42 protein-coding genes (2 of these 42 only partly in view) are annotated in these 57,671 nt (G+C 42.7%); 21 read left to right on the forward strand and 21 right to left on the reverse strand.

Annotated features, from left to right (window positions below; all coding sequences use genetic code 11):
• From JMX82_RS00720 to JMX82_RS00750, 6 genes are all read left to right on the forward strand, one after another.
• A protein-coding gene (locus JMX82_RS00720; protein WP_201538947.1) for an ATP-dependent helicase crosses the window boundary here: on the forward strand, positions 1 to 1,641 show its 3' portion. 552 nt of this gene lie to the left of the window's left edge; 1,641 of the gene's 2,193 nt are visible here — the last part of the coding sequence; its start codon lies beyond the left edge, outside the window; its stop codon occupies positions 1,639 to 1,641.
• Between the two features lie 127 nt (positions 1,642 to 1,768).
• Positions 1,769 to 4,177, forward strand: coding sequence for a TerB N-terminal domain-containing protein (locus JMX82_RS00725; RefSeq protein ID WP_201538948.1), 2,409 nt, complete (start codon positions 1,769 to 1,771; stop codon positions 4,175 to 4,177).
• Between the two features lie 48 nt (positions 4,178 to 4,225).
• The gene (locus JMX82_RS00730) at positions 4,226 to 5,548 is read left to right on the forward strand and encodes an ATP-binding protein (RefSeq protein ID WP_201538949.1); all 1,323 of its coding nucleotides are present in this window, start codon (positions 4,226 to 4,228) and stop codon (positions 5,546 to 5,548) included.
• Positions 5,523 to 7,931, forward strand: coding sequence for a DEAD/DEAH box helicase (locus tag JMX82_RS00740; RefSeq protein ID WP_265089303.1), 2,409 nt, complete (start codon positions 5,523 to 5,525; stop codon positions 7,929 to 7,931). The genes JMX82_RS00730 and JMX82_RS00740 overlap by 26 nt, the downstream gene beginning before the upstream one ends.
• Before the next feature lie 316 nt (positions 7,932 to 8,247).
• Entirely contained in the window at positions 8,248 to 9,495 is a 1,248-nt protein-coding gene (locus tag JMX82_RS00745) for an NAD(P)/FAD-dependent oxidoreductase (protein WP_201538950.1), read from the forward strand.
• Between the two features lie 59 nt (positions 9,496 to 9,554).
• On the forward strand, positions 9,555 to 9,893 hold the full coding sequence (locus tag JMX82_RS00750) for a RidA family protein (RefSeq protein ID WP_201539049.1): 339 nt from the start codon (positions 9,555 to 9,557) through the stop codon (positions 9,891 to 9,893).
• A gap of 152 nt (positions 9,894 to 10,045) precedes the next feature.
• Here JMX82_RS00750 and JMX82_RS00755 read toward each other — a convergent pair whose 3' ends face one another.
• Together JMX82_RS00755 and JMX82_RS00760 are read right to left on the reverse strand one after the other, a co-directional pair.
• Positions 10,046 to 10,858, reverse strand: a complete 813-nt coding sequence (locus JMX82_RS00755; RefSeq protein WP_201538951.1) for an enoyl-CoA hydratase — start codon at positions 10,856 to 10,858, stop codon at positions 10,046 to 10,048.
• Positions 10,859 to 11,060: 202 nt separating this feature from the next.
• Positions 11,061 to 11,561 (reverse strand): lactoylglutathione lyase family protein, encoded by a 501-nt coding sequence (locus tag JMX82_RS00760; RefSeq protein ID WP_055124259.1) that lies wholly within the window; start codon positions 11,559 to 11,561, stop codon positions 11,061 to 11,063.
• Positions 11,562 to 11,668: 107 nt separating this feature from the next.
• On the opposite strand from JMX82_RS00760, the gene JMX82_RS00765 reads away from it, so the two are divergent.
• Entirely contained in the window at positions 11,669 to 12,538 is an 870-nt protein-coding gene (locus JMX82_RS00765) for a LysR family transcriptional regulator (protein ID WP_201538952.1), read from the forward strand.
• An 88-nt stretch (positions 12,539 to 12,626) separates the two neighbouring features.
• Here JMX82_RS00765 and JMX82_RS00770 read toward each other — a convergent pair whose 3' ends face one another.
• Both JMX82_RS00770 and JMX82_RS00775 read right to left on the reverse strand, forming a co-directional pair.
• Positions 12,627 to 13,763, reverse strand: a complete 1,137-nt coding sequence (locus JMX82_RS00770) for a glycerate kinase (protein WP_201538953.1) — start codon at positions 13,761 to 13,763, stop codon at positions 12,627 to 12,629.
• Positions 13,764 to 13,783: 20 nt separating this feature from the next.
• Positions 13,784 to 15,142 (reverse strand): GntP family permease, encoded by a 1,359-nt coding sequence (locus JMX82_RS00775; protein WP_201538954.1) that lies wholly within the window; start codon positions 15,140 to 15,142, stop codon positions 13,784 to 13,786.
• A 226-nt stretch (positions 15,143 to 15,368) separates the two neighbouring features.
• Between JMX82_RS00775 and cobT the strand changes: the two genes are divergently transcribed.
• The 3 genes from cobT to JMX82_RS00790 are packed head-to-tail and all read left to right on the forward strand — an operon-like array spanning position 15,369 to position 17,864.
• Entirely contained in the window at positions 15,369 to 16,421 is a 1,053-nt protein-coding gene (gene cobT / locus JMX82_RS00780; RefSeq protein ID WP_227676240.1) for a nicotinate-nucleotide--dimethylbenzimidazole phosphoribosyltransferase, read from the forward strand.
• Entirely contained in the window at positions 16,421 to 17,281 is an 861-nt protein-coding gene (gene cobS / locus JMX82_RS00785) for an adenosylcobinamide-GDP ribazoletransferase (protein WP_201538956.1), read from the forward strand. The genes cobT and cobS overlap by 1 nt, the downstream gene beginning before the upstream one ends.
• Positions 17,282 to 17,312: 31 nt before the next feature.
• Positions 17,313 to 17,864, forward strand: a complete 552-nt coding sequence (locus JMX82_RS00790) for a histidine phosphatase family protein (protein ID WP_201538957.1) — start codon at positions 17,313 to 17,315, stop codon at positions 17,862 to 17,864.
• A gap of 77 nt (positions 17,865 to 17,941) precedes the next feature.
• Here the strand turns inward: JMX82_RS00790 and JMX82_RS00795 are convergent, their stop codons facing one another.
• The 6 genes from JMX82_RS00795 to ppsA all read right to left on the reverse strand — a co-directional run bounded on the left by JMX82_RS00795 (position 17,942) and on the right by ppsA (position 23,438).
• Complete coding sequence (locus JMX82_RS00795; RefSeq protein WP_055124252.1) at positions 17,942 to 18,190, reverse strand: hypothetical protein; 249 nt, start codon at positions 18,188 to 18,190, stop codon at positions 17,942 to 17,944.
• Positions 18,191 to 18,460: 270 nt separating this feature from the next.
• Positions 18,461 to 18,970, reverse strand: coding sequence for a 50S ribosomal protein L9 (rplI, locus tag JMX82_RS00800; RefSeq protein WP_045446903.1), 510 nt, complete (start codon positions 18,968 to 18,970; stop codon positions 18,461 to 18,463).
• 26 nt (positions 18,971 to 18,996) lie between these two features.
• Complete coding sequence (gene rpsR / locus JMX82_RS00805; protein WP_010198808.1) at positions 18,997 to 19,227, reverse strand: 30S ribosomal protein S18; 231 nt, start codon at positions 19,225 to 19,227, stop codon at positions 18,997 to 18,999.
• 16 nt (positions 19,228 to 19,243) lie between these two features.
• Positions 19,244 to 19,648: a 30S ribosomal protein S6 gene (rpsF, locus tag JMX82_RS00810; RefSeq protein WP_045446907.1), complete on the reverse strand. Its 405-nt coding sequence runs from the start codon at positions 19,646 to 19,648 to the stop codon at positions 19,244 to 19,246.
• A gap of 280 nt (positions 19,649 to 19,928) precedes the next feature.
• Entirely contained in the window at positions 19,929 to 20,924 is a 996-nt protein-coding gene (locus JMX82_RS00815; protein WP_201538958.1) for an RDD family protein, read from the reverse strand.
• Between the two features lie 129 nt (positions 20,925 to 21,053).
• Positions 21,054 to 23,438 carry a phosphoenolpyruvate synthase gene (ppsA, locus tag JMX82_RS00820; RefSeq protein WP_045452104.1) on the reverse strand — a complete coding sequence of 795 codons (2,385 nt, stop codon included), beginning with the start codon at positions 23,436 to 23,438 and terminating at the stop codon, positions 21,054 to 21,056.
• Positions 23,439 to 24,032: 594 nt separating this feature from the next.
• Between ppsA and JMX82_RS00825 the strand changes: the two genes are divergently transcribed.
• The 3 genes from JMX82_RS00825 to sthA all read left to right on the forward strand — a co-directional run bounded on the left by JMX82_RS00825 (position 24,033) and on the right by sthA (position 27,201).
• A complete protein-coding gene (locus JMX82_RS00825; RefSeq protein WP_045446910.1) occupies positions 24,033 to 24,929 on the forward strand; it encodes a pyruvate, water dikinase regulatory protein in 897 nt (298 codons plus the stop codon).
• A 136-nt stretch (positions 24,930 to 25,065) separates the two neighbouring features.
• Positions 25,066 to 25,470, forward strand: a complete 405-nt coding sequence (locus tag JMX82_RS00830; protein ID WP_045446913.1) for a DUF4377 domain-containing protein — start codon at positions 25,066 to 25,068, stop codon at positions 25,468 to 25,470.
• 81 nt (positions 25,471 to 25,551) lie between these two features.
• Complete coding sequence (gene sthA, locus JMX82_RS00835) at positions 25,552 to 27,201, forward strand: Si-specific NAD(P)(+) transhydrogenase (protein ID WP_045452107.1); 1,650 nt, start codon at positions 25,552 to 25,554, stop codon at positions 27,199 to 27,201.
• 129 nt (positions 27,202 to 27,330) lie between these two features.
• Here the strand turns inward: sthA and JMX82_RS00840 are convergent, their stop codons facing one another.
• The 5 genes from JMX82_RS00840 to JMX82_RS00860 form a co-directional block, all read right to left on the reverse strand.
• Positions 27,331 to 28,533 (reverse strand): ABC transporter permease, encoded by a 1,203-nt coding sequence (locus JMX82_RS00840; protein WP_201538959.1) that lies wholly within the window; start codon positions 28,531 to 28,533, stop codon positions 27,331 to 27,333.
• Positions 28,533 to 29,870 (reverse strand): ABC transporter permease, encoded by a 1,338-nt coding sequence (locus JMX82_RS00845; RefSeq protein ID WP_201538960.1) that lies wholly within the window; start codon positions 29,868 to 29,870, stop codon positions 28,533 to 28,535. The genes JMX82_RS00840 and JMX82_RS00845 overlap by 1 nt, the downstream gene beginning before the upstream one ends.
• 3 nt (positions 29,871 to 29,873) lie before the next feature.
• Positions 29,874 to 31,058: an HlyD family secretion protein gene (locus tag JMX82_RS00850; RefSeq protein ID WP_201538961.1), complete on the reverse strand. Its 1,185-nt coding sequence runs from the start codon at positions 31,056 to 31,058 to the stop codon at positions 29,874 to 29,876.
• A gap of 48 nt (positions 31,059 to 31,106) precedes the next feature.
• Positions 31,107 to 31,973 (reverse strand): YihY/virulence factor BrkB family protein, encoded by an 867-nt coding sequence (locus tag JMX82_RS00855; RefSeq protein ID WP_201538962.1) that lies wholly within the window; start codon positions 31,971 to 31,973, stop codon positions 31,107 to 31,109.
• Positions 31,974 to 32,183: 210 nt separating this feature from the next.
• Positions 32,184 to 33,893, reverse strand: a complete 1,710-nt coding sequence (locus JMX82_RS00860) for a TolC family protein (protein ID WP_201538963.1) — start codon at positions 33,891 to 33,893, stop codon at positions 32,184 to 32,186.
• Positions 33,894 to 34,515: 622 nt separating this feature from the next.
• Here JMX82_RS00860 and glpK point away from each other — a divergent pair.
• From glpK to JMX82_RS00880, 4 genes are all read left to right on the forward strand, one after another.
• Positions 34,516 to 36,108 (forward strand): glycerol kinase GlpK, encoded by a 1,593-nt coding sequence (gene glpK, locus JMX82_RS00865; RefSeq protein ID WP_201538964.1) that lies wholly within the window; start codon positions 34,516 to 34,518, stop codon positions 36,106 to 36,108.
• Between the two features lie 267 nt (positions 36,109 to 36,375).
• Complete coding sequence (locus JMX82_RS00870; RefSeq protein WP_201538965.1) at positions 36,376 to 36,888, forward strand: hypothetical protein; 513 nt, start codon at positions 36,376 to 36,378, stop codon at positions 36,886 to 36,888.
• Between the two features lie 248 nt (positions 36,889 to 37,136).
• A complete protein-coding gene (locus JMX82_RS00875; protein WP_201538966.1) occupies positions 37,137 to 38,165 on the forward strand; it encodes an endonuclease/exonuclease/phosphatase family protein in 1,029 nt (342 codons plus the stop codon).
• 238 nt (positions 38,166 to 38,403) lie between these two features.
• Positions 38,404 to 39,096: a TetR/AcrR family transcriptional regulator gene (locus JMX82_RS00880; protein WP_055124242.1), complete on the forward strand. Its 693-nt coding sequence runs from the start codon at positions 38,404 to 38,406 to the stop codon at positions 39,094 to 39,096.
• 141 nt (positions 39,097 to 39,237) lie between these two features.
• On the opposite strand, the gene JMX82_RS00885 is transcribed toward JMX82_RS00880, so the two are convergent.
• From JMX82_RS00885 to JMX82_RS00905, 5 genes are all read right to left on the reverse strand, one after another.
• Positions 39,238 to 40,011, reverse strand: coding sequence for a hypothetical protein (locus tag JMX82_RS00885; RefSeq protein ID WP_201538967.1), 774 nt, complete (start codon positions 40,009 to 40,011; stop codon positions 39,238 to 39,240).
• A 166-nt stretch (positions 40,012 to 40,177) separates the two neighbouring features.
• Complete coding sequence (locus JMX82_RS00890) at positions 40,178 to 45,511, reverse strand: SdrD B-like domain-containing protein (protein ID WP_201538968.1); 5,334 nt, start codon at positions 45,509 to 45,511, stop codon at positions 40,178 to 40,180.
• Positions 45,512 to 45,609: 98 nt separating this feature from the next.
• Positions 45,610 to 47,655 (reverse strand): DUF11 domain-containing protein, encoded by a 2,046-nt coding sequence (locus JMX82_RS00895; protein WP_201538969.1) that lies wholly within the window; start codon positions 47,653 to 47,655, stop codon positions 45,610 to 45,612.
• Between the two features lie 51 nt (positions 47,656 to 47,706).
• On the reverse strand, positions 47,707 to 48,171 hold the full coding sequence (locus tag JMX82_RS00900) for a hypothetical protein (protein ID WP_201538970.1): 465 nt from the start codon (positions 48,169 to 48,171) through the stop codon (positions 47,707 to 47,709).
• 273 nt (positions 48,172 to 48,444) lie between these two features.
• Positions 48,445 to 50,247, reverse strand: a complete 1,803-nt coding sequence (locus tag JMX82_RS00905) for a hypothetical protein (RefSeq protein WP_201538971.1) — start codon at positions 50,245 to 50,247, stop codon at positions 48,445 to 48,447.
• A 630-nt stretch (positions 50,248 to 50,877) separates the two neighbouring features.
• Between JMX82_RS00905 and aceE the strand changes: the two genes are divergently transcribed.
• Positions 50,878 to 53,691: a pyruvate dehydrogenase (acetyl-transferring), homodimeric type gene (gene aceE, locus JMX82_RS00910; RefSeq protein ID WP_055124237.1), complete on the forward strand. Its 2,814-nt coding sequence runs from the start codon at positions 50,878 to 50,880 to the stop codon at positions 53,689 to 53,691.
• Between the two features lie 25 nt (positions 53,692 to 53,716).
• Positions 53,717 to 55,450: a 2-oxo acid dehydrogenase subunit E2 gene (locus JMX82_RS00915; protein ID WP_201538972.1), complete on the forward strand. Its 1,734-nt coding sequence runs from the start codon at positions 53,717 to 53,719 to the stop codon at positions 55,448 to 55,450.
• Between the two features lie 230 nt (positions 55,451 to 55,680).
• Here JMX82_RS00915 and JMX82_RS00920 read toward each other — a convergent pair whose 3' ends face one another.
• Positions 55,681 to 56,322, reverse strand: coding sequence for an OmpW/AlkL family protein (locus tag JMX82_RS00920; protein ID WP_201538973.1), 642 nt, complete (start codon positions 56,320 to 56,322; stop codon positions 55,681 to 55,683).
• Positions 56,323 to 56,806: 484 nt separating this feature from the next.
• Here JMX82_RS00920 and JMX82_RS00925 point away from each other — a divergent pair, with 484 nt between their 5' ends.
• Together JMX82_RS00925 and JMX82_RS00930 are read left to right on the forward strand one after the other, a co-directional pair.
• Positions 56,807 to 56,983, forward strand: coding sequence for a hypothetical protein (locus JMX82_RS00925; protein ID WP_201538974.1), 177 nt, complete (start codon positions 56,807 to 56,809; stop codon positions 56,981 to 56,983).
• Positions 56,984 to 57,164: 181 nt separating this feature from the next.
• A protein-coding gene (locus JMX82_RS00930) for an ion transporter (RefSeq protein ID WP_087814355.1) crosses the window boundary here: on the forward strand, positions 57,165 to 57,671 show its 5' portion. The gene runs 477 nt beyond the window's last position; the window shows 507 of its 984 coding nt (coding positions 1-507); it begins with the start codon at positions 57,165 to 57,167; the stop codon falls past the right edge of the window.

Below are 57,671 nucleotides of genomic sequence, written 5' to 3' on the forward strand. Positions count from 1 at the left end.
AATCCGCGATTTACGATTTTAGACACGGGCGATAGCGAAGATGCCATCGACTTAATCCATAAAGAAAAAAAGTATCCCGCGCAAACCAAAAGCCAAGCCTTTCCGCGCAAAAAGACACTGCAAAATATCATCTCTAGCTCTCGGAATAGACGTATTCATATCCGTGATTTAATCGAAAGTAATTATCCTGATATCGCCGTGCATATTCCTATTATTGAACAATTGGCAGTCGATTTTCATGAGTATAAGCGTGCCAATCATCTATACGACTTTGATGATATTATCAGTCAGGTCGTGCGTCATTTAAAGACGAATAATACCTTTCGCCAAATGCTACAAAACCAATATCGCTACATTATGGTTGACGAGTACCAAGACACCAATATTCCGCAAAAGCAGTTGATAGATTTGATTAGTAAACCTGAGTCGGTATCGCTGATGGTAGTCGGTGATGACAATCAAAGTATTTATGCTTTTCGCGGTGCCAATTACGAAAACATTCTGCTATTCGGTGAGACCTATCCCGATGCCAAGCTGATTAAGCTCGAACAAAACTATCGCAGTACGCCTGCTGTTTTGGATTATATCAATGCCTTGTCCGCGCAAATCACGTTAGGCTATCAAAAGCAGTTGTACTCTGGCGCATCGATAAGTGGGCATAAGCCAGTGTTTAGACGCCTAAGCAATGAGACAAAAGAAGCAAAATATATCGCCGATAAAATCATCGAGCTAAAATCGGATCATGATTACGATGATTTTGCGGTACTGTGTCGCACATCCTTTCAATCTAACTATGTCCAATTAGAGTTTATGGAGCGTCATATTCCATTCATTGTGGTGGGCGGTATCAAATTCATTGAAAGGCGACATATTAAAGACGTTTTGGCATTCATTAAAATATTGTATAACCCGAATGATACGATTGCTTGGCATCGTATTTTGACCTTATTTCAAGGCGTGGGGACAGTCACTGCGACTCGTTTGACTCAAGCGATTAATGCCGATAACAACTCCTTTGAGCCATTACTTACGGCGAAGTTTGCTAAAAAAAGTATACAACTTGAACCTTTATACAATACGCTCACTAAAGCAAATCAAGCTGAATCCGTCGAGACGGTCATTGAGCTGATTTTAGAGTTCTATATTCCTGTCCTAAAAACGATTGAAGAAAATTGGCGAGAGCGCAACGAAGATTTTCGTGTGCTCAAAAATTTGGCAATAGAACATAGTAGCCTTGATAACTTCTTAGAAAATTTGGCACTCGATCCACCCAATGATTCGGTAGCCATAACCAGTCAACCTGATGATAATAACAATGATAAAGTTACTATTTCGACCATTCATAGTGCCAAAGGGCTGGAGTGGCCAGTGGTGTTTGTCAATTCATTGGTCGATGGTATCACGCCACACTATCGCTCTTTGGATGACTTTGAGGAGCTAGAAGAAGAACGAAAATTATTCTACGTTGCTTGTAGTCGCGCCAAGAGCAGACTGTATCTAACGGCACCTGATTACTTTGCCAGTTATTCAGGGTATTTTGACAAGCCATCGCGGTTTATCGCTGAGCTGTCTACTGATGAAGTGACGGTAGAAAATTCTAAACAAGTGAGAGAAGAGAGTGATGATCCAGTGTGGTGGTGATATTTTTGTTTATCGATAAATAATGTAAAAATACAGGCATAAATAATGCACGTTTGTTGTTAGAATGGTATCGGCGACCGATTCTTTACACCAACCTTCGTACTACTCAGCATGGACTTTATCATTAATGAAGAATTTTATTGCCGACGTGAAGGCACTTTTTAGACAAAAATATGATGCCGACGCTCAAGGTAATAAAGCAAATAAGCCCGCCTTTATAGACTTGCCACCTGATATCAAGCCCGATAACCGGCATAGAGTAAGTCAGTCTAGTCAAAATGACGATACAGATGATTTCGCGTCATTTATCATCTCATCTGGTAAATCTAACAATGTTTCTGGTGTTTCAGCCAATAAGCAGTTAGGACGCTGGTTCAAAGAAAATGAATCCTTTGATATTAAAGGACGCTTTATTGACCGCGGTTTTTATTATGTTGGTGGTCAGCTTACAATGCTAACGGGGTTTGGTATTGAACCTTCGCTAGTCGATGACAGTTTACCTGCCAGCTCTCCAAACATCATCAACAGTATTTCGCAAATTTATTATGATGAGTCGCTTGGTTATTGGCCAAGTTATGAGCGTTTGTCCATTAAATGCCGAGGCGCTTATCTTGATTGGCTAGCTTCAAATCGCGCGCATCCAAGTACGCCTATTGGCTATGTATTCATTTATTTTGGTGGTTTTGAGCGCCGTATCATTGAACATATTAACGATGATGTTGTCTCCGATACTGAGTTTATGGCTATCTATGAAGAAGTGACACGACTCAATCGTATTTATGGCAGCCAGTCTGCTTCGTTCGACAGTTATTCAGCACATTTTTTAGCATTTATGACTCTTATTCGGTCCTTGTTATTTGAAGACAAAGCGCAAACAGGGCATTTACTACCACCGCCTGTCACTAGCCAAAACTTAAACTTTAAGATGCATTTGGCAAAGACGGTAGCGTTGCAATTGCCTATTCCTGCGTCATTAGCATGGGAGTGGTTGGTATATTCTAATGAATACAATTTTAAAACTCCTGCCAAGCGCTGTGAAGATACGTTCAAAGATTTATTTAAAATTCTTTACCATGACGCTTATCCAAACGGTTTTGTAGTTTCTGCCAATAAAACTAGGCTCAAGCTCAGCTATAACGCTGCCAGTCGTTCTATCGTTAGCGTAGAGCTTACGCTTGATGACTTGCCAGACCCAAGCATCCTGAGAGCGCCTGTCAAAAAACTTATAACTATCGCTGAACAATGCAATGATGCTTTAGATGCTTACAGTCGTTATCTGGGAAAAGAAGGCAGCTCGGCTGATGATATTGCTGCTGTTATGCTACTGCCGAAACCCTTACTTCATAATTATCACCATCCTGCAATTGAAAAATTTAAAACATGGGCACAGTCCATTATAGAAAACGATGAAGGGCTGACAACGACTAAAGAGTTATGGGCATATTTGGATGAAACTTTGCCGCCAACATCTAGCAAAGCGCTGAGTAAAAAACAAAATGAGCTGATTATTAATTTGGTAGAGCTTGCTGGTTTTGGTATTGCTCCAGACCAACGCTATCATCAGACGCGCTTGCAATCGGATGGTTATGCCGTGCTATTTGCTTACGGTCATGGTGCGCATTGTGAAGGTTTCGAACCGAGCTCGTCGTTCTATCAAGTCAGCCTAGCTATGAGATTAGGGGCAATGGTAGCGACTATTAATGGTTATGTTGATAAAAGGGAAGTGGATACACTATTGACGCTGCTCAATCAAGACAGTCAACTGACCACTATTGAAAAAGAATCGCTGACCGCATATTTGCTATGGCAGTTAAATACCCCAGCAAATATGGCAGGTCTAAAAGCGACATTGGCTGATCTTGACACGAAATATATTGGCTTTATCAGCCGTTTTATCATTACTGTTGCTTTAGCGAATGGCAATATTGAACCCAGTCAAATCAAACAAATCGAAAAATTATATCAAGCTTTAGGTCTGGATAAAACGTTAGTGACTAGTGATATTCATCAGCTAACGACGAATAAAAAAGTAAACATAGGCATAAAAAATGAGCTCGAAACCAAAGACAATAGCAGCAAAAGTAGCCGTTCATTTAGTTTTGATGCTGAACTGTTGGCGCTACATGAACGTGAGACCGCAGTGGCTAAAGCGATGCTAAGTAAGATCTTTGCTGTAGAAGATGAAGAAAGCGAAGATGATATAAAAGAGAGTGTACTATTAAAGATAAGCAGTAAGACGGCGACTGAGCATCACAGTAACGCGCCTGTTAACAATCATAGTTCAGGTAATGAGGCGGTCATAAACGGACTAGATCGTAGTCACAGCCAACTGTATCAAGAGCTTATTAGTGCCGAAGTATGGCAACGTGAAGCCGTCAACGAATTATGCGAATCGTTAAATCTAATGATAAATGGCGCTATCGAAACCATTAACGACTGGGCATACGATAAAGTTGATGCACCCGTATTAGAAGATGATGATGAAGTGGTCGTTGATTTTGAGATTGTCGACGAGTTAAAAGCGTTGAATTCATAGCACATAAAAATTAGCACACTAAAAATAGTGGATTAAAAAGGAATAAAGATGAGTGGTAAAAAAATTAGAGCCAAAGAACGCGACGCGATTATCCAGTCGCTCAAGGCTGGCGTTACCCCCAAAGTTGGTATTCAGCATATCCAAGTGGGACGTATTAATGAGCTCAAAGCTTTGATAGATGATATTGAACGTGTGGCTGATGGCGGTTCTGCGTTTCGGCTGATTATTGGGGAATATGGGTCGGGCAAGACTTTCTTTTTGAGCGTGGTTCGCGCCATTGCACTTGAGCGTAAATTGGTCACGGTGAATGCGGATTTATCGCCTGACAGACGCATTCAAGCATCGTCAGGCCAAGCGAGGAATTTATATTCTGAGCTGATGCGTAACTTATCGACGCGCAATAAGCCTGATGGCAATGGGCTTGCTAGTGTGGTTGAGCGTTTTATTACCGAAGCACGCAAACAAGCGGACAGTAGCGGAGAGGCTATCAGTGACGTTATCCAGCAAAATTTAGCTGAATTGACTGAGTTGGTAGGTGGTTATGATTTTGCAAAAGTCATTGAAGCTTATTGGCAAGGGCACGAAGAAGGTAATGACGAGTTAAAAGCCAACGCTATTCGCTGGTTACGTGCAGAATACGCTACTAAGACTGATGCCAGACGCGACTTAGGTGTGCGCACTATTATTTCCGACTCATCCTTTTATGACTCTTTAAAAATCATGAGTTTATTCGTCCGTCAAGCTGGTTATCAAGGATTGCTCGTTAATTTGGACGAGATGGTCAATCTATACAAACTTAACAGCACTCAAGCGCGCCAAGGTAACTATGAGCAAATATTGCGTATCTTAAATGATTGTTTGCAAGGTACAGCTGAGCATTTAGGGTTTTTATTAGGGGGTACGCCTGAGTTTTTACTCGATCCGCGCAAAGGCTTATACAGCTACGATGCTTTGCAAACTCGCTTAGCGGACAACAGCTTTGCCAAGCAGGCAGGGGTAATTGATTATTCTTCTCCAGCGTTACATTTGGCTAGCCTAACGCCAGAGGAGCTGTATATTTTGCTAAAAAACCTACGTCATGTTTATGCAGGCGGCGATGAGTCTGCATATCTAGTGCCTGATGAATCACTACAAGCTTTCTTGCAACACTGTAGCCAAACGATTGGCGATGCTTACTTCAGAACGCCACGTAATACCATCAAGGCATTTTTAGATATGCTAGCTGTCATCGACCAAAATCCTACTATCTCATGGAATCATCTGATTCAATCCGTAGCTATCGACCCTGAAACACCTTCAGATATGGACATCGATATGAGCGACCTTAGTGACATGGATGAAGATGATGGACTATCAGACTTTAGCTTATAAGACGAATGCCTACTTTGAGAGATTTAATTTGAGAGACGCCCATACTGAGCTTGATAAGCGTATACAACGCTGGATATTCAACCAAGGCTGGCATGGACTACGGGAAGTACAAGCCAAAGCCATTGCGCCCATTTTATCAGGACAAACGGACGTGCTTATCAGTGCGGCAACCGCTGCGGGTAAAACAGAAGCTTTCTTTTTGCCTGCCTGTAGCGCTATCGCTCATCAAGACAAGGGCGTTGGTATTCTTTATATCAGTCCGTTAAAAGCTTTGATTAATGACCAGTATCGACGCTTGCAAAGTCTAGCGGAGCTGCTAGGCATGCAGGTCACTCCATGGCATGGTGATAGTCTACAGGGTAAAAAGAAACAACAGAAAAAGTCACCGTCAGGCATTATTTTGATTACTCCTGAATCGCTTGAGTCTCTACTAATACGAGATGCAGGCTGGGTGAAACAAGCTTTTGGCGAGCTCAAATATATTGTCATTGACGAGTTTCATGCCTTCTTGGGTAGCGAGCGTGGTCAGCATCTATTGTCACTTTTGACCCGTCTTGAGCATGTAGCTGGACGGCTAGACGCGCCTATTCCACGAGTGGCATTAAGTGCAACTTTGGGCGATATAGAAACTGTGCCTTTATCACTACGCCCCAATAATTCTTTACCTTGTGTCATTATTAAGGATACTGAATCGACTTCCAACGTCAAAGTTCAGCTAAAAGGTTATGTAGACCCTAACCAAGTAATGCACAAGCTTCAAAGCAATGGGTCTAAGAGCTATTATGATAATAATGATATTGATGAGAGCTATATAGCTATTGATTCGAAAAGCGAAAGTGCTCAGATTAGTGAGTTTAAGGATGATAATTCTCTAATTCATAGTTATCAGCTTGCTCATGATGCTCAATCACAAATATGCACGGATTTATATCGATTCTGCCGTGGCGGTAATCATCTTATATTCGCCAATAGCCGTAAGCGTACTGAACTCATAGCTGCATTGCTAAGTGACAAGTGTGAGCATAATATCGTTCCCAATGAGTTTTTCCCCCACCACGGCTCGTTAGCAAAAGAATTAAGAGAAGGTTTAGAGCAGCGTTTGCAAAAAGAGGATTTGCCGACTACCGCCGTCTGTACCATGACTTTAGAGCTAGGTATAGATATCGGTAAAGTCGATTCTGTCGTGCAGGTTACAGCACCGCATTCAGTATCAAGCTTACGGCAACGGCTTGGGCGCTCGGGTAGGCGCGGCGGTTCATCAGTTTTGCGCATGCTTATCACCGAAAAGCAAATCGATGTCGATACCAGTTTGGTGGATAGACTGCGACTACAGCTTATACAGTCATTAGCAATGATAAGACTGCTTATCGCTAGCAGATGGTTTGAGCCTGCCGATACCTCACTCTATCACTTCTCAACGCTCCTTCATCAAGTGCTCGCGACTATCGGTCAATGGGGTGGTATCCGTGCCGACCAAATTTATACTTTGCTATGTAGACAAGGACCTTTTCAAAAGATAACGCCTACTCACTTTAAATCCTTATTATCACAAATGGGCGCGATGCAACTGATTACTCAGCTTGGCAATCAGCAATTGGTATTAGGGATAGTAGGCGAGCGTATCGTTGGTCATTATACTTTTTATGCAGTGTTTAAAACGCCAGAGGAATATCGTCTTGTGGCTGGTAGTAAAACACTAGGCACATTACCCGTCACTACTTTGCTGCTACCCGAACAATACATCATCTTTGCGGGTATACGCTGGCAAGTCAAAGATATCGATATGGATAAAAAGGTCATTTATGTGGTTGCTGTCCAAGGCGGCGGTCAGCCTCCAAAATTTGATGGCGGCGGAGATATGTCGATACACGACCGAGTCCGTCAAGAGATGTATGACATATTAACTAAAGGTGACTATCGTATTTCAGTCGGCGATAAAAAAGTCGATTTTGCTGATAAAACGGCGCGTGAATTGTTTACAGAAAGCCTTGATATTTTTGATAGGTGTCAATTGCGTCATCGGCCAATAATAGATCAAGACGGTAATACTTATATTTTTACATGGCGCGGAGACAAAGTCGTTCATACCCTAGCAGCTTTGCTTATGCAGCATGATTTCTCTACTGAGGTATATGCAGGAGTTATCTGTGTTCATAACGTCGATTCGGTACAAGTTATGAGGTTCTTACAAACGTTAGCTCATAAGCCTATGCCTACTGCTACTGAGCTTGCCGAAAATGTACCCAATAAACTGATTGAAAAGTTTGATGAATATCTGCCTGAGGATTTACTAAATATTGGTTATGGTGCAAAAACCTTTGATATCGATGGTCTCAGTGAATGGTTGCAGCTATTGTTTGAAAGAGAAGTTGATTGCAAATAAAATTTTGGAAGCTACTCAACGCACTACCTCCTTGTCAAACATATTGATTACCTCAATAGAGTTTCTGAATAACCAATTAGAATTACATGTATTCAGTTTAGAAAGAATAATTTAAAGGCAAAGTCTTCGCTAACTTTACCAATTATTCCCATCCAAGATACCTTGTACAAAACCCTATAACTAAAAGTATTTAATAGCAAAAATATTTATGAGATTGGGGTTTAATATTCAGCTCAATGCGTTACTATTACCACCTTATTCCGTTAGACCCTCATATTTGATACTCTGTATTAACACCATAAGAAAAGGATAGGTTATGCGCTATGAAGTGATCGTTATCGGTGCAGGTATGGTTGGCACGTCAGTCGCGTGGCATTTACAAAAAAATAATTCAAAAGTACTGATGTTAGACAAGAAGTTGCCAGGCTCAGAGACCTCGTATGGCAATGCAGGATTGATTCAGCGCGAAGCCATTCATACCCATCCTTTTCCTCGTCAATTGACTGAGATGATCCGAGTATTACCGAACCAAGGGACGGATATTCGCTATCGTATTCCAGCAATTTTGCGTTATCACCAAGCGCTGCTACAGTACTGGAAATACTCTACGCCAGCTTCGGTCAAAAAAATAGAATCAGAATGGCAGACACTGATCGCGCATTGTACCAGTGAGCATCAGACAATGATTTCAGCCTCTGGTGCTGACGAGCTAATTACTCGTGATGGTTGGTTGCAATTGCATCGTTCGGAAGAAACGTTCAAAGAAGCACAAGCATCAGCCATTGATGCGCGCAATCAAGGCGTTGAGCATAACGTATTGAACCTTGAAGCGCTAAAAGCCATGGAACCTAGTGCTAATTTTGAAGGTTTCGTTGGTGCGATTCATTGGAAAAACTCTTGGCAAGTGTCAAACCCAAGCTCCCTAGTCAAAGCCTATGCGAAAAATTTCCAAGAGATGGGTGGTACAATTAAAGAGAGCGATGTAAAAGAAATCGTACAAGATGGTGAGGGTTGGAAAGTCATCACTGATAATGACACTTATTATAGTGATAAGTTGGTTATCGCAGCAGGTCCATGGTCTAATGATTTGATCAAGCCACTTGGCTATAATCTGCCATTGTTCCCAATGCGTGGCTACCATCAGCATTTCAAAGTGACAGAAAAAAATACCATCAATCACAGTATGTTCGATATGGACAAAGGCTTTGTCATGGGACCGATGCAGCAAGGTATCCGTATCACGACCGGTGCTGAGATGACTACCATGGATGCACCAAAGAACTTTGGTCAATTAAAAACGGTTCTGAAGCTGGCAAGAAAAATCTTACCATTAGAAGATGCGATTGAGAGCGAAGCATGGGCAGGATCACGTCCTTGTATGCCTGATATGAAGCCAGTTATTGGTCCTGCAGACAAGCATGAAAAATTATGGTTTGCCTTTGGTCACAGTCATCAGGGTTTTACTTTAGGGCCTATGACAGGACGTCTCGTTGAAGAGATGATTCATGACAAGCCAGTATTAGTAGATGTTGCGCCATTCAGTGCTCAGCGTTTTTCTAATTAAAAGCGCATTTGACAGATTTAGCACAGACTTAAATTAATAAATTGAAGGTATATAACATGATAAAGAAGCTACACAGCACGCCACGCATGAGCAGAATTGTCGTCCATAACCAGACTATTTATTTATGTGGTCAGGTAGGTAATGCAGAAGACGATATCAAAGCGCAAACATTGACTTGTTTGGAAAAAATCCAAACGTTGTTAGAAGAAGTGGGTAGCGATAAATCAAAACTACTGTCAGTAACGGTTTGGATAAAAGACATGGCAGACTTTGCTGCTATGAATGAAGTCTATGACCAGTGGTTTGAAGGCATTCAGCCGCCAGCTCGTGCTTGTGGCGAGTCTGCATTGGCACGTCCTGAGCTGTTGGTTGAGATGATTGCCATCGCCGCTGAGTAAGTAACAGATTAATTGTAGTAGTTGTTTAAAAAAGGCCATGATATCGCTATCATGGCCTTTTTCGTGCTTGGCAAATAATTTGGCTCGAATGCTATGATTGACGGTTAATAAAAAAATAACAGTGGTTAAGTAGGTGGCAGCCACAGCTGTAGTTAGCATCCTTTCCATACGGCTTGGCGCTTTTCAACAAAGGCGTCAATACCTTCACTCACGTCGTCTGCCATCATATTACAAGTCATTACTTCACTGGCATAGTCATAAGCATCTTCGACGCTCATATTCAATTGCTTATAAAACATATCTTTGCCAGTTCTTACCGCTACTGGAGATTTGGTAGTAATCGCCGTTATCAACGATTGCAAGACTTGCTCTAATTGATCTGCTGGGGCTACTCGATTGATTAATCCATATTGCAAAGCAGTATGTGCATCGATAAATTCACCAGTAATGAGCATCTCAAACGCTTGCTTACGAGGTAGATTGCGACTGACGGCTACAGCAGGTGTGGAGCAAAAAAGCCCAACGTTTATCCCTGAAGTGGCAAATTTGGCTTTATCAGCGGCAACGGCTAAATCACAGGCGGCGACCAGTTGGCACCCTGCTGCTGTCGCGATACCTTGCACTTTTGCAATCACGACTTGCGGCATACGATTAATAGTGAGCATCATGTGACTGCATTGTTGGAATAGGGCGCGCTGAAAGGCTTCATCTGAATGTGCGCGCATCTCTTTTAGATTGTGACCGGCACAAAACGCTTTACCATTTGCTGCAATGACGACTACACGGATATTGTCATCTTGAGCGATACTGTCCAGTTCCGCTTGTAGCGCAGAGAGTAGCTCAACGGATAAGGCATTGAATTGCTTTGGTCGGTTTAAGGTGAGAGTGACCACGCCACTTTTTCTATCGTCTTTTCTAATAACGGGAAAGTCATCCATGTCTAAGGCAACGTCAGAGTTTGTCATTTATCATCCTTGATAATGGGTTGTTTCGTTTGGTAGATGCTATGTATAGCTACCTAAATAGTAGCATGGCTTACCTCTTATATAATAGGTTGCTCATGTAGAAAGCAGACAAATAAAAATAGCGATCTCATATTCTGAGGTCGCTATTTGTTTATCAGTCAGATACAAGTTAAGGCTGTATTAAGCTGTATGTACACTGAGTTTAGTATGCGCCTTCGCTATAAATAAGCTCGTAGCTGTGGCTGTATATCTCGACGATATTGCCAAACGGGTCTTCCATGTAGATCATGCGGTAAGGTTTTTCACCAGGGTAATAATAGCGTGGTTTTTCCATACGCTTTTTACCGCCAGCTGCAACGATGCGTTCAGCCAACTCTTCAACATTTGGATCTTGAACGCAGAAGTGAAAGATACCTGTTTTCCAATATTCAAAGTTATTTTCAGGGTTTTCTTGATTTTTAAATTCAAAAATCTCAACACCGATACGGTCACCAGTAGATAGGTGAGCAATACGGAAACTGCCCCAACCTGAACCGAATACTTCAGTACACATCTCACCAATCGGGCTATTATCTTCAACAATCTCTGTTGGCTCCATGATGGTGTACCAACCCATTACTTCAGTATAAAATTTTACGGCGGCTTCTAGGTCGGGAACTGAAAGGCCGATGTGCGAAAAACTCCTTGGATAAACGTTGTTCATAGCTTTTGCTCCTGTTAGTTGTACTCTTATTTAACGTGAGGCCAGTATACAAACATACGATTATTATGTAAAATTATCAAATATTATATAAATAATTATGTATCGTAATGATAAATATCACATGGTTACGCACTTTTTGTGCGCTTGCCGAATTCGGGCACTTTACTCGTACGGCTGAACGCTTACACATGACCCAATCTGGCGTGAGTCAGCACATACGTAAGCTAGAAGATCAGTTGGATATAGACTTACTGATTCGTCAAGGAAAGCAGTTTTCACTGACCAATGCAGGTGAGCAGCTCTATAAAGAAGCAGGCGAGATATTGCAGCGCTTATCAAATCTGGAGCAGCGCATCGGTGAAGATCCTCCTTATGAAGGATTGGTGCGTTTGATGTCGCCTGGTAGTGTGGGACTCAAGCTATATCCGCAGCTTTTGATCTTACAACAGCAGCATCCAAAGCTAGTGATTGATTACCGTTTTGCACCCAATTCTGATATAGAGAAGGCGCTTGCTAATCATGAGATTGACATTGGCTTTATGACGGATGTCTCAGATGAGGAGACAGTCAGTTGTAAGTCTATGGCTCAAGAAGCGCTAATATTAGTAACACCTGCAACTACGGTAGAGCCGAGCTGGGAGCATCTCACCGAGCTTGGCTTTATTGATCATCCAGATGGTGCCCATCATGCAGGTATGCTGCTAAGCGCTAATTATCCTGAATTCCAGCACATCAATGATTTTGAGAAAAAAGGCTTTTCGAATCAGATAGGATTAATCTTAGAGCCAGTGAGTAGGGGTATAGGCTTTACCGTGCTACCTGCACATGCAGTGGCTGCTTATCAAAAGCCTGAGCTGATTAAAAGCCATCATCTGCCTGTTGCCGTTAGCGAGACGCTATATCTTGCGGTAAGACGACGGCATGCACTCTCTAATAGAATGCACACGGTCATTGATGAAGTAACGAAATGGCTATAGATATTTTGAGAATAAATGATAAATGCACAGCTATCAAAGGTTAAATAGCTGTGCATTTAATAGAAGTCGTTTATTTAATAGACTATCGTTATTTCAAGTTTTGCCCAAGTTTGATACTTGCAGCAATATTTACAGCTGTGGTTTCAATATTGTCATAAGCCTGACTCAGTACGTTTTCGATGGTATCTACTTTTTGGATACTGGGCATGATGACCTCGAACTGGCTAGTTTGCGCAGGTTTGAGTCCGTCAACGCTACCACAAATAGCAATGACTGGCGTATGGCTGGCTTTGGCAAGCTGACTGATACCACCTGCCACTTTACCCATGGCTGTTTGCGCATCGAGCTTACCTTCGCCCGTGATAACGAGATCAGCCTCTGCAATATGCTGTGACAGGTGAGCCACCTCAGCAACTGTGTCAAAGCCTGATTTTAGCTGAGCTTGAAAGAACGTCATCATCGCGTAGCCAAGACCGCCAGCTGCTCCAGCGCCTTCGACATGTTGGCAGTCCTCATAACCGTGATGACCGCACATGGTGGCAAAGTGATTTAGTGCCTTATCTAACTCATTGACTTGCTCTGGACAAGCGCCTTTTTGTGGACCAAATACTGCGCTCGCACCCAAAAGACCACATAAAGGATTGGTCACATCACAAGCGACTTCAAATACTGTGTCTAATACCTTTGCATGAATATTTATATTATCAAGCCTATCTAGGCTGGCAAGTGCACCACCACCATGAGTGAGTAGAGTGCCATCGATATCGTGAAATGTGATGCCTAATGCCATTAGCATGCCAAGACCTGCATCATTGGTTGCGCTACCACCTAGACCAATCACGATACGTTTAGCCCCTTCTTCTAACGCATCAGCAATCAGCTCGCCGACACCGTAACTGCTAGCAATCACAGGATTGCGTTCATCGCTTGTCAGTAGATGTAATCCGCACGCTTGAGCAACTTCGATGACAGCCGTAGCGCCGGGCAATAACAAATACTTTGCCGTTATCGGTCTCATCAGTGGATCATTGACCACCACTTCTTTCCAGCGTCCACCCAATACATAAGACAATACCGCAGAGGTGCCTTCACCGCCATCAGCCATCGGCAATAGCTTATAATCAGCCTCTGGAAACACTTGGCTGAAGCCAGATTGAATGGCGTGGCAAACATCCAGTGCGTCTAAGCTTTCTTTAAATGAGTCGGGAGCAATTAAAATTTTCATGAATGTCTCTTTGAATCTCTTTAAATAAATACCAAGGTTAATAACCAGATAAAGACGATGCTGGTCACGCCTTGAATACCCGTTGCCATAGAATGGGCTTTGTAAGCCTGCGCCACACTCATACGACTAAACTGACTGACAATCCAAAAAAAGCTGTCATTGGCGTGCGAGATAGTCATGGCACCTGCACCAATGGCCATCACACAGAATACGCGACCAAGCTCACTGTCGAGACCAATTTGATCCAATAACGGGGCGATCATCGCAGAGGTGGTGACCAAGGCGACTGTGGTCGAGCCTTGTGCCGTTTTTAACGCAGCAGAGACAATGAATGGCATAAAAATGCCAAGCCCTAACGCAGACAATGTCGTACCTAAATAATCACCGATTGGTGTCACTTTTAGCATGGCACCAAATGCACCGCCTGCGCCAGTAATCAATAGGATAGGGGCTGCCACAACCAAACCTTGAGAGATGCTGTCGCTAATTTGCTGTGTTTTTTGCTCAGTGTTAATTAGCAAGAAAGACAAGAATAAACCAATCAGTAATGCCGTGAGTGGATTGCCGATAAACACTAAAATATCTGTCAACGTGCCACTGCCAAATGGTGCACTTGGAAAGTTCGCAACAGACGATAAGCAAATCAATAGGATAGGGACAATAATAGGCAAAAACGCCATTGTTGCTGACGGCATGCTGCTATAGTCGTCGCGTGTTTTCATGTTTTCAGGCAAAGTTGCTGCTGGCGCGTCCAGTGCGTCGATATTGTCGGGAGCGACATTCAAGAAGCGATTAGACCACCACCAGCCAGCCAGTACAGCAACCGCTGTCACCACCACACCGACCATAATAACCAAGCCTAAATTGGACTCTAGTCCTAAGTTACCTGCTGCGGCAATTGGACCTGGGGTTGGTGGTACAAAGGTATGAGTTGCGTATAAGCCTGTCGCTAAGGCTATGCTCATCGCTACACTGGATACGTGTAAACGCTCGGCCAATGTTTCTTTTAATGAGTTTAAAATAATATAGCCAGAGTCACAGAATACTGGTACTGAAACCACAGCACCAACGATGGACATGGTCAAAGTAGGGAAGCGTGGTCCCAAAACTTTGATGACCGTTTCTGCCATTACAATGGCGGCACCTGTTTTTTCAAGGATTAGCCCGATGATAGTACCAAAGACAATAACCAGACCGATGTAACCTAAAATACCGCCAAAGCCATCCGAGATGGTTTTAGCAACAGTATTAAGCGGCACTTGGTAAAATAGCGCTACTAAAAAGGCTGATAATATCAATACTAAAAAAGGATGCCACTTTAACTTTGCTGTGGCAAAAATAATAAAAAGAATGGTCAGCACAAGCCAAAATACGATCATTACTGTCTCTACATGTAGGGTTGATAGCGATAATTGTGGATGCTGCTACTGAGCTATTATTTCATTAATAGCAGCATCAATAGGTATATGGATTTTTAAAGGGGCATATTTTATAGTAAATCCAAGCTGCTAGGGAATCTATTCGGCTCATATTTGATTTTATTCATGGTAAAGCTTAGATACTCTGCTAGTATGTGCTTTTTGCTTCACACGTACCATTATCAGGATGCCTACCTTGACCATATTTACCGCGCCTACTATAGCCAATATAGAAAATGATGAATTACGTCAGCAGCTACAGCAGATTATAGACCTAAAAACCAAGCCGCTGGGCGCGCTTGGGCGAATAGAGGCACTCGCTGTGCAGTTGGGCATGATTCAAGGAACGATCACACCGCATATTGAGCAAGCGCAAATACGAGTGTTTGCGGCAGACCATGGTTTAACTAAGCATGGTACATCAGCGTTTCCTAGTGCTGTCACTGCGCAAATGGTTCATAACTTTTTGCAAGGTGGTGCCGCCATCAACGTATTGGCACGCCAGCATAATATTGAGTTAAAGGTTGTTGACGCTGGGGTGAATGCCGACTTTGCTCCTCATCCAAAATTGCTAGATTATAAAGTTCGCCATGGTAGCCGAGACGCGCTAACAGAGCCTGCAATGACAGAAACAGAATGTTTGGCAGCGCTAAAAAATGGCATGAAAGTCGTCAAGAATCTAGCGGGTAATCTGTTGATTGTTGGTGAAATGGGCATAGGTAATACTTCAGCAGCGAGTCTTTTGCTCGCAAGACTGGGCGACTTGTCTATTGCTGATTGTATTGGTCGCGGTACAGGGCTTGATGATGCAAGATTAGAGCATAAGACGGATATTTTGACGCAAGTATTAGAGCGCCATCAACAGGCACAAGCACCGTTTGATGTACTCGCTGCATTGGGCGGGCTTGAGATTGCCATGATGGCGGGTGCGCTGATTCAGGCTGCTAGTGAACGGCGTATTCTCCTGATTGATGGTTTTATTGCCAGTAGCGCATTATTGGTGGCTGGACGCCTAGCGCCCGGTGTTGCTCAATACGCGGTCTTTGCTCATCATTCTGTTGAGCCGGGGCACGCGCATTTATTGAAATCATTAAATGCTGAGCCTTTACTTAATATGGGCATGCGCTTAGGCGAGGGTAGCGGGGCTGCGCTCGCGTATCCATTGTTGCAATCCGCTTGCGCCATTATCAATGAGATGGCAAGCTTTAGTGACGCTGGTATCAGTGAGCAAAACAACTGATGTCACAATCATCAAACAAACCATCAAATCAGCCATCCTTGCCTAGACGAACCCTTGCTCAATTGATAAAGCATGAATGGATATTGTTACTGGTCGCCGTTCAATTTTTAACGAGATTATCAGTACCACCATTTAAGCATTACGATCCGCAATGGTTGCATCAGAGCAGTCGCCATTTCCCCGCAGTCGGTTTACTGGTGGGCTTACTCTGTGCTGGCATGTTTTGGCTGGGTAGTCTGTTATTTACGCCCCTAGTTGCTGCAGCGCTGAGCACAGCTTTTGGAATTAAACTGACGGGCGCTTTTCATGAAGATGGTCTGGCGGATAGCTGTGACGGTCTCGGCGGTGGTCTGACTCGCGAGCGCACACTGACTATTATGAAAGACTCACGTCTAGGTACTTATGGTGTATTAGGTTTGGTGTCGGCGCTATTACTCAAAATCAGCTTACTTGCCTCGATGCCCTTAACGATGGCTGTCATCGCGCTTATCCTAGGACATACCGCGTCGCGTTTACTTTGCATTAGCCTGCTGTCTTTACTGCCTTATGGTGGAGAGATAGAACACGCAAAAGCCAAACCGATGGCGCAGCAGTTGACGCCAATACAAGGGCTATATAGCAGTGGCTGGCTAATATTGGCTATTATTTTAGTCGCACTTATATTTCCCAATACGATGCAGCAGATTGGGCTTGCTCAATGGTTGTTAGCCATGATACTGGCGCTGATAGCCACTGACTACATGCGACGTTTATTGCGCAGGCGCTTGGATGGTTACACGGGCGATGGGCTCGGCGCGACGCAGCAGCTTAGCGAAATCGCCATTTATATCGGACTGGCTGCTTCTATACCCTTTATTTAAATCAAATCGTCAACAAGGACAATACTCATTCATGATTCTCTATATTTGGCGTCATCCCAAACCGATGAATACTGAAGGAATTTGTATTGGACAAACTGATATCGGCGTCGATAAACGTAAGTTGAAACGTCTTGCCAATAAAATCGAGCGCTTTGTGCGTTTGCAGCAATTACCAAAAACAATTTGGGTTAGCCCCTTACAACGTTCACTAAAAGTCGGGCAAATATTAGCGCAACGTGGTTTTGAGTGTCGAGTCGCACCTGAATTGGCTGAGATTCATTTCGGTGAGTGGGATGGTAAGAATTGGCAGCAAATCACCAAGCAAGAGATTGATGAGTGGTGTAACAATTTTGCCCATTTTGCGCCCAGTTATGGAGAGAGCTTGCAGCAGCTATTTGAGCGTGTTGAAGGTTGGTTGCTTAATATTTCAGCTGAACAAGAAGATAGCCCAATATTAGTCATCGGTCATGCAGGCTGGATAAGTACAGCCAAGATAATAGCTGCTGACCAATCAGTGCCGAAAACAGCCGCTGAGTGGCCGCGCTCTGTCGCATATCTGTCCTGTAATCGTATTGATATTTAATTAAAAAAACGGCCATTATGTTGACCGTTCTTAAATTTTGAATGCTTTTGAGTGCTTTTGAATAGTTCAGGAGGCTGCTAGCTTTCAGCTTGTAGCTCATCAATTTTTTCAAAATAGGCTCTCTCGTTTTCTGCTAATCCTAGGTTCGAATCAAAGCTCACATAAATGCCTCTATCGTCCAGTGTTGCATACCAGTGGTCTGCATCATTATCGGTTAGGATTTGAAAGTATTTATTATTAACGATTCTACCCACCTTATAAATTTCACCTTCGCTATAAAAGTGATTACCTTGGGTACAGCGTAATTTGTCGTCAGTATTTATCATGTCATTGCAGCCTATCGTTATCTAAATAAAATCTATCAATTAAATACGACGAGCATATCAACTCAGGTGACAATAATAAAGATGACTTTATAGGTAGTATCTTATTGTTAAGTATAGGCTTTCCAAGCTATTTATTACAAATAGTTGCTAGAATATATCACTGCACAAGATACCTGATAAAATCATAAATTAAACGCGATAGCAAAACGCAAAAAAGCCAGCAACATGACGTTACTGGCTTTTTTAGACTAGATCTAGGTATTCAAAAAATTACTCTTCTGAATAATCTTCGTTCTCGTCTTCAACTTCTGTTGCTGACTCTTCGTTGTCGCCATCTTCAGAAAGAATGGTAACTAGAATAGTAGCGGTAACGTCATGATGTAGTTGAATATCAACATTGTATTCGCCAACTTGACGTAAAGTGCCTTCAGGAAGCTTGATTTCAGCACGGTCTACTTCTAGACCTGAGTTAGTCAATGCTTCAGCAATATCACGAGTACCGATAGAGCCGAATAGCTTGCCTTCGTCGCCTGATTTAGCACGCATGATGACATTAACGTCAGTTAGCGCATCAGCACGTTCTTGAGCAACAGCTACTTCTTTCGCTTCTTCAGCTTCAAGCTCAGCACGACGTGCTTCGAACTTTTCAATGTTAGCTGCAGTAGCAGGTAGTGCTTTACCCAAAGGGATAAGAAAGTTACGTCCGTAACCTGGTTTCACATCGACAGTTTCACCGAGTTTACCAAGGTTGACGATACGCTGTAACAAAATAATTTGCATGAGTCATTCCTAGTTAAAATTAACGGTTAACCCTGATGGTTATCAGTGTATGGAAGTAGCGATAAATAACGAGCTTGCTTGATAGCAGTAGCTAGTTGACGCTGATATTTAGTAGATGTACCGGTAATGCGGCTTGGTACGATTTTACCATTATCACTGATGTACTGTTTTAGCAATTCAACATCTTTATAATCGATGTGAGTGATGCCTTCAGCAGTGAAACGGCAGAATTTGCGACGGCGATAGAAACGTGCCATGAGTATTCTCCTTTAATTAGTCTTCACTGTTGTCGTTGTCGTCATTATCGTTTTCACGACTGTCTGGACGACGAGTAGTTGCTTTGCGTGCGCGTTTTTCATCGGCATTCTTGGCTAACTGCGACTCTTCAGTGACAGCGTCGTCACGGCGCATAACTAGACTACGAATGATCGCGTCGTTATAACGGAATAATTCTTCAAGTTCAGCTAAAGTTTCACCGTCAGTTTCAATGTTGAAAAGAACGTAGTGAGCTTTGTGAATCTTGTTGATTGGATATGCCAATTGACGGCGGCCCCAATCTTCTAAACGATGGATAACACCGTTGTTGTCTTGAACTAACTTGATGTAGCGCTCAACCATGCCGACCACTTGGTCGCTTTGGTCTGGGTGTACAAGTAACACCAGTTCGTAATGTCGCATTATGACTCCTTACGGATTAGTAGCTATTAACCCTATGTTAATAGCAAGGAGATTTATAAGGTAAGCCCGATTTCTAGCTATTATTATGAAAAATAATAAGAAATAAGCTTAGTTTATAAAGCGCCGTATTATAACAGTACTTAGCAACTAACACAAAGGTTAATCACTGAGCCACCGTTAATAGATTATAACAATAATTAGAAATGCTCGATTCATAAAAAAGCAGCGATATCACGCTGCTTTTTTATCAAAATAATAAGATGGATTGTTAATAAACAAGCTATTTTATTTTTGGTTCTTTCACTAACTGACTGCTATCTGCTTTTACCACTAAGGTTTTGGCCAATTTGTCATGCCAGCCGATATTTTCAGGGCTTTTCGATGCCATGTAATAGTGAATAGCAATAATCACGAACCCTAAGAAGCTAGTAAACGAAAACAATAAGTTATAAATAATAAACAATAACAAAGTACGCACACCAATAAGCTTGGTAAAAGAGGGCAACCGATGAGTGGTTTGATCCACCACGCGAATACCCGTAATCAGCTTACCGAGTGACTGACCACGCAGTGTGATAAATACCAATTGTAGCGCAAATAAGCCAAATACCATCACTTGCGACATCATCAATGTGCTACTAGGAAGACTCTCCATCAGTGTCATTGAATACTGATAAGCCGCATCCATGTCTTGGATATTTTGGAATTTGGTATAATCTACATCCATTTTTGTCAATGCCATCACTAGCGGAAAAATAGCCAGTAGATAGAGTAGTCCATTGATGGCTGTTGCTAATACTCGCGACATAATCGGTGCAAGTACCACATTACCGACGACTTTGTCTTTGCTAGACGCAGTCTTATTTCTATTAGCCTTGTTTAGTGACACATTATTGTGCGGTGTGTGCTGACGATTGGTGGTCATGTCAGCCTTCACATTTTTATCCGTGTCTTTCGGACGTTCAGGCTTGCCATACAATCTATCTAATGAAACTGATTTGCTATCCGAGCTATTGCTAGCGTTATCTTCAGGAAAAACAGTTACATTATTGATAATAGAGTCATTAACCTGAGGCTTGCCAAGGTTGGTAGGTCGATAAACCGTTTGATTATTGGTCAAGTTACTGACACGCTGCCATTGGTCTAAGCCTTCATGCCACATCAAATCATCCAGCAGTACTTCACCAGATGCCAACATGATATTCAGCTGCTCCAAATTGTAAGGACCAGCTTGTACGTTATTTCGAGCAAGGAAAATCTGCATAATTGCCTGCATAGTTAGTCATATCTTAAGTCACTATATATGATACATAATATTAGGGTCTATTTAATATTTTTCAAATAGCCCCTAATCATTGTTTCTTTAATGACTGTGTGAATTACTGCTGTGACTGAACGTTAGGGCTTACTTCGCTTCTTCACCAGCTAAGAAGAACCAAGTATCTAGTACAGAATCAGGGTTCAACGACACTGAGCTGATACCTTGTTCCATCAGCCAGAACGCAAGATCTGGATGGTCTGATGGACCCTGACCACAGATGCCGACATATTTGTTTGCTTTACGGCACGCATCAATCGCCATGGTCAATAGTTTCTTAACCGCAGGATCACGCTCATCAAATAGATGTGAGACGATACCTGAGTCACGGTCAAGACCAAGTGTCAACTGAGTCAAGTCGTTAGAGCCGATTGAGAAACCATCGAAGTGCTCTAGGAATTCATCTGCCAATAGGGCGTTGGTTGGTAACTCACACATCATGATAACGCGTAAACCGTTTTCGCCACGTTTTAGACCGTTTTTCTCAAGTAATTCGATGACTTCTTTGGCTTCACCAACGGTACGAACGAATGGAATCATAATCTCGACATTGGTCAAGCCCATCTCATCACGTACGCGTTTTAATGCTTTACACTCAAGCTCAAAGCAGTCACGGAAATTATCAGACACATAACGACTGGCACCGCGGAAACCAAGCATTGGGTTTTCTTCTGATGGCTCGTATAATTTACCACCAAGCAAGTTAGCATATTCGTTCGATTTAAAATCTGACATACGAACAATAACTGGCTGATCCATAAAGGCAACGGCTAGCGTTGAGATACCTTCGACCAACTTATCTACATAGAAGTCAACCGGTGAGGCATAACCAGCGATACGTTCTTGGATGGCTTGTGCGATTTCGCGTGGTAAGCTGTTCATGTTCAGTAGTGCTTTTGGATGCACACCAATCATACGGTTGATGATGAACTCTAAACGCGCAAGACCAATACCTTCGTTTGGCATTTGCGTGAATGAGAAGGCGCGATCTGGATTACCAACGTTCATCATTACTTTGAAGGCAAGCTCTGGCATAGACTCAACAGAGTTGGTCTGTACTTCAAAATCAATTTGACTTTCATAAATGAAGCCAGTATCACCTTCGGCACAAGAAGCAGTTACGTCTTGACCATCAACCAATAGCTCAGTCGCGTTACCACAACCAACGATGGCTGGAACACCTAGCTCACGAGCGATAATCGCTGCGTGACACGTACGACCACCACGGTTAGTGATGATAGCAGAAGCACGCTTCATGACTGGTTCCCAATCCGGATCCGTCATGTCTGATACCAGTACATCACCTTCTTGTACTTTATCCATCTCATTTAAGTTGCTAACGATACGGACTTTACCTGAACCGATACGCTGACCGATTGAACGACCTTCACACAATACTTTAGCGTTAGTGGTGTCGATGATATAGCGTTCCATGACATTGCTGTCTTGGCGGCTCTTAACGGTTTCAGGACGTGCCTGAACGATAAAGATTTCATTGGTATCGCCGTCTTTTGCCCACTCGATATCCATCGCTTGACCATAATGCTTTTCGATCGTTACGGCTTGTTTGGCAAGAGAGGTTAGCTCTTCAGTTGATAATGAGAACTGCATACGATCTTGTTTTTCAACATCGACAGTTTTCACTGATTTAGTGGTGCTACCTTCATCACCGTAAATCATTTTCTTATGCTTGCTGCCTAGGTTACGGCGAATCACCGATGGTTTACCATTGGCTAGCAATTGCTTAGAAATATAGAATTCATCTGGGTTAACCGCGCCCTGTACAACCATTTCACCTAGACCATAGCTTGACGTGATGAATACCACTTGATCAAAACCGCTTTCGGTATCTAGCGTGAACATCACACCCGCCGCGCCAGTTTCTGAGCGAACCATACGCTGTACAGCAGCAGATAAGGCAACGCCTTCATGCTCAAAACCTTTGTGTACACGATAAGAGATGGCACGGTCATTATATAGTGATGCAAATACTTCTTTAATCGCAATTAGAACGTTATCAATACCGCGAATGTTTAGGAATGTCTCTTGCTGACCCGCAAATGATGCATCTGGCAAATCTTCGGCAGTCGCAGAAGAACGTACAGCAACCGCGATGTCTTCGCCGCCGCTCATCGTTTCAAACGATTGACGTACTTCTTGCTCAAGATCACTTGGCAGCTCTTGCTCAATAATCCAAGTACGAATCTTTTTACCCGTTTCTGCAAGTTTTTTGACATCATCAACATCTAGCGTTTTTAGTTCGCTGTTGATTTTGTCAAGCAAGCCAGTTTCGTTCAAAAAACGGTTAAATGCATTTGACGTGGTGGCAAAGCCGCCTGGAACACTAACACCCAAATCAGACAAATGGCTGATCATTTCACCTAATGAGGCGTTCTTGCCGCCGACCATTTCAATGTCGTCTTTTCCTAGCTGATCAAGATTGATTACAAGTGCTGTAGATTGCGCTGCCATGATAACTCCAGAAAATAAGGTTATTTAGTAAAGATTATAACGGTGAATTATACCGCTATATTTGAAGAATTTCGAGGGGTTGAACCAATATTTTTGTCAAAAAGATACAAATTGTGGGCTTTGCTACATAATTAGTAGAAGGTTATTCATTTTTCTATTTTTGAGATGACGTAAAAATGCGAGTAAAGATCACTCTAATTATCAAGATATGTTTATAAATCAGTTGATAAATAGGGGATTTAAAATAAATAACAGAAGAGCTTTAGGATATTCTTATAATATTTGCCTTTATATATAGCAGGTAAAGCTGCGCTAGTATGAGTAACCAGTCAGCACAATAATGGTTATTAATCGGCATGATAAGATTAAGGGCACTGTGGCTTTCTAAGTGTACGCCTGTAACATTGATTTCTATTAGGCCGCTATTATGCGTATAATGTAGAGCATCAATAGTAGCGGTTTATCCTGATATAAATGTGCAATATTAGCGCTTATACAAAACGAAAATTACGTCTGAAAATCAAGTCTAAAGCCGATCAAAAATAAAAGCCAAATGAAGATTACCATTGTGTTTTCAATCGAGGTGCCAACGTTATGTACTCAAGTAATCCAGCTGAACAACTGAATCCCACTATTCAAAATCGCAACGCACTAAACTTAGACAGCTCTCAAGCCGTTCGAACCGCGTTTTTTATCTCAGATGGCACAGCAATTACCGCGGAGACACTTGGCCGCGCTATCTTGAGTCAGTTTGCTTCAGTACCTTTTGAAACACGAGTGTTGCCATATGTCGATAGCTTAGAGCGTGCAGAGGACGCTGTTGAGCAAATCAACATGGCGTATCAACGAGATGGCTTATTGCCATTAGTCTTTGATACGATTGTTAACCCTGATATTCGTGAAAAGATTAATTCTGCCCAAAGCTGTAACTTGGATATGTATGAGGGTTTGATAGGTCGCGTCGCTGAAGAAACGGGTGTGGAGCCTGACGGACATTCGGGTCATGCACACGACGATGTGGATTCTGAGACTTATAAAGAACGTATCGACGCGGTGCATTTCGCTTTAGACAATGATGATGGTGCGCGTACGCGTCATTATGATGCGGCCGATATTATTTTGGTGGGCGTATCACGTTCAGGCAAAACACCGACTTCTTTATACTTAGCCTTACAGTTCGGTATTCGAGCAGCAAATTATCCTTTGACCGAAGATGACTTGTACGATAATCAATTACCAAAAGCATTGCGCGAGCACAAAGACAAGCTGTTCGGTCTATTGATCGATACTGATCGCTTGGTGAAAATCCGTCAAGAGCGCCGTGCGGGTAGTCGTTATTCGAGCTATCAGCAATGTCAGCAAGAGCAGCGGGCAATACAAGGGATTTATATCACGCATGGTATTCCAAGCCTTGATGTCTCTGAGATGTCCGTTGAAGAAATCGCTACGCGCATCTTGCAGATGACGGGTCTCAAACGCCGTATCGGCTAATAAAATATGAGCTATCAATGAATTGCTTGAATCAATTAATTATTTAGCAATAACGATTGCTCAAAAAAGAACCATTATTTAAAGCATCACTATTAATAATCATTTAATACCATCTCATTATCACATAGAGAATATTATGAGTTCATCTTATAAGTCTAGCAAGACCCCTTTATTATTGGCCAGCTTGCTGAGTGCGGTCAGTTTACTGAGTGCTTGCCAAACGTCACCTTTTTCACGTGAGCCAGTGCCTGAGCCACGTTATATCCCAACCATCGTATTGGGTGAAGCGCAAACGCTAACAATTATGCCCAATCGTGTGGCCTGCGCCTCAGCATTACCGATGCAGTGTTTACTGGCCAAATCAAGTAAAGATGGCAGCGTGTTTCAGGTACCTTATGATTGGATTGATGACTTTAAACCAAGCCTTGGCACAGAATATGTGATTAGTGCGCGTCCGCAGATTGATGAGGGACAGAAAAGCGCGACTGGGCATTGGACACTGCAAAATATTGTGTCACAACGTATGGTGGGCACGCCTTAGTCGTGTGATTTTGACTCAAGCAATTATTGATTCATACACAGTCTAAAAATCAAATAAATAAGTAAATGTAAAGAGGACACGATGGGAACTAAAAAACCAAGCGACGCGACCAATGATATTGGTAAGGACATTCATACCGAAGTATCAAATAAAGAAAGTGGTCGCGTGCCGAATCCTGAGCATACTGAAGGCAAAAATAAAAAACAAAATATTGAACAAACCCATGAGCAGGTCACTGATGATGTCATGCACCATCCTGATCTTATTAATCCGCTCGATGATACGCGAATCGATATCAAGTCTGGTTATACGAAAGATTCACGTCGCTTAAAAGGCGATAATCACGAGTATGAGTATGATGCGGTCGTTTTAGGAGCAGGTCCTGCTGGCGAAGCGGCGGCTATGAAACTGACTAAATCTGGCAAAAAAGTGGTGGTCATTGATCCACGTGATCAGGTAGGTGGTAACTCTACCCATGTGGGCACGATCCCAAGTAAAGCACTGCGCCAATCGGTATTTAACCTCATTAACTTTCGCCGTGATCCTATGTTTACCAAGGCGATGGAGTACAAGCAAGTTCCTCTAAATAGAGTGCTTGCCAATGCTCGAAAAGTCATTCGCAATCAGGTTAGTACGCACACACGATTCTATGAACGCAATCGCATTGAAGTGATTCAAGGTTGGGCAAGTTTCATTGATGCTCATACTTTGCGTGTTGAAACCGATGACAATGTCTTTGAAACCATTACCTTTAATAAAGCCATCGTGACGGTTGGTAGTCGTCCTTATCGCCCTGAAATTTTAGACTTTAACCATCCGCGCGTTTTTGATTCTGATAAAATTTTGCAAATGGATTATGTGGTCAAAAAAATTATCATCTATGGTGCGGGCGTGATTGGTTGTGAATATGCCTCTATCTTTACGGGTCTTGGTTATAAGGTTGATTTGATTAATAACCAAAATCAATTGCTCAGTTATCTCGATAGCGAGATTAGCGATGCTATCGCGCATGACTTTAGACAATTTGGCGTATTGATTCGTAGTAATGAAGAGATTGATCATCTTGAAACGCATGACGATTATGTCGTCTTGCATCTAAAGAGTGGTAAGCGCATCAAATCTGATGCCATTCTTTGGTCAAATGGTCGCTCAGGTAATACGGAAGGTTTAAACTTAGAAGCGATTGGTCTAAAAGCAAACAGCCGTGGTCAATTAAAAGTTGATGATACCTATTGTACTGAAATCGAAAATATCTATGCGGCAGGCGATGTGATTGGCTGGCCATCTTTGGCTTCTGCCGCTTATGACCAAGGACGCTGTGCGGCGGCATTTATGGTTGGTGATAGCGATGCAGAACCAGTGTCAAGCGTGCCAACTGGTATCTATACGATTCCTGAAATTTCTTGTATCGGTAAAACTGAGCAAGAGCTAACCGACGAAAAAGTCCCATACGAAGTGGGTCAAGCATTCTTTAAGCATTTGGCACGAGCACAAATCATTGGTGAACGCTCAGGTGTCCTAAAGATTTTGTTCCATCGTGATACGTTGGAGATTTTAGGAATCCATTGCTACGGTAACCATGCTTCAGAGATTATCCATATTGGTCAAGCCGTGATGAAGTGTAAGAGTAATAATACACTTGAGTATTTTGTGAATACTACTTTTAACTATCCAACGATGGCAGAAGCGTATCGTGTGGCGGCACTAAATGGTCTTAATCGTGTTTTTTAAGTGATAGAATATTGAAACGTTAGAAATAAAAAAGCGTCTGCTATGTTAGCAGGCGCTTTTTTTGATTCAGGATCATCGATTTGGCTTTTATTGATGGTAGGCGATAATGACATGCAATCGTCTTTTGCTTTAGGGCACTGTTTTAAGTGCTTTATTCGCGTCATGCCAGCGCACCCACATAAGTAGCGCAAAGTAAAACACCCATAAGGCGGCTAGTGCATAAAATCCAGTAGAAACTTGGGAGATGCTAGCTCCCATTTGATTAAGCTGGACGGAGGTGTTGATACCCGGTGTTGTGGGTACGAACCAACGTATGATTTGTAAAACTGTGGGCAGCTGATCTGCTGGCCACGGATAACCACTGACAAAAAACATCGGTAGTGAGCTAAAAATTAGGATTTGCATACTACGTTCGCGCTGGCGAAACCAGAGTCCAAGCACACAGCCAAGTGTCGCCACGGTTGGACAAAATAACAAAAGGAACAGTAAACTGCCAAGCATGTTTTGCCCACGCGGATAGTGGTGTAGCTCAAATGTCCAGCCATAGTAAAAGCAGCCAATAATGAAGCTAAACATACTGAGTGCAGCAATTCGCCCAAGCCAACCACGGATACTCGTCGCATGTCGCCGCTGCTCATACCACGTACCAATCAGCATCGCTGTGGCGATTAATAAGGTTTGTTGCAAAATTAGAATAGAGACCGCTGGCACCACGTAAGCGCCATAACCTTCCGTTTGATTGTATAAAGGAACAATTACTAATGGCACCGCTTGAGTATTAGCAGCCGCTGTTGCTGAATAAGCACCTTGTGCTACATTTTTTTTGACTTCAATCCCTGCTGATACCGTACTGACTGCTTTTAAAAAGCCCATCTGTACGTTTTTATTTAACAGAAAGTAGCCGCCATTACCCAATACGCTGACGCTCGCCGCTTTTTCCGATAGTACTTGCTGCTCAAGCCCACTTGGAATGACCATGTACCCAGCGATTTCATCTGACCATATGGCCTCTTTAGCCTGCTGCTCGTTGAGAAAAAGCTGAGTGTCTAACTGCGGACTGGCACTCGCATAGCGAACGATGGTTCGTGATAGATTACTATTGTCGTTATCAATGATACCAACAGGTACATGGTTGACCACTTCTGTCGAATACGGCCAAGGATAAAAGAAGCCATAAATAATGGGGGCAATCAGTAAGAGTAATAGCACACCTTTATCAGAAAAGATGTCCTTAATGGTCTGTAAAAAACTACCTAAGAAACTAGGTGTTGAGGACTGCTTGGTTGAATCTGACGTTGTCGAAGATAAATGGTCTTTTGGTGGTAATGACATTAGCGCGCCCCCCAACGTTCAGGATGCGCCAGTGCGCGTTTGGTTAATAAAGTAGTCAAGCTCATCGCAATCGTCGTGGCAATAGCCAGACCATAGACGATCGGCAATGACACAGCAACAGGCGCTTGCATCTGTAATTGTGCAATGTGCAGTTTTAGATAGTGAGTGAGTGGCAATGCATCTGACCAATGCCGAGCACTGTCACTGATAGCAATATAAGGAAAAGTCACACCAGCAAAGGCATAAGAAGGTGCTGAAATAAAACCAGTAGCAGACAAGCCCATGCGTAATGAGAATGAGCCTAAGGTAAAGATAGCACCCAGCCAAAACGATAGCATTATTAATAATATCAAACCAGCATAAGTTGCAAGCACTGAGCTCATGGCAACGGATTCTTGCGGCGTGGCAAGCCATAGAGCCAACATCGCCCAAATGCTAAAGGCCAATGTCGGCCAAAAGTATTTGCCCAACAGACCAAACAATAAGACTAAAACGTTTGCCCTTTCCGTCATATCTTCATTCGCATGGTTAGAGACTGAGATTTGATCGTCTTTGCTCAAGTATTGGTTACTGTCTACGGTATTTGATATTTGTCCCGATGTTGACTCGTTTTGTGTGGTTCGCGTCAAATCAGGATGACCTGTACTGATAAAGCGATACCAGTGGCCGAGTCGTTTATCCCGCAGCTCACGACCAATCGTCGTTGCACCGATCACCATCGCTAAAATATGCAGCAGTGCAGGTATGACGGTTGAAGCCAAAAACTGCTGATAATCAGTGGCCGCGTTAAACAAGCTGATACGCTGTATGCCAATCGGTGAGTAAGCAATCGCAGCTTGCGACGGTGCCATGCCTTGTTTGACTAAACGCTGTATCTCAACGCCTGCCGATAACGTCCCAGCGACCGCTTGAACGCTGGTTTGGATAATGCCCGAATGTGTGCCGTACTGAGCATTTACTTGTAAAATTAATGGAGCAGGCTCAGCAGATAAAATATGCCGAGAAAAATCTTCAGGGATAATAACAATAGCGTAAATATCACGCTGCAAAATAGCCGCTTTTGCCTCAGCCTCTGAGTAATAAAGCTGTCTAACCGTTAGAGTAGGGCTGGCTTCCAAATAGCGTACCGCGGTATTGGCAATCGGGCTATTGTCTTGGTCTATTACCCCAATGGGCAAATCCGTAATCTGCGTTTGTGAAAATATCCACCAAATCAGTAGGACGGTTGCCAGTGGTATCCAGACCACCATACTAAAGTCCCACGGATTTTTGGTCAAAAACCGTCGTTCATAGGCAGCACTACGTAAAAAAGCCTTACTTAACTTCATCAGGTGCATGGCTTACTCTTGGCTTGCATTAGTAAGTGCTGGATTGACGCGTACAATAACGCTCATACCTGAGCGAATACGTGCATCGGGAGTCGTCGGACGTGCCTTTACTTCAAAGGTACGTACATCGAATCCATCATCATTATTGGTCGGGCGCCAAGTGGCAAAGTCAGACAATGTTGACGTAGCATAAACGGTAAACTGTTTGGTATAAGGCTTATTTGCTGATGACAGCGCAGGAATCGTACCAGTAAATTTCTGACCAATCGCAAACTGGTTTAAGTAGGATTCGGTGACATTAAGTACGACCCATTGCTCATCGGTATTGACCAACGTCAAGATAGGCACGCCTTGTCCGATGACTTCACCCGCGCTGACAATGACATTGTCCACAATACCTGCAATAGGACTTTTTAAGTTGGCTTCTTCTTTTGCCACCAGTGCTTCTTCTAGTTGGGCATCGACTTGTGCTACTTGTGCTGTCGCCGCTGATTTATCTTCGCTGCGTGCGCCTTCTTTTGCCAAGTCGTATTGTAAGCGCGCCGCTTCAGTTTGATCTTGAGTGGCCAGATATTGCGCATATGCCTCATCGCGTTTTTGCCGTGCCATAAGACCTTCTTCATAAAGGCGGTTGACACGCTGGTAAGTGTTCTCTGCCAAATCAGAAGCAGCTTTGTTGGCTTGCCACGCCGCTTTTGCTTGAGCGATCTCTTGTGGACGGGCGCCATTTTCGGCTTTATCTAACTGACTTTGTGCCATTTGCTTGCCAGCCCGCGCTTGATTGATCTTTGCGTTAATCTCAGGCGAGTCCATTTCAATCAGCTGTTGCCCGACCGTCACCGCATCACCTTCTGTGACCAGAATTTTGGCAATACGTCCCGGCACTTTTGCAGCGATGGAGGTTTGCTGCATCTGCATCTGCCCTTGCAAAGTCACGACTTCAGGCTCGCTATGCTGATTGCTTTTATATAGACCATAGGCAATAACACCTAATACAATCAGAACCAATAGCGCCAGAAGTGCCTTTTTTATCATGGCAGATTTAGCCGCTTTTTCTGCATGGCGCTTATAAGTAGGCACTGCTTGCTCATTTTCAGCATCAGTTGCTTGATCGTTATGGTTATTGACTGAGTCGGTAGATTGCTCTGAGTCGTTTAACTTGCGCGAGTCGTCTGATTCGTTGGTAGATTCAGTCATGACAGTGAGATTCCTAAAGCAGCAAAATTGAGGATAAAAGGTATGTTATTAGTACATTCGTACAGCATAAGGTTTGGCGCTTTCTAAGGCTTCAGAATTAAAAATCGCACCAAAGGCAACGATAAATGCTGAATAATAAAGCCAGAGCATAATGACCACGGCAGCTGAAAGCGCGCCAAACTCAGCGCTATAGTTATTAAAGTTTTGCACATAAATCGAAAATAGCACAGACAATACAATCCAAAGAATGGTCGCCAGAGCTGCTCCTGGCACCAGTTTTTTTAGCGCGACGGCGTCACGGTTTGGGGCTAGGCGATAGAGGCTTAAAAAGCTTAAAAATATGATACCAGCCAATATAGGCCACCTGCTCCAAAGCGCAATCGTTTTAGCTATTTGCGGGAAGGGGAAATAGGCTGCCCCTACAGGAATAATAGCAATAGAAGAGACCGCTATAATCAAGATTACTACTGCGCCAAAGGTCAAGCTGACTGCTAAAATATTACCTTGTATGAAGTTACGCTCTTGAGTGATATGAAAGGCAAGATTGATAAGAATAATTAAAGATTTAACACCTTTAGAGCCAGCATAAAGGGCGAGTAAGGTCGATAAGACAAGACTGAACGTGAGTGCGGATGTGGTATTAGAGACCAATGCGCTTAGGCGTGAATTGAGGACTTCATACACCGTATCAGGTATAAACGGACGCAAAATCGAGATTTGCTCTTGCATCTCAGCTGGTGAAAACGCGAGACCATAAAGCAGCACAAACACCGCCATTACTGGAAAAATTGATAAGAAACCAAAAAATCCCACGCTCGCGCAATGTGCCCAAACATTAGAGTTGTTCGCAATACGCCACGTTTTTAAGGAAGGCTGCAGCCAGTTACTTATTAATTTAGAAGTCGGGTTTTTCATAAAACAGTATTCACAATAGAGTTAGCAATAGTATGGTTAATGGCAGCTTCATGATAATTAGTATGGTCAGGCTACTGTAATAGTATTGCGGCGTTAACCTCGCTTGAAGTATCAAATATACCTCTTCGCTCAGCTGCCTTGTCATACTTTCAAATTGAATCAACTATATAAACGCTTATCCACACTATCTATATTTTTCAAATTAAATCATTACTCAGTATACAAAGTCGGTAATCGAATATCAGCAGCATTAAGATAGGCATTAAAGGCAAGAGGCGTACCACAACTTTGCATGAGTGCGGCCAGCGATTGTACATAGCTGTTCGCCGCTTGCGCTTGTTCAGTACGTGCTTTAAGCGACTGCGTTTGTGCTTGGACTACCTCAATCGGTGTATTTACACCTTCTTGTAGCCCCAACTGGCGCAAACGCAATACTTCTGCGGCCAGATCTACATTGCTTTGTAATGCCTGATAACGAGATTGGGCATTATTAACATCGTGCCAGTTTTTTTCGACCAGTAATAATAAATTGTCACTGACTTCGATTTCAGACAGATCCGCTTGGCGTATTTTGGCATTACTCGATGCGAGTGACGCATTTTTATCAAGACCACCCCACAGCTTCCAGCTGGCTGATATACCGGCTACCCAACTGGGGTCTTTTTCAATTTGTCCGTAGCCATAGAGCATGACGGTAGGCTTGTGACCAGTATCTGATAGCGCATGTAGCTGCTCAGCTTGTGCGCGTTTGGCGGCGACTTTTTGTAGACCTGGGTGATTGGTGAGTGATAAATTCTGAAAATAGTTTACATCGGGTAAAGGACGGCTAGAAACGAATAACGGTGTCGTGGGTTTGATGCGATAGTCGGTACGCAATAACCGCTGTAAAGCCATCATCGCAAGACGAGCATCGTTATTGGCATTGACGGACTCACTTTTTGCATCGGCAAGCGCAGATTGTGCTTCTAAGCGATCAACACGTGAGATAAAACCTTCTTCAAAAAGCCGCTGCGCCATATGGTTAGTCTGCTGCAAGGTATCATAAGCATCTTCGCGTAAATAAGCGGCAATGATGGCCAGCTGTGCCTTAAAATAACGCTCAATCAGGGTGTTATAAAGCTCGTTTTTATCCAATAGACTGTCTGCGACGGCTTCTTGGGTACGGGCATTGGAAGCACCTGTCAAAGCGTTGGTACGTCCAGCAGTATAGATGGGCCAAACCACGCCCAGACCTGCACCAGCCGTTGAGCCTGAGCGCTTTAACTCATAAGAATCTGGGATACGCTCACCGACCAATTCACCAAAATTTGGCAAATCTGGTAATGGTGGAATAGGCGGAATCACATTATCGACACCATTGTTAACGTCATTAACAATACCGTTTTTCAATGATGATAAGTCAAGATCCGCGTCTAAGTTGTAAGCATTGGCTGATAATTGGGCAAACACCAATGGATTGTCCAAGGTTTTGAGCGCATCCGTTTGATATTCACTAGCCGCAATCGCCGCTTGATTGGCGGCCAATTTTGGTGACACTTGTAATAAAATATTTTGAGCTTGCTCAAGGCTTAACAGGCTAGATACTGCTAATGGATAACTATTATCAATACTTTTATGGGTAATGGGATCGATAAGCGTTGTTAAGCCAGTTTTTTGCTCGGCTTGACCCATGTCTGTATCTGTCGTTGACCTTTTATTTTGAATCTCATTTTTTTGAGTACTGTTTTGAGCGCTGTCTTGAATGCTGCTTTGAGTACTGTATTGAGTGTCAGCGTCGACAATTTGCGTCACTGCAACGGCTGTGACCTCATTCGGCGACTCGATATTATGATCCGTAGCGCTTGCAAAAGCAGGCGCCGCTAAACCCATGAACGTAATCGTCATCACCGCAGTAGACAGAGTCGATAAAGCAAATTTCATAAGTCACATAAGCCATTAATTAGAATGCAAAGTATTTTAGAGTCAGGCAAAAAAGTATCAAAAATATCAACTGTTGTGGTCAAACCCTGTCCAAACAGTTCAATATGGTCAACCATCAACAGAAGCCAATATTTTGTTATGGATAACAAGCGCTACACTGTAGTGGCACAATGGTGACGGGTCAATGCTCAGTATTTGCTTACTGTGCGTTGAATAAGCCATGGTTTTATGTTAGAGGTCGGTTGTTAAAACAAATAATAACATCATTTGTTAATTAATAATAAAAGGTTTATCAAGTCATTAGCACTTAAATCGATTTTAGATCACTTTTAAAAGCTTTCAGCGATAATGATGGTTAGTGATGATTGTTGTACTACAAAGCAGCTTATAAACTATACATAACAGTGGTGTGTGCTATATTTCAGCACCTTATAGCGTTGAGCAAGATTAAAATGAACGGCATTTATCTTAACTGTCGGCAGTTGCTCATTGGCGCAGTGCTAATGTAAATAAAACTGGCTATTGTGATAAGCGTTGCTCGCAAAAAGTACGTGCTATCAATAAAGCCTCGGCTATAAAATATAATTGTAAAAAATGAATGCGACAAAATAGGATGTGAGTAATGGCAGGATATATTTTGGCTTTGGATCAAGGGACGACATCGAGTCGAGCGATATTGTACGATGATCGTGCGCGTCCGATAAAAATGGCACAGCAGCCCACCACTTTACAAACCCCAAAAGCGGGATTTGTCGAGCAAGACGCGCAACAAATTTGGCAAACGCAGATTAGCTGTGCCCATGATGTGATTAATCAAGCAGGGCTGCTTGCTACCGACGTCACCAGTATCGCGATCACCAATCAGCGTGAATCTATTGTCATGTGGGATAAGCAAACGGGTAAACCTTTAGCCCCTGCCATCATTTGGCAAGATCGCCGTACGGCGAGCTACTGTAAAACACTCGCGGCTGAGAGTGCCAGCAGCATGATGAATGACAGCCATGATGATGTGGCAAGCGAGGTGCAACGCATTACAGGGCTACGGTTAGATCCATATTTCAGCGCCAGCAAAATCGCTTGGCTACTAGAGCACAATCCGAAATTGAGCGTACGAGCCAGTAGGGGCGAAATAGCGGTTGGTACTATAGACAGTTGGCTCATATATAAGCTAACCGGTGGCGAGCATGTCATTGATGTGACCAACGCTTCCCGTACTTTATTATATGATATCCACAAGCTTGAGTGGTCAGAAGAGCTGTGCGCCCGTTTTGCGATACCCATGAATATTTTGCCTAAAGTCCTACCATCTGATGGTGATTTTGGTAAAACCAAAAAAGGACTATTTGCCAAACAAATTCCTATTCAAGCGGTATTGGGCGATCAGCAAGCGGCACTTTTTGGACAAGGCTGCCTCGATGCGGGCATGGCCAAAAACACTTATGGTACTGGGTGTTTTATGCTGATGAATATTGGTCAAAAACCCAAACTTAGCGAGCATAAACTACTAACGACAATCGCTTGGCAACGAAAATCCACACCGACTCGTCCAGACAATTTATCGTTCGATCAAATTGTACAGTCAGGCAAACGCATGTTGCAGCCACCCAGAAAGGAAGTCACTTATGCCTTGGAGGGTAGTGTGTTTATGGCAGGTGCTATTGTCCAATGGTTACGGGACAATCTGGGTATGATTCAACAGAGCAGTGAAGTCGAAGATTTAGCTCGCCAAGTTGATAGTAGTGAAGAGGTGGTGTTACTGCCTGCATTCACAGGGCTAGGAGCACCCTATTGGCGCTCCGATATCAGCGCCAGTATTACTGGTATGAGCCGCGGCACGACTAAAGCCCATATTGCTCGTGCTGCGTTAGAGGCGGTTGCCTATCAAACTTATGATGTGCTCATTGCTATGCAAAAAGACAGCCCTCATCCATTAACTGAGCTAAGAGTAGATGGCGGCGCGGCTAATAATGACTTATTGATGCAGTTTCAAGCTGATTTACTCGATGTGCCTGTCCTGCGTCCGAGAGATACAGAAATCACTGCCAAAGGTGCAGCATTACTCGCAGGTTTAAAAACAGGGCTATATGATGAAGGGACGATGCAAGCATCATGGCAAGTCGATCGTGTTTTTGAACCCCAGATGTCCAGTGATATCCGTGAGCAACATCTTAATAAGTGGCAACGAGCCATCGATAGAGCACTGACATCCTTATAATTATTGAACAGACACATTAAAATATTGTAACAACTCAATGAAAAATTACTTAAAACAGCTTCACTGTCCTACAAAATCATTATAAAGATACAGGCTGTAACGTAAGGCAATCGCAATCTGGACACAATTTACACAACCTATCTATCTGTTGTTATCCATAAATTTCTATACTTTAGGCGACTCAAGTAACACATGATTCGAGTAAGACCGCTAATTTTTAGCACTTAATAAATCTAAAATATAACAAATTAATTTAAGGATAAAATTATGAGTAACTATGACGGTATTGATCGCAGTGAAGTAAAGCATATGTCAAAAGAAGCTAAGCAGGATCTGAATGCTGATATCATCACAGGTGAGCCAGGTTCGCATCCAGTAGGTACAGCTATTGGTGGTATCGGCGGCGCAGCAGCGGGTGCAGCAATCGGTACAATGGCAGGACCACTTGGCACACTTATTGGTGGTGCGATTGGTGCTATCGTTGGTGGCGGTGCAGGACATGCAGCAGCAGAAGCGATTGATCCAACACGTGAAGAAGCTTACTGGCGTGCAGAATATGCAAATGTTGATTATTACAAAGAAGGTTATGACTTCGACCGTGATCTACATCCAGCTTATGCAGTAGGGTACGCCAACCGTGCTCGTTATCCTGCGGATGCACGTTTTGAAGACCATGAAGCTGAATTAGAGCGCTCATGGCATGAAGTAAAAGGTGAATCACGCATGGAGTGGGAAGAAGCACGCAAAGCATCGCATGACGCATGGAATCGTGTATCGTAATAAGCGAAACTAACAGCACATTTGATTTAAGTAAGTAGACAGTATATAAGCTTACTACCTTATCACTGGGCTTAGTCTGATTGTAGACTTGGGTCTGCTGATAGACTAAATACTTTCAATTTATGCTATTTTAAAGTCTTCAAAGATTTCTTTGGAGGCTTTTTTGCTGTATATTACTAATTATGAATATATTAAACAGCCAATCATCTTTGGAAGCAATATTCTAGAATAAAAATAATAGGTAATCTATGAACAATAATGCGGAAGCTAAAAGCGCCAGACAATTCTATATCGCCACTGCCAACTTGCTCAATTTTGCCAACCCTAACCGAATTTATTATGACAATGCGCCAGCTTACAGTAAAGACGAATACGAGCACAAGCTAAGCGGCATCACCGATTTATTAGCAAAAGCTCATGCTGATATTATTGCGGTGCAAGAAGTCTGGGATAGTAATGCGCTTGAAGCGTTGGCGGTGTCGTTGGGATTTAAGCCCGAGCATGTTGTTGTTCCGTTGGCAAGTAACGACCGCTCAAGCCCTTATACCCATGGCAAAGGGGCACAAAATACTCCTGCCGTTGGTATCATTAGTCGCTTTGAGCAATTAGAAAGCCGCTTGCTTGCAGATATTGCACCAAAAGCGGTGATTGATATCCCTGATATTGGTCCTTACCAGCGCTTTAATCGTCCACCATTGCTAGTGCGGGTCGATGCCTTTGGTCAACCGATAACGATTATTACGGCGCATCTAAAAAGCAAACGGGCATTTTTCTTGCGTGATGAAAGTGGCAATTTGTTAGAAGACATGGACGATCCAAATATTCGAGTCCGTGCCAAGCTCCGTAGCTTATGTATGCGCGCCGCAGAAGCAGCCTCTATTCGCATGTCTATTATAGAGCGCTTACGTCATACTCGTGAGCCATTGATTTTGTTAGGCGATATGAACGATGTCACTGGTAGCGTCACCACCCAATTGATGGCCGAGACTGGTGAAGTTAATTACGATAAAGGCATGCGCGATGTTGCACTATTCGATGCTGCGCGTATTCAAGCACGCTATGGTTGGATGAAAGATGTGGCATATACCCATATATATCAAGGTATGCCAGAAGTGATTGATCAATTATTTGTTTCAGAAGAGTTTCTTCCTGATAGCAAGTTTTCACTGGGTCAGGTTGAAAGAGTAGACTATTTCAATGACCATTTAAAGTGGGATTATGCAGATAGAGTCATCGATCATGGTATTATAAGAGCGAAAATTAGACTCAATGATTAAATTTTTTACATTACGTGGTTAACGCTATTAAATGGTTGACCTATACATTAATTTTTAACCCATTTATCTCCCTTGCTTGATAGTGTACAAGCGTTTATGATGCCTTTCCATTAGACATAGTAGCGCTAATATCAGTGCTACATTATTAGCTAATAGGATGTAATTCTTCAATTTAGGGCGAATACTATCTATTGAAGATTATATTTATAAAATAGGGTGTAACATTAAGAGACTTATGATGAGCGAAAATAAAGACGAAAAGATTGAAGATGTGTTGGTAGATTCGGAACTGGCAAAAAAACTGGTCCCGAATAAGTTTAAGTTTACCAGCCAACAAGGCCGCGCGCGCCGTCAAAAACTTTTGGCTGGTGCCAAGAAGTTAAGTGAAACACAACCTATCAATGACATTACTTTGGCGGCTGTATGTGAAGAAGCAGGCATTCCAAGAGCTTCTGCTTATCACTTTTTTCCTAACATCGAAGCGATATTTTTAGCATTGCGTTTTTTGAATGCTATCGAAATATTAGAAATAGTAGAAACAGTCGATATTGGTAATTATGACAGATGGCAGGGCTATTTGACGGCGCTTATTGATAATTGTGTGACGATATTCCATAACGACGAAACCAAAGCCAAGCTCATTTATGACACGAACACGCCTGATTTTGAAGGTGATAGTTTTGGTGAAGATATCGATCATCAAATCGTCGATTTGGTTTATAAGCGTTTATCAGAGCGCTATGAGATGCCGAGTTTCCACGATATTCAAGACACGCTATTGATTGCTTATAGCATTATTAATGCGATATTCACATTGTCTTATCGTCGTCACCAAAGCATTACCAATGAATATATCCAAGAAGCAAACACTGCGTTTATCGCTTATTTGCGTTGCTATCTACCAGAAAAGCTACCGCGTAAGAATCGATAGTTTTTTCGCTATTTAGATGATGTATAGACATTAGGGCATGGTTAACATGCTCTAATATCTGTTAAGTCAATACAAAAAAGCCGACATATGATGTCGGCTTTTTTGTATTGACTGCATTGATGAGCAGTGGTAATAATGGACTTAACGGATAGGCGTTAATACTTGCCCACGGCAACTATCAGTACTCGCATCTAATGTCTCATATTGCTTATAATAGCTGACGATCAGCTCTTCTAAAGCGACGTTGGTCTGTGAATCATGGGTATTGACGTATGCTTCGCGGGCTTGTTCAAGCCAACGATCTGCCATGCGAAAATGGATGCCTGATTCCCGCCAGCCGCGCTCGCACTGGTTTGTAGCAGCCCAAATTAAAGCGACCTCGCTGAAGGCTATCTCTCGTGGTGCTGACTCGATACCACCGCTATCTTTTAGCGCGTTTAAGGTTGCCCATAGATCGGGGCGCATGAGAGCAGAGTTTGATGGTATGTCTTGAATAAGGTTGAGATCTTGTTCCTTGCCATTTCTTAAGGTAGTCAAAATCGTCTCTGCTGCCTGTGCGGCTTGCTGCCCAGCAGGTGAACGACTATTTATGCTGTCTTGATGGATGGCGTAGTTAAGCCAAGCCTGAGCTTTATAGGCAAAGTATTGCTGACGCGCGCTCATGTTTTTTTGTTGATACGCTTGTAACTCTGTCAACATACAATTCATAGCGCGTTGGCGCGTACTTTGGTATTTTGGGTGGTGAGACTGAGTTTGAACATCATTGGCACAGTGAGTAGCGTCATGGGTTACTGCCACTTTAGGTGTATGATGACTCGCCGATGCAACCGAGGTCATTGTCAGGAAGAAGACGGTTGATAATAAAGCCTTTATAGGCTGTTTATAATAGGCTGCTTTGTTGGCAGGATTAGGCATGATGCAAAACCTCATATTAAGCGGATCAGTATCAATATTGGTATTGGTACTTGCGGTTTTCGGCGCTGCTCTCATCGCTTATTAAAATATATCTGTCATATAATACGATGAACAGCGCGATAACGCCCGCATTGTCACCAGATGATAACACGACAATGGGGATAAATTACAATGTAGAGTGAGTCGTCAAACGCTGGTTCTTACGTGGATCATCACGTTTGAATAGGTCTTCATCAAACTTGAAACGTAATCTAAAGTAAGCGCCTTCCATAGTGCTATCGTCATAAGCGATGTCTTCATCCTCAAAGCCCATGAAGTTATAACCTAGTGACAACCAAAGATTGGTCATCGGGCTATAGCCTACTTCCGCACCCAACATATAAGACATATCATCTGCTTGTTTGTTCCAATAAGTGCCTGCTTGCAAGCCCACATCCCAGCGCTCACTGATGTCATATAGACCGCGAGCATAAAGCGCATGGGCTGTATTGTCGCTACTAATATTATCAGCATCAAACTGAGTATATTTACCCGCGTAACGGCCTGATAACGTCAACGGACGTGTTGGATGATAGTTACCACTCAATGACCAGATAACGGCATCTTTTTGATAGGCGTCATCGCCCGTACTGTTATCATCTAAGCGATACTCAAGCTTGGCTAACATGTCTAACTGATTGCTATCATAATCACGATAGGCAGCTCCTAGCTGGAAACGATTAATCGTGCGATTGCCATCGTCATAATCGACGCGTGAGTAGATGTCCTTGGCCAACAGAGTCATATCATCGGTATAGCGATAAGCAATACCAGCGCTACCTAGCAATGTGTCACTAGTCTCACCCCAACGCTTCTCAAAACGCGCTGAGGCTTTGTAATCTTCTTTCGCAAGATACTCTACACCAATGCCAGCTGCCGTTGCGGTGTTTTCGGTATCGCCCTCTAATGATTCAACACGCTCAAATAAAGTATTGATGGTTAAACCCTGCTGGACATACCATTTGTTCTTAAGACCAATGGCCGCTTCCGCTTCGCGAGCACTGATAGCATCGCGCATGCGGTATTCGCTATAGACTTTGCCGTCTTTCATGTAGTTGGCGTCAAAACCAAATACGGTACGCTGGCGTTCTTCAGTGTCATCAAGACCATAGCTACCAGATAGACTGTTGATCAAGTCATGACGGGCGTATAGGCGGCCTAAACCACCTAGCGGCGTCTCGCCTCCGATGGAGGTGGCATTACGATTACTGTTATCAATATCTTGCTCATATTCTGCAAATATTAAAGAGTCATTGAGCTTGGGCAACCGTGCCGTGATACGAGCGCGGGCGGTAGTACCTTCAATATCTTTTTCAGAATCACTGACATTATTTAGCGCCGATTGATTGATAATATCGTCATTAAAGAGAGTGTTGTCAGTCACATCTACGACGTCTGTTACCGCTTGGATATTGCGTGAAGCTGCCGTCGCATCTTGCTTATAATAACGTAAGCCAATCTCGCCAACGATGTTGGTGCTCAAACGCTGTTCAATACTGGCTAAGACACCTTGGCGGCTAGCATCAGTGGTATGATCTTTAGTACGTACGCCTTCTAGTTTTAGCGCGGTCTTTTTATCATTAATTAAATGAGTGACTTCGACGCCCGATTCAGCGCGCCCAGCAGTCTGCGGCGAGGCACCAGTCACGAAACCTTCGTCAGTATCGTTATAATAAGCTTTGGCACGAGTGTTTTTCTTGTTATCAAAGTCAAGCTCGATACGCAAGGCATTACCTTCTGCGTCCTGACCGTCTAATTCTGTCGCATTGATTTGATTGCTTGGCTGAAAATTTGGATTCTCAGCTTTATTCATCGCGTATTCAGCGACCAGTTTTAGTTTATCGTTAAACTTGATAACGCTGTTGACGCTAGCCAGCTCTTCCTTGTTAAGAGGGTCATCACTGTTGACATAGCTACCACCGATGGCGACTTTATCAGTCAACTGCTGCTTGGCAGCAATGCCACCGACCAAGTATTTTTCGCCACCTTCATCTACTTCTACAGTGACTCGTAGATAAATAAGGTTGCCATCGATGTCTTGGCTAGCGATAGGGGCTTTTAAAAATAAGCTGCGGCTGATAGGGTCAATTTCATAATCGGCAAAGCGGGTAAGGGTCTCACGGCTAATGATCAAGCCTGGATTGTTGGCGTCACGAGTGATCACTTCTACAGTTTCTGAGTTTTCTAATACGGCATCAAAGTTTTCAGCCAATGGATAAGGGCCTGAGATACCAAGACCACGAGTCTCATTGACGCGCTGGCTGGTACTCGTCTCCGCGACAAAGGCGGTAATGCGAGTATTGCTATCTTCATACTGGGCTTTTAGGCCAGTCAACGTACGGTTATATTGACCTAATTTAATACCTTCATCGTTATCGATTTGAGTTTTTAAATCGCCATACATAGCAAATGAGCGGCCCTTGTCCAAGCGCACATAGAGTTTGCTGGTAGATTGCGCATCAAAGCCCTTGGCTGATGAATCACCATAGACAGGATAGTATTCACTAGGCTCGATATCACGGAACAGACGCTCGCCTTTTTTGTCACTGTCATAAGCCAAAGTGAGCAAATAATCGCCACGTATTTTGCCTTTAAGGAACATCGCGGCGCGACCAGAAGCGGTATAGTCATCGTTACCAGCGAAATCATTGAGCTCTTGCTCAAAAGCGCCTTGGGCGTCAGTAATGCTGCTGCCATCAAAGTCTTTAAGCGAGATCGCGCCTTCGACGATGCCGACGGCAATGAGAGGACGTAATTGCGCGGTAAATTGTAACGGGATAATCTGTTTACTGCTACCAGTGTCGATGACCAACTCACCTTTACCCGGTACACTCGGTGCAGTCACGGGTATGAGTAGCTCGCCACCTGAGACAATAACTTGCGTACCAGCTTGATCTTTACTGCTGTCATTAAGATTGATACGGCCGATATTGGTATCGATAGTGATAGGTGTTGAGGCAATATAAGGACGGCCATCACGGTCTTTTAGGCTAATAACGACTTGATAATCGCTAACGCCATCTGCCGGTACTAGCTGCGCTTGAGTGCGATAGTCAATGGCTTGTAAAGTGTCTGGCGTTGATACTTTAATGGTTTGCTCAGAGATAATTTTGCCATTCACGTCAGTAGCGACACCGCGCAAGGTATTGTTGCCACGCTTTAAGTCGACGGCATAGTAATCAAAGGCAGTCACATTCTGTTTTTCTTGCTCAGCAGTTTTGCCGATTTGTTGTTCTGATACTGCTTTTCCATTGGCATATAGTGTGAATATTGAACCCAGTGGCGCTTGTACTTGTACCATTTGTTTATAAGTGCTGAGCTGTTGACCTTCGTTTAAATTGATAAAAGCCACGTCATTGTTAGCCACTTCTTTGAGATATTCTTCCAGCTCTTTTTCTACTGGCGGTGCTACCGTAGTTACGGTCATATCAACACGATTGGCGGCTGGATTGATCATCTCATTGACGATAGCAGAGTCACAGTTGCTGCCCAGATCTAAGTCGCCATTGATATTGCAGCCACTGGCGTCTACATTATCATCGTAGTCACGATTGTAGTCAGGATCTAGGGTTAGCTCGGTTTTTACTGCTTGCTCAAGGCTATCATTCTTAGCGCTCACTGATTTGCTACGAGCGACAAGCTCTGTATTCAAACGCTCAGTGCTATCGCCCATACCGACCACGATACCGAAATCGGCACGATGTAATTCGCCATATTTTAAGTCAACGAAACGGCTGCCAGCATCGCCCGCATTGCGATTACTTTGGGTGACCATCTCGGTTGAGTGAGGGATGGTGGTGCGGTCAACTTTTAAGACGTGAGTTTTGGCACTGACACCATAGAAGTTATATTTACCTTCAGGATCGGTCACGACAAAGTTACCGTTTTCCATGTAGATACGTACGCCTGCAACGCCAAGTTCGCCATCTTCTTTTTGTTGAATGCCATCACGGTTTATATCGTGGTAGACCTTACCGATGATGATGCCATCAGTATTCATGACGCCGCGCTCTACTTCAATCTTCCACTGTGCTTCTCTTGAAACTAAGCTTTTACCTTGCTCATTGCTAGCGACGGCAGTCGCGCGGTTGATGCCATCACCGCCCAATGATGAGGCACCAATTAAGACACGGTAAGTAATTTTTTTACTTTCGCCATTTGCCATATTACCTAAATTTAGCACCTGATATTTACCATCAGCTTTAAACTCAGTGGTTTGCGCTTGGTCGATATTGATATCAGTAGTTTGGTTGATACGTACACTACCATCTACATAAGCAAAACCACGTGGTAGGGCATCTTTTAGTTGCACATCATAAGCGGTAGAGTTGCCACTATTGGTGATATTGATGGTGTAGCTAACATAATCACCAAATTCAGCGCTTTTAACATCGCTTTCTTTGGTGACGACTAAGCTTGGGCTATCATCGATGATATTGATTTGTGTATCTAAGTCATCGATACGTACGGTGAAGTCACCTTCGCTTGGTAGCTGCTCAGCGCCAGTGCCGACAGAAGGCGCGATACAGGCGTCTAGACTTGCAGTCAACGTATCATTTGCTAGAGTCTGAATAAATTTGTCATTGACAGCGTTGGCATTGTTTTGTGTTGGTGCTGATAGCTGATATTTACCAGTACTATTGCCCGTCTCAATCGCTTTCAATGCGTATTTGTCACCCGTCAACAAAGAGGTAATCGTGACCCATACTTGATCTGGCTTATCTAGCTGAACGTTACACTGCGCATAGCTGGCATCGATATAGACGTTTTCCTCGATTTGCGAGGTGGTTTTGTTTGCGTCAAACTTAGGCGTTGTAAATTTGATTTCAGGCTCAACGATGATCAGTCTATCAGTCGCGTTGACACTCGATACGGATGGGTCTTCCAGAACGACAGCGCCAATTTTAATATCTGCAGTATCGCCACTTTTGCCGTTAGCATCTGATAAAGCTTGCACGATAAACTGGATACTTTCACTGTGTCCAAGTTTGATTTGTGCGCTTAAATTATCGAAAATAACTTCAGTATCACCACTATCAACGACGCCGTTTTTATTTAGATCTTGATAGACTTTTAAGTTTGAGAGCGTTGGAGATACAGCTAATGTTAGCTCCACAGTCTGGTTGCTATAGCTGGTATTGCTTAGGACATTTACCCAGTTGACCAAGGCGTTAGGCATAACGGTAAGTAACGGCTGTTGAGTGAGTTCAATACCGTATTCAGGAAGGTCTGAGGCTTTGACTTGTACTTGGTTTGAGATGCTAGATATTGTGACGTCAGTCTGGTTATTGACGTTATAGCTAGCGTTTGCAATATTGTTGATGATTTGCAGATTAGGGTTTGCTGCATCAGCTGCAATCGCGATATTTGATTGCATAAGCAACATTGCCAATGACAGCGCAGAGATCTTCGCTGAACACAATGCAGTACGATTAGACGGTGTCATGGTAGATAGAGTCATATGTCGCTTATCCAATAAAATATCAGTGAGGGTAAGGGTAGTTCTACAAGCACTTGATGTACTTGTAGAATCAGTGGAACGATAAATAGTTATTTTTATTAAGGTTGAGATTGTTTAGGAGCGTCCTTTATCTTGACTCTAAATTGAAGAGTTGCAGTACTTTGAGGTGACAAAGTAGTGATTGTTGTATTGATATTAGTACCATCATCATTTGCTGCTGTGGTGATATTGGCGGCTGGCACTCCAGGTGTGGTAGCAGATCCTGCTACATAGTCTGCCGCGGCTGCGAATTTAGATTTAGGATCTAAAATGGTCAATCCTGTAATATCAAAGCCTAGTGCGGTAGTGGATGTGTTGGTAGCATCAATCTTATAGATAACGCATTGGTTTGGTTCAGCATCGATAGCAGTATTTACAAATGTACCCTCAGCAGTACCATCACAATTAGCATCAAGTACTTGTAACTTAGCTAGCGTTAAGCCTTTGATGGTTGTGGTATTAGTAGCAATGGCTGGCGCTGAAGGATCATTACCAGCAGGTGTGATAGTGACGATATTATTTTCAGTCTTATTTAGCGCACCTGTGCCATCAGACTTGACTGTATAAATAATATCAACAGTGCCCTTTGATGCAATAATCACTGAACTTGGAAGACGATATTCGCCAGCAGTGCTAGTAGGTTCTAAATATCCTGTTGTGCCATCAGCTAATTTATAGCTAGGACGATTAGTGGCAGCTGTGTCAGTTATGATGCCAAGGGGTGTCTTACCATCAGGATCAGTAATTTTAATGGTAATAGGACGATTGGTGCCGCCCTCAGGTGCATCACCTGTATTAGTAAGGGTATTAGTGAAGATAGTAGTACCGTCTACAGCAATCTCTTTAGAAGTGCCTTTATTATCGACACCATTAGAGATCGTTAAACTACGTTTATTGACTTCTAGAGCCGCAGCTGAATCGCCACCTTTAGTACCGGGCTCAGGAGTATTGGTATACTCTGTATCATCATCGGCAGGGTAATAAGTCTTCGTATTTTCAACAGCATCGTCTTTATTGGTACTATCAATAATAGTCACACCACTATCTAAAGTGTCTTCAACGCGCGCGTGATTGATCACACCATTGACAGGCGCTACATTAGGGTCTTGTTTGACATCAAAGGTGATCGTTACACTAGCCCCAACAGCTAGATCAATACCTGAATACACAAAGCCTTGATTAGTACCAGTCGTGGTTTCTACAACAGAAGCACCACTAGTAGCATCCGTTGATTTTACAGAACCTGTTACTAATATTAGACCAGCAGGTAATGTATCACGCACGGTGATACCAGTTGCAGCAGCAGCATAAGTTGCACGACCATCGTTAGTGACTTTGATACTATAGGTAGCGGTATCATCTAAGTCATTAAGGTTAAGCGTGTCAGTTATCGACTTTACGATACCAAAAACAGGCAAAACTGTACTTGATGTATCTGTATTGGTTAATGTCTTACTAACGCCTGCTGGTGTATTCGTTGATAGAGCCGTACTCGTAGCGGTCAAAGTGAGTTTTTGAGTATCTCCGCCTTTATTGCCTTTCGTCTTAGCATTGATAGTGAATACAACATACTGACCAGCTGTCAGTGTAAAGACATTATTGGTGCCAGTAAGTATTGAGTTAACAGGAATATCAGTGCCAGATGTCCCTGAACCAGTAGCCGCAGTCCCACCAGCTTCAAATAACTGGTATGAAACTGTAGAAGAACCAAGGTCGTAATCAGCCTGATCACCAGATCCATTAGTGATATTGCTTAAATTGACCGTGTATTCATCAGTACGGTTACCAGTATTTTCTAATCTATGTACAAACGCTACCACCTTTTCAGGAGTTACGTTGCCACCAGAATTTATATCATCCGCATTACCAGAATTTTGCGCCAAAAGTGAGAATGAAATCTGCTCTGAGATATTAACAGTAACAGCATTTGATTTGACTAGAGGCTGTACAACGTTGTTAACAGAATAGGTAGCTTCAGCTACGTTAACAATAGTAGGGGATTTCGTTGATGTGCCACTAACGGCAGCATTAGCCCCAGTAGAGATACCCATCACCGCGGCGACACCGACAGCTAACAGGCTATAATTAAAATTATTTGTTTTCATATAGATATCCTAAAATTAGAAAAGCAAGATTTTGTGAGTTGAAGGAGAGGTCTAGTTGACAATCGTGTTAAGTGCCACGGCGGCAGACTTTTGTGCTGGTAATAACTTGATATTCCAGCGCAGGGTACGGTACTCAGAAAACGGAATTTTGACCATTTTGCCATTGACTTTACGCATCAGTGGCATATCAGCATAGTTCTTGCCATCGATACTGGCTTGAGCACTGGTAGGATTAGCTTCACCAGTGAAAGCCATATTGGCAGGGATAGGCAATACGACCGCCAGATCTTGGATATCTTTGTTAATAATATTGCTATAGGTTGCTTTGTACTGAATGACTGTACCCGCTGGAGCATTACGAACTGGTAGATAAGAGATCTTACCTTCGGCGTTTTTGGTGACTTGATTGGCTGTTAAATCCATTTTTAAGGCATCATTGGCGTGAGCAGCACTTAGTGCTATTACCGACGCTAAGCTTGCTAATATGGCACTGCGTAAAAAATTAAAACCTTTCATATCGTATTCCTTGCTTAAACCATTATTATCAAGTCAATCTTGACTTCGTCCCATGCAATGTAAAAACTGCAATCAACTATGAATAAGAGATGCTGATAAAGTTAGAATTGTTCCTTAATATGATTGTCACGCAAACAATACAAATATTCACCACAAAAACGACAAATGGTATTTTGGAGTACACAAATGGTAAAAGCCCTATCTACAGAGATAGGGCTTTTGTCAGTAAAAAATATTTTTTAGATTTGATAATATAGCAAGGGGGAATAGTTACTAAGGATTCACAGTAGTGCCGTATTTGGTGTTGAAATACAGAGTAGCTTTTGTGGGAGATGAGCTAGTAGTCTTTAATAAGTCGAATTTATTTGACAATATTTTGTCTACTGGCAATGTATTGACGTTATTGTTAATAGTAATTGGATCTCCTAAAGGAAGAGGTGAAACAAATACAGATTTAATTGGAGCGGTTTGCAAGGTATCAGTGATCTGAATATCCTTTAAATCAATATGGCCTCGATTATAAGCTTCAATTCTATAGGCTATGCATTTACCAGAATCTATTTCTTTTATCTCGGCAATACTAAATACAGGTATTTGTGAAGAAGTACCACTAATGCCATTATAATCGGAGTTAATATTACAGCTATGACCATACTGCGACTTAATTAAGACTAATGAAGCATTACTAGCTTGAACTTCTCCAAAGTCTAAGTTGCGTGAACCATCACTTTCTGTTTTGTAGTCAAACACATTAGCTACTAAGTTTACTTCGCGAACATTAGAGGTAGTATCGACATTATATTCCCAATTATTTGGCTCTACTTGTACGATACAAATTTTCGCTACGCCTACTAATAAACTTGCGGGCACCATGAATTTATATTGACCCAAAGGTACTGATGTTTCCAATATATTTTGTGCTGTCGTACCAGTAATGTTGGTGCCACCATTGGGTCCGCAGTTTGTCAACCGCACCTGTAACCCAGTAGCACCAATACCTGAGTCTCTATTGTTACCGCTGCTGTCAAAAATACCATTAAAATAGTTAGAGTTGCTAGTGAAGGTGTTAGTAATATCTTGTCTAGTATTTTCAATAGCAGGAATTCCACCGTTATCATTAAATACAGAACCAGTGAAAGTGTACTGAGGAGTATAACAATAGCTATCTAAGCGAAGTTGAATTCTCTGAGTAGTGGGACTTGTTACATTGTTCGTGTTACCGTATATTAAAGTCACTGACTTAACAGGTTTGTTAAATAATACAGATCCTTGACAGGCTGATTGAAGAGAAGAAGTACAGTTATAGCTGTTACTAGTAGAAGATGTCTGCAAACCATTTGTGAGTTTGGTTACAATAGAATTAGGTATGGTTTGAAGTGTACCTTCAATGATACCGTCGTTTTCAGTGACACCTGTAATCTTTATTAAATCATCCCATCCTGTACGACTTGATACACTTTTATCAATATCAAATACGCTCAATGCTACCTTATCTAGATAAGTAACTTTACCATTTTTACTGTCCTGAAACTCTAAGGTAATATTCGAGTAAGATGTCGGACTGTTAAAATTTCTATTAATGTCAATAGCAGGATTAGTAGTAGTTCCTGAAATAGTAGTGTTATTACCAGAGTTTTCTATCTCAATATCGTCGATGCTCATTTTTATTTTCAATGAGATGTTTGCTGCAGTATTACCTGAAAATGTAGTTTGACTTGACACATTTTTATAATCCTTTGAAGTAAAACTATTCAAAACATCACTATAACTCCCACTGCTCAAAAAGCCTTTGGTGGATCCTGCTGGACAAACAGCATTAGAGCCAGGGTTGTTTTCAAAAGCAAAAGCAGACCCACTAGCCAAAGAAAACAGCAAAACTCCTATTATAACTAACATTTGTTGCAAGTGCCTACGATATGAAGGCATATCGTTAGCAGTGTGGTATATCATAAAAGCAGAAGATACATTACTAACCAACATTAAGCTCATAGCGGCTATCAATGCCAGTACCCGATATATGTATTCACTGAATAGTTGTGAAATTATTGAATTTAGAACGTATGGCATTTTATGCATATGGTTATCCCTATAAAAAGCTAAAACTTGCTATAAGCGTTTAACTAGTCCTCAATTATTTCACTAACTAAACTAATGTATATATTACGTAACTTAACATATTAAGCAATAATTTCGTAAAAGTCCTACGAAGTGGATGAATGGCAGATATTTCATGACCAGCTACAGTATCTAGTTATAGATGTCAGCTCGTTAGCAAACAATCCTTATATTTCTTTGAAACATTTCTAAAAAAACTAATGATTATTTATTTCAAAAATACTTGTCATATCACCATTTCTTTACAGCTATAAACAACTGCAGCATAAGAGCCTATAATAAAGAGTTATTATCATTTGATAATTGACTATAAAAGTTGGGTTAGCATTTTATTATCTAACCACTTTTAAATACTCAGTTCATATGCGATAGATAGTAGCGCTGTTTTTATTTTGGCTATGTGAGGCTGCTCCAGATTATGAGTTGGTCAAATACTGCTGCATAACCGCACCCTACTATAAATCTCACTTCTTAAAATTAACAAGGAAGTCATTGAGAAAATTATTCCCGCACGACAATATTGAAGTAACACTTTGATTTAATAATATCCTGTCTTCGGGCAGGACTGACTGATAAAAAAGGACAATAGTGATGAATTATTATAAGGATGCTGATAGCACCGAAACCCAAGAGTGGCTGGAAGCGTTTGAATCTGTTATCAAACATGCAGACAAAGATCGTGCTCAGTTTCTGCTAAAAGCTTTATACAACATGGCAGTTCAAGAAGATTTGCCGTTCAATCGTCTCGATACCGCTTATATCAATACCATCGCCGTTGAAGATGAACCGATGTACCCTGGCGACCTAACCATTGAGCGCAAAATTCGTGCTTTGATTCGCTATAACGCATTGGCCATGGTCATGCGCGCGAACAAAAATGACGACGATTTGGGTGGTCACTTAGCAACATTCGCTTCTAGTGCCACGCTATATGAGACAGGTTTTAATCATTTTTTCCGTGCTGCCAGCGATCATTTCGGTGGTGACATGATTTATTATCAAGGTCACTCAGCACCCGGTATTTATGCGCGTTCTTATTTAGAAGGTCGATTGACTGAGGATCAGCTGGATAATTTCCGTCGTGAAGTCGGTGGCAAAGGCTTATCAAGCTATCCGCATCCATATCTCATGCCAGATTACTGGCAGTTCCCAACCGTATCGATGGGACTTGGTCCGATCATGTCTATCTATCATGCCCACGTACATCGCTATATGGAAAACCGTGGTTTGCTAGAGAAAGAAGGTCGTAAGATTTGGACGTTCTTGGGTGATGGTGAAACGGATGAGCCAGAAAGCTTAGGCGCGATTTCTCTCGCTGGCCGTGAAAAGCTAGATAACCTAATCTGGGTCGTCAACTGTAATTTACAGCGTCTTGATGGTCCAGTCCGTGGTAACGGTAAAATTATCCAAGAGCTAGAGTCTGTGTTCCGCGGTGCCGGCTGGCGAGTGATTAAAGTTATCTGGGGTGGTAAATGGGACAGCTTACTTGCTAATGATAAAACTGGCGTGCTCAAACATCGTATGGAAGAAGTGGTCGATGGTGAGTATCAGCTATACGAAGCCCGTACAGCTGAGTTCACTCGCAAAGAGTTCTTTGGTAAATATCCTGAGTTAGAAGAGATGGCTGATGCGCTATCTGATGAGGATATTTCGCGCTTGAATCGTGGTGGTCATGATCCAATGAAAGTGTATGCTGCATTCAGTGAAGCGATGAAAACTAAAGGTCAGCCAACCGTTATCTTAGTCAAAACAGTTAAAGGCTATGGCTTATCGGCTCAAACACAAGCGGTCAATAAATCACATCAGATTAAGAAACTTGATCAAGAAGCGTTGATGTATTTCCGTGATCGCTTTGATTTGCCATTTACTGACGAGCAGCTAGAGACGCTACCATTCTATCGCCCTGAAGAAGGTTCAGCGGAGATGAAGTACCTTAAAGGTCGCCGCGAAGCGCTAGGTGGTCATTTGCCAAATCGCCGCAGTGGTCATATCCCATTGAATATTCCTGAATTGTCGATGTTTGATCGGGTATTAAAAGGCAGCAATGGTAAAGAGCAATCAACGACGATGGTGTTTGTGCGCTTATTGTCAGCCATGCTAAAAAACAAAGACATCCAAGATCGCGTCGTGCCGATTGTACCTGATGAAGCACGTACTTTTGGTCTAGAAGGTATGTTCCGCCAGTTGGGTATCTACTCTGCGGTTGGTCAAAAATATACGCCAGAAGACAGTGAAGCTTTGATGGGCTATAAAGAAGCCATCGACGGTCATATGTTAGAAGAAGGCATCAACGAAGCAGGCGCAATGAGTACGTGGATTGCTTTGGCAACCAGTTACTCTGTTAACGCGTTGCCGATGATTCCGATGTATATTTATTACTCGATGTTTGGTTTTCAGCGTGTGGGTGATTTGGCTTGGGCGGCAGGCGATTGTCAAGCACAGGGCTTCTTGCTAGGCGCAACAGCTGGTCGTACTACCTTGAACGGCGAAGGCTTGCAGCATCAAGATGGTCATTCGCAGATTTTATTTAACGTTGTGCCTAACTGTGTGACTTATGATCCTTGCTTTGGTTATGAGCTAGCGGTTGTGATGCATGATGGCCTACGCCGTATGTACGGTGAAGGCGAGCGCGTTTATTATTACTTAACGCTAATGAATGAAAACTACGAGCAACCTGCGATGCCAGAAGGCGCCGAGGAAGGCATCAAGCGTGGTATGTATTTGCTCGAAGACAATGGTTCAACTCAAGTGCAACTATTAGGCTCGGGCGTTATTTTACGTGAAGTACAAAAAGCGGCGCAGATTCTAAAAGATGAGTTCAATATTACCTCCAATGTCTGGAGTGTGACCAGCTTTAACGAGTTGACTCGTGACGGTATGGTCTGTGATGACTACAACCGCTTGCATCCAATGGATGAAGAGCGGGTGCCATGGGTGACTGAGCAGTTAGCGCCGCATGAAGGTATCGTAGTTGCCGCGACGGATTATATGCGCAATTATTCGGAGCAAATCCGTGCTTGGTTACCAGATAATCGTCCTTATACGACTTTAGGCACAGATGGCTACGGTCGTTCTGATACTCGTGAAAATTTGCGTAGTTTCTTCAACGTTGATGCGGCTCATATCGTGGTTGCGACGCTCAAACGCCTAGCGGATGAGGGTGAAGTTGAGATGCGTTTGGTGAAAGATGCTATTTCAAGTTTAGGCATCGATGTGGATCAACCACCTGCTTGGCAACAACAGCCTTATTATGATCATTCTCCTGATGCACCAGCACCTGGTAATGTCAATCCAAATCCTGTCCCTGAATTTGTCGCTGAAGATGATGATGAAATCAGTAATGAAGGTCGAGCTGAAGACCAAGCGGATGCGACTTTACTTAATAACGGTGATGTCAAAGAATAATAATCATAAGACTAGGAGATAAATCATGGATATTAAAGCCCCCGATTTGGGTGTTGATAGCGCCGAAGTCAGCGAAATTATGGTAGAAGTGGGTGATGTCATCGCAAAAGATGACAACATCATTCTATTAGAATCTGACAAAGCCTCGGTTGAAGTACCAAGTTCCGCTGCTGGCAAAGTCACCAAAATCAGTGTTGCTGTTGGTGATCAAGTCAGTGAAGGTATGGTGCTTATCGAGCTTGAAAGTGCAGAAGACAGTGTGGAAAGTGATGACGATAGCGCTGCTGATGACAATCAACAAGCGAGTGATACAGAAGCCGCTGCTGCTAAACCAGAAACAAAACCTGAGCCTGCGGCAACTGAATCAGCCTCGTCTGACTCTAATGACAAGCCTGCGTCTAACGCTGGTAAATCGACCACTCATGCATTGCCAGATTTAGGTGTTGATGAAGCGCAAGTTTCTGAAATCATGGTCAGTGTTGGTGACATCGTGACTGCAGATCAATCAATCCTATTGATTGAATCTGACAAAGCATCGGTAGAAGTACCCGCACCAGTCGCTGGTAAGATTGAAAAAATCTTAGTTCAGACTGGTGATATGGTTGCCAATGGTCAAGACTTTATCGTTATCATAAGTAGTGGTGCAGATGCTGCTGATGAAAGTGAGTCTACATCAGATAGCGCTGAGCCAAAGCCTTCAGCACCAGCCAAAGCAGAAGAAAAAGCTGCTGCTAAAACAACGGGTGAGCCAAAACAGGCAGAAAAATCTACAACGCCTAATGCGGTCGCTAGTAAGCAAGCTGATAAGTTGACTGAAGCACAGGTCAATGAAAAGTTGGTTGACGTATATGCAGGTCCAGCCGTACGTAAGCTGGCGCGTCAGTTAGGTGTCGATATCACCCAAGTGAATGGTTCGGCACTAAATGATCGCATTCTAAAAGAAGACTTGTTTGCACATGTTAAAGAAAGCTTAAACACTCAAAAAGCGGCACCTGCCAGTGGCAATGTAGCCAGCGCTAGCCTACCAAGCTTACCTGACATGAGCAACGTTGAGATTTGGGGTGAAACAGCAACCCAAGACCTTAGCCGTCTACAAAAAGTCTCGATACCACAGCTCAACTACAATACCTTGTTGCCACAAGTGACCCAGTTTGACTTGTCTGATATCACTGAGACAGAAAAACTACGTGGCGAGCTAAAAGGTAGCATGAAAGCTGAAGGTATCGGCTTCACGATTTTAGCGTTCGTGGTCAAAGCGACGGCCTATGCTTTAACACAGCATCCACGTTTTAACAGTCATTTAAGCGACGACAATACCCAAGTTATCTTACGTAAAAGCGTAAATATGGGCATCGCGGTGGCAACGGATGATGGTCTCATCGTACCTGTTATCAAGAATGTGCAGGATAAAGGCTTGAAGCAAATCGCCATTGAAATTGGTGAGCTTGCGGTAAAAGCACGTGACAAAAAACTCACTACTAAAGATTTGCAAGGCGCAAGCTTTACTATATCAAGCCAAGGTAACTTGGGTGGTACCGCCTTTACGCCATTAGTAAATTGGCCTCAAGTGGGTATTTTAGGCGTGTCTGAGGCAAGCATGCAGCCACGTTGGGATGCTAAAAAGCAAAGCTTTGAGCCGCGTCTCATGTTGCCATTATCATTGTCTTACGATCACCGTGTGATTAATGGCGCAGATGCTGCCGTATTTACCCGCTATATCGCAACATTGCTGGCTGATCCGCGCCGTATTTTGCTGTAAGAATCGTTTGTACTAAAAGGATCTGAAAAAAGAAGACTGCCTTAGGATGGTCTTTTTTTTATGCTAAAAATTTGATACCCCATGGTTGCCAGATTTTTAGCGGTTAATGACTTTAGCACAATCGTTTTTATCTATAATCTTTTTATCTATAATCATTGCCGCTTAAACTTTAAGCACAAAAAAGCCGGCAATTAAGCCAGCTTTTTTTATTCACATTACTTTATGTTATATTAGAAAGTCTTAACAAAAGCAACGCCATATACCCAAGGGCTGATATCAACTTCACCAAGTTCAATGGTCTCACCATTAGCTTTTACGCTGGCGTCTGTTTTGATGTCCATATAGCGAGCATCAATACGGAAGTATTCAGTTGGGGCAAAAGGTATGTCAAGACCGATGTGACCAGCAACGCCAACGCTATCATCAAGTTCTAATTTTTCGAAAGCATCGCTATAGATTTTTTCTTTAAAGAAAGTCGTATAGTTCACACCAACACCAACAAATGGCTTCACATTCATAGGCATGTTGTAGCCATCGAAGTGATACTGTACCGATAGAGTCGGTGGCAAATGCTGAGTTTTAGCATCGATAGTAGCATCGCCAGCAGTTAAGGTAATGTCATGATGGAATGGTGTAGCCGCTAGTAATTCAATACCAATGTTATTGGCAACGAAATATTCGCCGCTAATGGTTGGTTGTACATCACTGTCTACGTCGACACTAATAGTGCCATCTGCCAGTGTACCGTTATCGCTCTTTGGGTCAACCATGTGAGCACCAGCAGCGACAGACCAAGTACCAGCTGGTACAGCAAATGCTGTGGTCATAGTAAGTGCAGCAGCAGTGGCTAAAACTAGGGATTGTAGTTTCATCATTTGATTCCTTAACGTGATAGAAGATTATCGGTGGCTATCTAACGAGGGATGACATTAGGTACCGATACACAATGTTATGATTATTGACTAACCTGTAACATTACAACGCCATTATAATACAAAACCATATTTACTGTAAGGTTTTAAACGCATATTAATGGCTTTTATGGCATAAATTTACCGTAAAAGGTATATTTGTTGAGGTAATTAAACATTACTTAGGACAGTTAGCATTTGTGAAGCAGGACTTAGATTCCTTCATACCGATGTTATACAGAGGTGCGGTGCTAGAATTTGGTCGATAGTCAATGATGCTAAACTCTCCTTGATATTTTTAGAATGTTAAAATGTCAAAAACTTAGAGCCGGTAATGATAGTCTTATTACTTTTCGAATGAATAATGAGAGTGGGAAAAGAGGGGTAATATATTATGCTTGGCTATTGTAGTAATTCTCCTCTACGCTGCACAAACGCACGTTCTGTGACGATATTAGATCGGATGGACTCTTGCTGTCCTGAATGCAACTTATTTTTGCTGCCTGCTCAAGATATCAGTGAGCAATTACGTGCTGACGAACGATTTTTACGCTTCGCTATCATCGCCATTGTGCTGGTGCTAATTTTGTTTGCCTACATGTACTATTTAAATTTAGTATAATCACCGATCATGATTCATACTAAATAAACCAGTCCTATCACTAGTAATGCTTTAAGAGCACTACATCGTCAAGTAGTGATGGGTATGAAATACTGATGGTGACCGAGCATTAATGTCATATTCTGTGATGACTGCTTTATTATACTAATATAAGACCGGTGTTTCACCGCATAGGGACGGCATGCTATTCCAATCTATACGGCGCTTGCGTCTTTTCGTTTACGATATTCTGCAAAATGATGAGCACGATACGCTGTTTAGCCGTTGCGTTGACTACTTTTTGATATTTTTAATCATGACCAATGTAGCAGCGGTTATTGCTGAGTCGGTTGACAGTTGGTATTACCCTTATCAAGAGTATTTCACTTGGTTTGAAAATTTCTCTATCGTGGTGTTTTCTATTGAGTATTTGCTGCGTTTGTGGAGTGTGGCCGAGGAAAAACCAGATGACACCACTTGGCGTCAGCGCTGGGAGTGGTTGAAAAGTCCTTCTGCGTTGATTGATTTAGTCGCCATTGCGCCAGCTTTCCTGAATTTCTTTGTTACGATTGATTTACGCTTTTTACGTATTTTACGTTTATTCCGAATTCTCAAACTGACACGCTATTTTGCTTCGTTACGCATCTTATTGGTGGTCATTAGCAAAGAAAAAGGCTCGTTCCAAGCGGTTATTTTTATTTTAATAATT

The sequence above is a fragment of the Psychrobacter sp. 1044 genome (assembly GCF_904846525.1).
GTDB lineage: Bacteria > Pseudomonadota > Gammaproteobacteria > Pseudomonadales > Moraxellaceae > Psychrobacter.

Coding starts and splice junctions, on each gene's coding strand:
- JMX82_RS00725 (WP_201538948.1), top strand. CDS start 1,769: ATGAAGAATTTTATTGCCGACGTGAAGGCACTTTTTAGACAAAAATAT.
- JMX82_RS00730 (WP_201538949.1), top strand. CDS start 4,226: ATGAGTGGTAAAAAAATTAGAGCCAAAGAACGCGACGCGATTATCCAG.
- JMX82_RS00740 (WP_265089303.1), top strand. CDS start 5,523: ATGGACTATCAGACTTTAGCTTATAAGACGAATGCCTACTTTGAGAGA.
- JMX82_RS00745 (WP_201538950.1), top strand. CDS start 8,248: ATGCGCTATGAAGTGATCGTTATCGGTGCAGGTATGGTTGGCACGTCA.
- JMX82_RS00755 (WP_201538951.1), bottom strand. CDS start 10,858: ATGACAAACTCTGACGTTGCCTTAGACATGGATGACTTTCCCGTTATT.
- JMX82_RS00760 (WP_055124259.1), bottom strand. CDS start 11,561: ATGAACAACGTTTATCCAAGGAGTTTTTCGCACATCGGCCTTTCAGTT.
- JMX82_RS00765 (WP_201538952.1), top strand. CDS start 11,669: ATGATAAATATCACATGGTTACGCACTTTTTGTGCGCTTGCCGAATTC.
- JMX82_RS00770 (WP_201538953.1), bottom strand. CDS start 13,763: ATGAAAATTTTAATTGCTCCCGACTCATTTAAAGAAAGCTTAGACGCA.
- JMX82_RS00775 (WP_201538954.1), bottom strand. CDS start 15,142: ATGATCGTATTTTGGCTTGTGCTGACCATTCTTTTTATTATTTTTGCC.
- cobT (WP_227676240.1), top strand. CDS start 15,369: ATGCCTACCTTGACCATATTTACCGCGCCTACTATAGCCAATATAGAA.
- cobS (WP_201538956.1), top strand. CDS start 16,421: ATGTCACAATCATCAAACAAACCATCAAATCAGCCATCCTTGCCTAGA.
- JMX82_RS00790 (WP_201538957.1), top strand. CDS start 17,313: ATGATTCTCTATATTTGGCGTCATCCCAAACCGATGAATACTGAAGGA.
- JMX82_RS00795 (WP_055124252.1), bottom strand. CDS start 18,190: ATGATAAATACTGACGACAAATTACGCTGTACCCAAGGTAATCACTTT.
- rplI (WP_045446903.1), bottom strand. CDS start 18,970: ATGCAAATTATTTTGTTACAGCGTATCGTCAACCTTGGTAAACTCGGT.
- rpsR (WP_010198808.1), bottom strand. CDS start 19,227: ATGGCACGTTTCTATCGCCGTCGCAAATTCTGCCGTTTCACTGCTGAA.
- rpsF (WP_045446907.1), bottom strand. CDS start 19,648: ATGCGACATTACGAACTGGTGTTACTTGTACACCCAGACCAAAGCGAC.
- JMX82_RS00815 (WP_201538958.1), bottom strand. CDS start 20,924: ATGCAGGCAATTATGCAGATTTTCCTTGCTCGAAATAACGTACAAGCT.
- ppsA (WP_045452104.1), bottom strand. CDS start 23,438: ATGGCAGCGCAATCTACAGCACTTGTAATCAATCTTGATCAGCTAGGA.
- JMX82_RS00825 (WP_045446910.1), top strand. CDS start 24,033: ATGTACTCAAGTAATCCAGCTGAACAACTGAATCCCACTATTCAAAAT.
- JMX82_RS00830 (WP_045446913.1), top strand. CDS start 25,066: ATGAGTTCATCTTATAAGTCTAGCAAGACCCCTTTATTATTGGCCAGC.
- sthA (WP_045452107.1), top strand. CDS start 25,552: ATGGGAACTAAAAAACCAAGCGACGCGACCAATGATATTGGTAAGGAC.
- JMX82_RS00840 (WP_201538959.1), bottom strand. CDS start 28,533: ATGTCATTACCACCAAAAGACCATTTATCTTCGACAACGTCAGATTCA.
- JMX82_RS00845 (WP_201538960.1), bottom strand. CDS start 29,870: ATGCACCTGATGAAGTTAAGTAAGGCTTTTTTACGTAGTGCTGCCTAT.
- JMX82_RS00850 (WP_201538961.1), bottom strand. CDS start 31,058: ATGACTGAATCTACCAACGAATCAGACGACTCGCGCAAGTTAAACGAC.
- JMX82_RS00855 (WP_201538962.1), bottom strand. CDS start 31,973: ATGAAAAACCCGACTTCTAAATTAATAAGTAACTGGCTGCAGCCTTCC.
- JMX82_RS00860 (WP_201538963.1), bottom strand. CDS start 33,893: ATGAAATTTGCTTTATCGACTCTGTCTACTGCGGTGATGACGATTACG.
- glpK (WP_201538964.1), top strand. CDS start 34,516: ATGGCAGGATATATTTTGGCTTTGGATCAAGGGACGACATCGAGTCGA.
- JMX82_RS00870 (WP_201538965.1), top strand. CDS start 36,376: ATGAGTAACTATGACGGTATTGATCGCAGTGAAGTAAAGCATATGTCA.
- JMX82_RS00875 (WP_201538966.1), top strand. CDS start 37,137: ATGAACAATAATGCGGAAGCTAAAAGCGCCAGACAATTCTATATCGCC.
- JMX82_RS00880 (WP_055124242.1), top strand. CDS start 38,404: ATGAGCGAAAATAAAGACGAAAAGATTGAAGATGTGTTGGTAGATTCG.
- JMX82_RS00885 (WP_201538967.1), bottom strand. CDS start 40,011: ATGCCTAATCCTGCCAACAAAGCAGCCTATTATAAACAGCCTATAAAG.
- JMX82_RS00890 (WP_201538968.1), bottom strand. CDS start 45,511: ATGACTCTATCTACCATGACACCGTCTAATCGTACTGCATTGTGTTCA.
- JMX82_RS00895 (WP_201538969.1), bottom strand. CDS start 47,655: ATGAAAACAAATAATTTTAATTATAGCCTGTTAGCTGTCGGTGTCGCC.
- JMX82_RS00900 (WP_201538970.1), bottom strand. CDS start 48,171: ATGAAAGGTTTTAATTTTTTACGCAGTGCCATATTAGCAAGCTTAGCG.
- JMX82_RS00905 (WP_201538971.1), bottom strand. CDS start 50,247: ATGCATAAAATGCCATACGTTCTAAATTCAATAATTTCACAACTATTC.
- aceE (WP_055124237.1), top strand. CDS start 50,878: ATGAATTATTATAAGGATGCTGATAGCACCGAAACCCAAGAGTGGCTG.
- JMX82_RS00915 (WP_201538972.1), top strand. CDS start 53,717: ATGGATATTAAAGCCCCCGATTTGGGTGTTGATAGCGCCGAAGTCAGC.
- JMX82_RS00920 (WP_201538973.1), bottom strand. CDS start 56,322: ATGAAACTACAATCCCTAGTTTTAGCCACTGCTGCTGCACTTACTATG.